54 protein-coding genes and 2 other annotated features are annotated in these 57,671 nt (G+C 37.2%); of the genes, 18 read left to right on the top strand and 36 right to left on the bottom strand.

The features are described 5' to 3' along the window. Positions 1-433: 433 nt before the first annotated feature. On the top strand, positions 434-1,093 hold the full coding sequence (locus WAZ07_RS08740; RefSeq protein ID WP_336472118.1) for a suppressor of fused domain protein: 660 nt from the start codon (positions 434-436) through the stop codon (positions 1,091-1,093). A gap of 34 nt (positions 1,094-1,127) precedes the next feature. Here WAZ07_RS08740 and WAZ07_RS08745 read toward each other — a convergent pair whose 3' ends face one another. From WAZ07_RS08745 to WAZ07_RS08755, 3 genes are all read right to left on the bottom strand, one after another. After that, positions 1,128-2,462, bottom strand: coding sequence for a CoA-disulfide reductase (locus WAZ07_RS08745; protein WP_336472119.1), 1,335 nt, complete (start codon positions 2,460-2,462; stop codon positions 1,128-1,130). Between the two features lie 64 nt (positions 2,463-2,526). After that, positions 2,527-2,997, bottom strand: coding sequence for a GNAT family N-acetyltransferase (locus tag WAZ07_RS08750; RefSeq protein ID WP_336472120.1), 471 nt, complete (start codon positions 2,995-2,997; stop codon positions 2,527-2,529). 79 nt (positions 2,998-3,076) lie between these two features. Then, positions 3,077-4,573, bottom strand: coding sequence for an L-lactate permease (locus WAZ07_RS08755; RefSeq protein WP_336472121.1), 1,497 nt, complete (start codon positions 4,571-4,573; stop codon positions 3,077-3,079). Between the two features lie 324 nt (positions 4,574-4,897). Here WAZ07_RS08755 and WAZ07_RS08760 point away from each other — a divergent pair, with 324 nt between their 5' ends. Beyond that, positions 4,898-5,455, top strand: coding sequence for a DUF4240 domain-containing protein (locus tag WAZ07_RS08760; protein ID WP_336472122.1), 558 nt, complete (start codon positions 4,898-4,900; stop codon positions 5,453-5,455). 159 nt (positions 5,456-5,614) lie between these two features. On the opposite strand, the gene trpA is transcribed toward WAZ07_RS08760, so the two are convergent. Genes trpA through trpE form a run of 7 tightly spaced genes read right to left on the bottom strand, consistent with a single transcriptional unit; the run spans position 5,615 to position 11,952 of the window. Continuing rightward, the gene (gene trpA / locus WAZ07_RS08765) at positions 5,615-6,367 is read right to left on the bottom strand and encodes a tryptophan synthase subunit alpha (protein ID WP_336472123.1); all 753 of its coding nucleotides are present in this window, start codon (positions 6,365-6,367) and stop codon (positions 5,615-5,617) included. Between the two features lie 3 nt (positions 6,368-6,370). After that, positions 6,371-7,564, bottom strand: a complete 1,194-nt coding sequence (gene trpB, locus WAZ07_RS08770; protein ID WP_336472124.1) for a tryptophan synthase subunit beta — start codon at positions 7,562-7,564, stop codon at positions 6,371-6,373. A 2-nt stretch (positions 7,565-7,566) separates the two neighbouring features. Continuing rightward, positions 7,567-8,169: a phosphoribosylanthranilate isomerase gene (locus tag WAZ07_RS08775; RefSeq protein WP_336472125.1), complete on the bottom strand. Its 603-nt coding sequence runs from the start codon at positions 8,167-8,169 to the stop codon at positions 7,567-7,569. Continuing rightward, positions 8,166-8,927, bottom strand: coding sequence for an indole-3-glycerol phosphate synthase TrpC (trpC, locus tag WAZ07_RS08780; protein WP_090915123.1), 762 nt, complete (start codon positions 8,925-8,927; stop codon positions 8,166-8,168). Before trpC ends, WAZ07_RS08775 begins: the two co-directional genes overlap by 4 nt. Further along, positions 8,928-9,953, bottom strand: a complete 1,026-nt coding sequence (trpD, locus tag WAZ07_RS08785; protein ID WP_336472126.1) for an anthranilate phosphoribosyltransferase — start codon at positions 9,951-9,953, stop codon at positions 8,928-8,930. Then, positions 9,950-10,537 carry an anthranilate synthase component II gene (locus WAZ07_RS08790; protein ID WP_336472127.1) on the bottom strand — a complete coding sequence of 196 codons (588 nt, stop codon included), beginning with the start codon at positions 10,535-10,537 and terminating at the stop codon, positions 9,950-9,952. The genes trpD and WAZ07_RS08790 overlap by 4 nt, the downstream gene beginning before the upstream one ends. After that, on the bottom strand, positions 10,534-11,952 hold the full coding sequence (gene trpE / locus WAZ07_RS08795; protein WP_336472128.1) for an anthranilate synthase component I: 1,419 nt from the start codon (positions 11,950-11,952) through the stop codon (positions 10,534-10,536). The genes WAZ07_RS08790 and trpE overlap by 4 nt, the downstream gene beginning before the upstream one ends. Before the next feature lie 51 nt (positions 11,953-12,003). Beyond that, positions 12,004-12,238, bottom strand: a binding site (T-box leader). A gap of 41 nt (positions 12,239-12,279) precedes the next feature. Then, positions 12,280-12,518 (bottom strand) — a binding site (T-box leader). Positions 12,519-12,823: 305 nt separating this feature from the next. Between trpE and putP the strand changes: the two genes are divergently transcribed. Then, positions 12,824-14,287, top strand: a complete 1,464-nt coding sequence (gene putP, locus WAZ07_RS08800) for a sodium/proline symporter PutP (protein ID WP_336472129.1) — start codon at positions 12,824-12,826, stop codon at positions 14,285-14,287. A 515-nt stretch (positions 14,288-14,802) separates the two neighbouring features. After that, positions 14,803-15,180 carry an Ig-like domain-containing protein gene (locus tag WAZ07_RS08805; protein ID WP_090915110.1) on the top strand — a complete coding sequence of 126 codons (378 nt, stop codon included), beginning with the start codon at positions 14,803-14,805 and terminating at the stop codon, positions 15,178-15,180. Between the two features lie 185 nt (positions 15,181-15,365). Here WAZ07_RS08805 and WAZ07_RS08810 read toward each other — a convergent pair whose 3' ends face one another. After that, positions 15,366-16,277, bottom strand: a complete 912-nt coding sequence (locus tag WAZ07_RS08810) for a DMT family transporter (protein WP_336472130.1) — start codon at positions 16,275-16,277, stop codon at positions 15,366-15,368. Positions 16,278-16,839: 562 nt separating this feature from the next. On the opposite strand from WAZ07_RS08810, the gene WAZ07_RS08815 reads away from it, so the two are divergent. From WAZ07_RS08815 to WAZ07_RS08830, 4 genes are all read left to right on the top strand, one after another. After that, positions 16,840-17,571: an alpha/beta hydrolase gene (locus tag WAZ07_RS08815; RefSeq protein WP_090915106.1), complete on the top strand. Its 732-nt coding sequence runs from the start codon at positions 16,840-16,842 to the stop codon at positions 17,569-17,571. A gap of 93 nt (positions 17,572-17,664) precedes the next feature. Next, positions 17,665-18,183 carry a YjcG family protein gene (locus WAZ07_RS08820; protein WP_336472131.1) on the top strand — a complete coding sequence of 173 codons (519 nt, stop codon included), beginning with the start codon at positions 17,665-17,667 and terminating at the stop codon, positions 18,181-18,183. A 1-nt stretch (position 18,184) separates the two neighbouring features. After that, entirely contained in the window at positions 18,185-18,607 is a 423-nt protein-coding gene (locus tag WAZ07_RS08825; RefSeq protein WP_336472132.1) for a GNAT family N-acetyltransferase, read from the top strand. A 615-nt stretch (positions 18,608-19,222) separates the two neighbouring features. Beyond that, positions 19,223-21,262, top strand: coding sequence for an ATP-dependent helicase (locus tag WAZ07_RS08830; protein ID WP_336472133.1), 2,040 nt, complete (start codon positions 19,223-19,225; stop codon positions 21,260-21,262). Positions 21,263-21,715: 453 nt separating this feature from the next. On the opposite strand, the gene WAZ07_RS08835 is transcribed toward WAZ07_RS08830, so the two are convergent. Both WAZ07_RS08835 and WAZ07_RS08840 read right to left on the bottom strand, forming a co-directional pair. Further along, the gene (locus WAZ07_RS08835) at positions 21,716-21,904 is read right to left on the bottom strand and encodes a cytochrome C oxidase subunit III (RefSeq protein ID WP_413788879.1); all 189 of its coding nucleotides are present in this window, start codon (positions 21,902-21,904) and stop codon (positions 21,716-21,718) included. A 64-nt stretch (positions 21,905-21,968) separates the two neighbouring features. Further along, positions 21,969-22,328 carry a DUF1360 domain-containing protein gene (locus WAZ07_RS08840; RefSeq protein WP_090915097.1) on the bottom strand — a complete coding sequence of 120 codons (360 nt, stop codon included), beginning with the start codon at positions 22,326-22,328 and terminating at the stop codon, positions 21,969-21,971. A 130-nt stretch (positions 22,329-22,458) separates the two neighbouring features. Between WAZ07_RS08840 and WAZ07_RS08845 the strand changes: the two genes are divergently transcribed. Further along, entirely contained in the window at positions 22,459-22,881 is a 423-nt protein-coding gene (locus WAZ07_RS08845; RefSeq protein WP_090915096.1) for a CotY/CotZ family spore coat protein, read from the top strand. A gap of 52 nt (positions 22,882-22,933) precedes the next feature. Here WAZ07_RS08845 and WAZ07_RS08850 read toward each other — a convergent pair whose 3' ends face one another. Next, positions 22,934-23,461 carry a CotO family spore coat protein gene (locus tag WAZ07_RS08850; RefSeq protein ID WP_336472134.1) on the bottom strand — a complete coding sequence of 176 codons (528 nt, stop codon included), beginning with the start codon at positions 23,459-23,461 and terminating at the stop codon, positions 22,934-22,936. 52 nt (positions 23,462-23,513) lie between these two features. Next, entirely contained in the window at positions 23,514-24,314 is an 801-nt protein-coding gene (locus WAZ07_RS08855; protein WP_336472135.1) for a glycosyltransferase, read from the bottom strand. Between the two features lie 303 nt (positions 24,315-24,617). Here WAZ07_RS08855 and WAZ07_RS08860 point away from each other — a divergent pair, with 303 nt between their 5' ends. After that, positions 24,618-25,580, top strand: a complete 963-nt coding sequence (locus tag WAZ07_RS08860) for a GDP-mannose 4,6-dehydratase (RefSeq protein ID WP_336472136.1) — start codon at positions 24,618-24,620, stop codon at positions 25,578-25,580. A gap of 95 nt (positions 25,581-25,675) precedes the next feature. On the opposite strand, the gene WAZ07_RS08865 is transcribed toward WAZ07_RS08860, so the two are convergent. From WAZ07_RS08865 to WAZ07_RS08895, 7 genes are all read right to left on the bottom strand, one after another. Further along, on the bottom strand, positions 25,676-26,413 hold the full coding sequence (locus tag WAZ07_RS08865) for a GT-D fold domain-containing protein (protein WP_336472137.1): 738 nt from the start codon (positions 26,411-26,413) through the stop codon (positions 25,676-25,678). A 26-nt stretch (positions 26,414-26,439) separates the two neighbouring features. Next, the gene (locus WAZ07_RS08870) at positions 26,440-27,438 is read right to left on the bottom strand and encodes a glycosyltransferase family 2 protein (RefSeq protein WP_336472138.1); all 999 of its coding nucleotides are present in this window, start codon (positions 27,436-27,438) and stop codon (positions 26,440-26,442) included. A gap of 204 nt (positions 27,439-27,642) precedes the next feature. Next, the gene (gene galE / locus WAZ07_RS08875; RefSeq protein WP_336472139.1) at positions 27,643-28,629 is read right to left on the bottom strand and encodes a UDP-glucose 4-epimerase GalE; all 987 of its coding nucleotides are present in this window, start codon (positions 28,627-28,629) and stop codon (positions 27,643-27,645) included. 30 nt (positions 28,630-28,659) lie between these two features. Then, positions 28,660-29,661, bottom strand: a complete 1,002-nt coding sequence (locus WAZ07_RS08880; RefSeq protein ID WP_336472140.1) for a glycosyltransferase family 2 protein — start codon at positions 29,659-29,661, stop codon at positions 28,660-28,662. A 704-nt stretch (positions 29,662-30,365) separates the two neighbouring features. After that, on the bottom strand, positions 30,366-31,646 hold the full coding sequence (locus WAZ07_RS08885; RefSeq protein WP_336472141.1) for a UDP-glucose dehydrogenase family protein: 1,281 nt from the start codon (positions 31,644-31,646) through the stop codon (positions 30,366-30,368). A gap of 33 nt (positions 31,647-31,679) precedes the next feature. After that, a complete protein-coding gene (locus WAZ07_RS08890) occupies positions 31,680-32,486 on the bottom strand; it encodes a UTP--glucose-1-phosphate uridylyltransferase (protein WP_336472142.1) in 807 nt (268 codons plus the stop codon). A gap of 405 nt (positions 32,487-32,891) precedes the next feature. Beyond that, the gene (locus tag WAZ07_RS08895; protein ID WP_090915076.1) at positions 32,892-33,119 is read right to left on the bottom strand and encodes a hypothetical protein; all 228 of its coding nucleotides are present in this window, start codon (positions 33,117-33,119) and stop codon (positions 32,892-32,894) included. A gap of 669 nt (positions 33,120-33,788) precedes the next feature. Between WAZ07_RS08895 and WAZ07_RS08900 the strand changes: the two genes are divergently transcribed. Continuing rightward, complete coding sequence (locus WAZ07_RS08900; protein WP_336472143.1) at positions 33,789-34,919, top strand: hypothetical protein; 1,131 nt, start codon at positions 33,789-33,791, stop codon at positions 34,917-34,919. A 314-nt stretch (positions 34,920-35,233) separates the two neighbouring features. Continuing rightward, complete coding sequence (locus tag WAZ07_RS08905; RefSeq protein WP_336472144.1) at positions 35,234-35,884, top strand: FkbM family methyltransferase; 651 nt, start codon at positions 35,234-35,236, stop codon at positions 35,882-35,884. A gap of 116 nt (positions 35,885-36,000) precedes the next feature. Here WAZ07_RS08905 and WAZ07_RS08910 read toward each other — a convergent pair whose 3' ends face one another. The 4 genes from WAZ07_RS08910 to WAZ07_RS08925 all read right to left on the bottom strand — a co-directional run bounded on the left by WAZ07_RS08910 (position 36,001) and on the right by WAZ07_RS08925 (position 40,295). Continuing rightward, a complete protein-coding gene (locus WAZ07_RS08910; protein ID WP_336472145.1) occupies positions 36,001-36,750 on the bottom strand; it encodes a methyltransferase, TIGR04325 family in 750 nt (249 codons plus the stop codon). A gap of 444 nt (positions 36,751-37,194) precedes the next feature. Beyond that, positions 37,195-38,100 carry a hypothetical protein gene (locus WAZ07_RS08915; protein ID WP_336472146.1) on the bottom strand — a complete coding sequence of 302 codons (906 nt, stop codon included), beginning with the start codon at positions 38,098-38,100 and terminating at the stop codon, positions 37,195-37,197. A gap of 16 nt (positions 38,101-38,116) precedes the next feature. Then, positions 38,117-39,250 (bottom strand): DegT/DnrJ/EryC1/StrS family aminotransferase, encoded by a 1,134-nt coding sequence (locus WAZ07_RS08920; protein WP_336472147.1) that lies wholly within the window; start codon positions 39,248-39,250, stop codon positions 38,117-38,119. Between the two features lie 64 nt (positions 39,251-39,314). After that, a complete protein-coding gene (locus WAZ07_RS08925; protein WP_336472148.1) occupies positions 39,315-40,295 on the bottom strand; it encodes an NAD-dependent epimerase/dehydratase family protein in 981 nt (326 codons plus the stop codon). A gap of 313 nt (positions 40,296-40,608) precedes the next feature. Between WAZ07_RS08925 and WAZ07_RS08930 the strand changes: the two genes are divergently transcribed. The 3 genes from WAZ07_RS08930 (at position 40,609) to rfbB (ending at position 43,405) form a co-directional block, all read left to right on the top strand. Continuing rightward, the gene (locus WAZ07_RS08930) at positions 40,609-41,358 is read left to right on the top strand and encodes a TIGR04325 family methyltransferase (RefSeq protein WP_336472149.1); all 750 of its coding nucleotides are present in this window, start codon (positions 40,609-40,611) and stop codon (positions 41,356-41,358) included. 321 nt (positions 41,359-41,679) lie between these two features. Then, complete coding sequence (locus tag WAZ07_RS08935; RefSeq protein WP_336472150.1) at positions 41,680-42,429, top strand: sugar phosphate nucleotidyltransferase; 750 nt, start codon at positions 41,680-41,682, stop codon at positions 42,427-42,429. Further along, the gene (gene rfbB / locus WAZ07_RS08940) at positions 42,422-43,405 is read left to right on the top strand and encodes a dTDP-glucose 4,6-dehydratase (protein WP_336472151.1); all 984 of its coding nucleotides are present in this window, start codon (positions 42,422-42,424) and stop codon (positions 43,403-43,405) included. Before WAZ07_RS08935 ends, rfbB begins: the two co-directional genes overlap by 8 nt. Positions 43,406-43,900: 495 nt before the next feature. On the opposite strand, the gene WAZ07_RS08945 is transcribed toward rfbB, so the two are convergent. The 7 genes from WAZ07_RS08945 to WAZ07_RS08975 form a co-directional block, all read right to left on the bottom strand. Further along, on the bottom strand, positions 43,901-44,698 hold the full coding sequence (locus WAZ07_RS08945) for a glycosyltransferase family 2 protein (protein WP_336472152.1): 798 nt from the start codon (positions 44,696-44,698) through the stop codon (positions 43,901-43,903). 42 nt (positions 44,699-44,740) lie between these two features. Further along, on the bottom strand, positions 44,741-45,679 hold the full coding sequence (locus WAZ07_RS08950; protein WP_336472153.1) for an O-fucosyltransferase family protein: 939 nt from the start codon (positions 45,677-45,679) through the stop codon (positions 44,741-44,743). 104 nt (positions 45,680-45,783) lie between these two features. Next, positions 45,784-46,710, bottom strand: coding sequence for an O-fucosyltransferase family protein (locus WAZ07_RS08955; protein ID WP_336472154.1), 927 nt, complete (start codon positions 46,708-46,710; stop codon positions 45,784-45,786). A gap of 85 nt (positions 46,711-46,795) precedes the next feature. After that, positions 46,796-47,728, bottom strand: coding sequence for an O-fucosyltransferase family protein (locus WAZ07_RS08960; protein WP_336472155.1), 933 nt, complete (start codon positions 47,726-47,728; stop codon positions 46,796-46,798). A 105-nt stretch (positions 47,729-47,833) separates the two neighbouring features. After that, complete coding sequence (locus tag WAZ07_RS08965) at positions 47,834-48,478, bottom strand: FkbM family methyltransferase (RefSeq protein ID WP_336472156.1); 645 nt, start codon at positions 48,476-48,478, stop codon at positions 47,834-47,836. A 283-nt stretch (positions 48,479-48,761) separates the two neighbouring features. After that, entirely contained in the window at positions 48,762-49,724 is a 963-nt protein-coding gene (gene gmd / locus WAZ07_RS08970) for a GDP-mannose 4,6-dehydratase (RefSeq protein WP_336472157.1), read from the bottom strand. 86 nt (positions 49,725-49,810) lie between these two features. Then, positions 49,811-51,220 (bottom strand): glycosyltransferase, encoded by a 1,410-nt coding sequence (locus WAZ07_RS08975; protein ID WP_336472158.1) that lies wholly within the window; start codon positions 51,218-51,220, stop codon positions 49,811-49,813. A gap of 158 nt (positions 51,221-51,378) precedes the next feature. Between WAZ07_RS08975 and WAZ07_RS08980 the strand changes: the two genes are divergently transcribed. Together WAZ07_RS08980 and WAZ07_RS08985 are read left to right on the top strand one after the other, a co-directional pair. Continuing rightward, a complete protein-coding gene (locus WAZ07_RS08980) occupies positions 51,379-52,533 on the top strand; it encodes a glycosyltransferase (protein ID WP_336472159.1) in 1,155 nt (384 codons plus the stop codon). A gap of 138 nt (positions 52,534-52,671) precedes the next feature. Next, positions 52,672-53,313, top strand: a complete 642-nt coding sequence (locus WAZ07_RS08985; protein ID WP_336472160.1) for a carboxypeptidase-like regulatory domain-containing protein — start codon at positions 52,672-52,674, stop codon at positions 53,311-53,313. A 550-nt stretch (positions 53,314-53,863) separates the two neighbouring features. On the opposite strand, the gene WAZ07_RS08990 is transcribed toward WAZ07_RS08985, so the two are convergent. From WAZ07_RS08990 to WAZ07_RS09000, 3 genes are all read right to left on the bottom strand, one after another. After that, complete coding sequence (locus tag WAZ07_RS08990) at positions 53,864-54,016, bottom strand: DDE-type integrase/transposase/recombinase (RefSeq protein WP_396547185.1); 153 nt, start codon at positions 54,014-54,016, stop codon at positions 53,864-53,866. A 407-nt stretch (positions 54,017-54,423) separates the two neighbouring features. Continuing rightward, positions 54,424-55,365: a GDP-L-fucose synthase family protein gene (locus WAZ07_RS08995; protein WP_336472161.1), complete on the bottom strand. Its 942-nt coding sequence runs from the start codon at positions 55,363-55,365 to the stop codon at positions 54,424-54,426. Positions 55,366-55,454: 89 nt separating this feature from the next. Beyond that, entirely contained in the window at positions 55,455-56,837 is a 1,383-nt protein-coding gene (locus WAZ07_RS09000) for a sugar phosphate nucleotidyltransferase (protein ID WP_336472162.1), read from the bottom strand. A 344-nt stretch (positions 56,838-57,181) separates the two neighbouring features. On the opposite strand from WAZ07_RS09000, the gene WAZ07_RS09005 reads away from it, so the two are divergent. Continuing rightward, positions 57,182-57,505 (top strand): hypothetical protein, encoded by a 324-nt coding sequence (locus WAZ07_RS09005; protein ID WP_090915043.1) that lies wholly within the window; start codon positions 57,182-57,184, stop codon positions 57,503-57,505. Positions 57,506-57,671 lie beyond the last annotated feature (166 nt).

Genomic DNA, 57,671 nt, shown 5'->3' on the forward strand with positions numbered 1-57,671 from the left:
ATTCGTATTCTGCACGAACAAAGTATAATTGCGTAGTTTGTATCGATTTTATTAGCGGTAGGGACGCCGCGAATTCAAGGCTTTGGACATGAGCCGCTAGGCTTGTGGATGAATTAGCAATAAAAGAGAAAGTCTTTTGACTTTTGAAGCCCCCACTTCAAACAGACAGTAAGGTCGTTAAGTGGTGGGTAGTTCACGTGGACAGCCAAGTTTTATGGAAACATATGTTATAATCCACATATGATAGTTCTTTAACTAACAATGCAGTTTAGTTAAATAATACATATTTCATAAAATGGTTATTTGAATAGTTTTTCCTATAAGGTAAGAAGGAAATATAACCTAAGGCGAAAGAAGAGTAGTAGAAGTTAGCATTCTATTATTTTATCATTGTAATAACACGCACTTACCAAGATTAAGGAGGTAATCCGAATTGATTTTAGAAGAATATAAAAAACGTGCATCAGAGCAGGAAGATTGGGCACCAGGATGGGAAGCAATTGATGAGATCTTTGATAAACTTTATCCGAATCAGAAACCTCTACATTATGGGACAACATTTCATGAACGTTCCATTTTTGGGGGAGACCAATATTTAGACGGCTATAGTATTTATCAATCTCCAAATGGTTACAAGCATTTACTGACTTATGGAATGACGGAGCTTTACACAGATGAAGAAGCATTTGGTGGTAAATGGAGCCGTTGGGGTTATGAAATGACTATAAAACTGAAAGAGGATTCAAATGAGGATTGTATGTGGGCAATAGATATGCTATCTAATCTTGCTCGCTATACCTGCACACAGAAAAGGTTTTTTGAGCCAATGCAATTTGTGGCAGGGAATGGAACGTCTCTTCATATTGGCGTAGAATCTGCTATTACTGCTTTACTAGTTGTAAGTGATACTGAGGCAGAAGGAATTGACACTGTTCATGGTAGAGTGAATTTTATACAATTGGTCGGAATTACACAACAAGAATTAGAAGTGCTGAAAGAGGACTACACAAAAGCAGAGGTTCTTGTTAAAAATATGAAGAAAGATAATCCGTATTTAATTACAGATATGAAACGGATAAAATCTTATTTATAGTCAGAAATAAAGCATCTCTTGAAAAAAGAGATGCTTATTCCCCCCTTCTCGCTGCTTGCTGCAACGGATCCCATACGCTGTTGTATGGCGGAGAGTAACTTAAGTCCACGTCTTCTAAATCATGAATCGTCATTTTATGAAACAATGCCATCGCAAGTACATCTATTCGTTTATCTACGCCCTGCTCGCCAATTACTTGTCCGCCTAATAACTGTTTTGTGTCCGTACGATACAATAATTTTACGTGCAGTGGTTTCTTACTTGGATAATATCCTGCTATGTTTGTTGAATCTATTTTTACAACTTCATATGGTACTTGTAATTGCTCTGCTTCTTTTTCATTCAAACCTGTTCGGCCTAGTGTTATGTCCATGAATTTCATAATTGCTGTTCCGACAATCCCTTTAAACGCTCTGCGTTTATTCACCATGTTTAGTCCGGCAATTCTTCCTTGTTTGTTTGCCGTTGTTCCAAGCGGAATATGATCATGTTTTTCTTTTATAATATGGTACTGCGTAGCGCAGTCTCCTGCCGCATAAATGTCCTCTATATTCGTTTGCATATACGCGTTAACTTGGATAGCACCTTTTTGATTTTTAATGATCTTTGTTTCTTCTAGAAAATCAGTGTTCGGTTTAACTCCAACGGATACTAAAACAAGATCTGTTTCATACATTCCTTTCTCTGTCTCCACAAACTCAACTTGCTCTTTTCCTTGAAATGATTTCACATTTTCATTTGTAAGAATTTCAATGTTATGTTTTGTTGCTTCCTCATGAATGTATGCTGCCATATCCGCATCAAATACGGTACCTACATATTGATTCCGCTCAATCATACGAACCTTTTTCCCAAGCTCGACAAATGTTTCTGCCATTTCTATCCCGATTGCCCCGCCGCCTATAATAGTAACATGTTCAACCTTCTTATTCTGAAGCGTCTCCATAATTCGCTCTGCATCCGGAATCGTTTTTAATAGATGAACGCCCTGCAAATTACTGCCTTTCCAGTTCGGCATAACTGGACGCACTCCCGTTGCAATTAATAAACGATCATATTCATATTCGAATGGTTCTGATGTTTGCGTATGTATGCCATATACTTTTTTGCTCGCTGGATCTACACGTGTCACTTCATGATTCACTTTCGCATCAATATGATATTTATTCCGAAACGTATCAACGCTTCTAGCAATTAACTTTTCAGTAGAAGCAATGACCCCGCTAATCGCATAAGGAAGACCGCACTGCGCATATGAATAGATTTCGCCTTTTTCTAAAGTGATTACATTTGCTTCTTGATCATTACGGACAATTTGCATAGCAGCACTCATTCCAGCTGCATCTCCGCCTATAATAATGTATTTCATCGTATCACTCCTTCTATCGTTTACAATTCCCATCTTGTGCAGTTATCAATCATTATGGAGTTTTTTATCTCACTTCATCCTCCTTAAATGGTAACTTATATAAACATTCCCCCTCAACTGTTCTGCCTGTATCTTCAAAACCAATGCTTTCATACATCTGTTTTGCAACGATATTATTCGGTTCAAAAGATAGAAAAATTTCATGACAATTCGCATCTTTTGTCATCTCATCTATTACGTATAAAAGTGCCGTTTTCCCATACCCTTTTCCTTGGTATTTATGATCGATCATGAGCCTACATATTTCAAAAAAATGATGTTGTTCACAGTAGCCATACATCGTAAAACCAACCATCGTTTCATCATTGTATATTGCCTTTGTAATCCAACCTTTTTGAATTTTTGACTGGGCTAATGATAATGCATTTGAGGCTACAAACTCTTCGCAAACAAAGTGCTTATCTTCTTTATTTGTAGTTAAGAATATACACTCTATCCAATTCTCATTTGTAATATCTCTTAAATTTATAGTCATTCTACGCTCACTCTTTCTCTTTTTATGAAATTACTTATTTCTACAAACAAAAACACTCTCCGATAAGAGAAATGTTTCTTTACACAATAAAGTGCCACACGAAAACTTCTCCCACCACAATTAATACAGCCCCGAAAATCATAAGTGTCGTCTTCTTCAATAACTCATTTTCTCGAAATGGAATGTTACATAAATAAGCACCAAGCGTAATTCGCGATGGACAAGCAATGGTTGCAACAGACGAACTTGTATTTTGCACCGTTGTTACAAACTGCCACGGAAGCCCCACGTTCTGTGCTGTTTGCATTTGTAATTTCATAAACATCGCATTTGATCCTGCGTTACTTCCCGTTAAAAAACCACCCATACCACCGATAAATGGAGCAACGAAAACAAACATCATTCCAAAAATATGACCAGCAGCTTCCGCTAATAAGGCATGCATCCCTGCTGCACCCATTAGTTCTGAAATCGCAATAAACATGGTCGTTGTAATCGCAAAAGGAATCCATTGTTTCACCGTTTGCAATAATGACTGCTTTATTATAATAGAAGGAATCCGGAAGGAAATAATGGTAAATACACATGTAACCCCAAGCCAAAATCCTGGTGAATATAATAACTCAAGTTTGTAAGAATAAGATGGCAAGTTAATAACTGCATATGATTGTAGTGCACTATGAAACGACGGAATCAGACGAGAAAGCAAAATACAGACTGTTAAAAATAAATACGGGCTAATTATTTTTACAATAGAAACTTCTTGCTGCTTGGCAGCTGCATGTTCCGAATACACTTCTTTCTGCTGTTTTGCTGTCATTTTAATGATAATAAATCCAAATGTTATCGTTACAATCGCACTTAAAATCCCTGCTAATTCAACACTTACATATGTACTAGACAAATAGATGGAGAGCGAAAATAATAGAAAAAAACCAGTTGCTTCTTTCCATTTTTGCATTGCTGCAGCCCAGCCACCGACTATATATAATGAAAGAATGATAAAATACGCAAAAATTGGCACACTTAATAGCGCTGTACCAGAGCCAAGTTGTACTAAAGGCATATCAATAAGTCCTGAGCCAATAATCGTTCCTGTTGCCATTGCTCCCCATGAGCTTGCTAACAAACCAATAAACGAAAGTAAAACAGCTTGAAACGGCTTGTAACCGAGCGAAAGAAAAATAGGAGCAGCCACCATAAATCCAATTCCAAATCCACTTACTGATTCAATAAGAGGACAAATCCCAAAACACATGAGAAGCATTTGCAGTAAACGGTCATGTGTAACATGTTCCATAAAACGAGCAACTTGATCGATATACCCCATTTTATTCATAAGGTGAAATAAAAAAATACCAAAAAACAATACGTATCCAACGATAAAACAAATTAAAGCGCCTTTTATTGTTGCATGGGTAATCTCCCCTATTCGCAAGCGAAACACCGGTGATAGCAAGACAATTCCGCTGCACACAACATAAGAAATTATCGATGCTTTCAGCGATGTTTGCTTGAAGACAAATAAACAAATAAAAATCATCATGATTGGAATAAGAGCTAATAATACTGTCATACCATCATCTCATTTCTTGTAAGGTACAAATTGAAAAAACGTTATAAAACCTCTTTTCTTTTTAAAGGGGCGATAGCATCTGGCCATGCATAGCAGCGGTCAGAGCCTTTTTTTGCCACGGGCAAGGGTTAAAACAAAAAGAGAAAGCAAGTGCAGGGCATGGTTTTTCTTCATAGCAGCAACTTATATGTTAAAAAATATTATATAACATAAGACAGAATATTCAATTCATTTCATGTCAGTTTTTTATCCTATTCTTTATCTGATGAACTATTAAAAACATGCTACACTACAAACAACACCTTTTTTAGAGGAGCGATGGCAATGAACCAAGAACAATTTTGGCAACTGATTTCAGAAATGAATACAAAAGACGAAACAAGTGAATGGTTAGTTGAGCAATTAGCTGCAAAATCCGCAAATGAAATTGCAGATTATGAAATCCATCTTCAAACTGCTTTACAGCAATCTTACACATCCTCTTTATGGGCAGCTGCTTATATTATTTTAGGTGGATGCTCCGATGATTCATTTGATTACTTTAGAGGTTGGCTCATCGCATGTGGACAAGAAACATTTGAATCCGCTGTGCAAAACCCTGAAAATCTAGCAAACTTAATTCCTGCTTACTATGAAGAGGACGAACTCATTCCAGAATTTGAGGAAATGTTAAGTACTGGATTTGAAGCTTTCAGCCTAAAAGAAACAGGAGATACAGAGTGGGATAATGAAATATGGGAGAAATTCTCATCGTTACTTGATGAAAAAGGTTATGAGTCATTTGAACAAGGAATAAAATTTGACTGGGAAGAAGATGAGGACGAATTAGCTGAGCGCTTCCCAAAACTGTGGGAACGTTTTGGTGAAAATCCATTAGGTTAATATATGGAGCTGACTCAAAAGAGATGTAAATGTCTTTTGAATCAGCTCCTTGTTTATATGTCTCTAATATATCGATTGCTTTTTAGAATATATCGACCGTTTTTTAATATATGTCGGCGATTCGACATTATGTGCACTTGAGTTTTGCCGTTAACTCTTTTATTTCACCGCAGCAATCAGCTCACGAATCTCATCTCGCTTTTCGCTCTCTAACAGCTCAATGACTTTACTTCCGACAACTACTCCGTCGCATACTCGAGTCATTTCCTCTATTTGCTCCGCCTTCGATATACCAAATCCCGCAACAACCGGAAGCTGAACATGTGCTTTCACCTTTTCTAAGTAGGTGTGTAATTCTTGTGTGAAATCGCGGCGTACTCCCGTTACGCCCGCTACTGTGACAGCATAGACAAACCCTTGCGATTCACTTGTAATCTTTTTAATTCGTTCTATGGGGCTCGTTACTGTTACGAGTGGAATAAGCGCAATGTTTGCATCGTATAGCAGCGGTGTAATGATATCTTGTTCTTCATATGGGAGGTCTGGCACGATAATCCCATCAACGCCTGCTTCAATACAGCGCCCGGTAAAACGTTCTTTCCCAAATGCTAAAATAGGATTTAAATAGGTCATGAGTACAAATGGAACTTGTACTTCTCTTCTCACTTCCGCAAGCGCTTGAAAAATGTCTTCTAACGTTGTTCCATTTTCTAATGCTCGTTTTCCTGCCCTTTGAATCGTTGGTCCGTCTGCAACTGGATCGGAAAACGGGATTCCAATTTCAATAATGCTTGCCCCGGCTTCGTCTAAAAAGCGAATTTGTTCTTGTAAATCGCCATCTCCACCCATTACGTACGGGATGAATGCTTTTTTCCCATTTTGAAATGCTTTATTAATTCTTTCTACTCCCATCACTTACACCTCTTCCATATAACGTTTTATGCTTTCAACATCTTTATCGCCGCGTCCTGATAAACAAATAACAAGTCCCTCGTCTTTTTTCATAATTGGAGCTAGTTTAAGTGCATATGCCACAGCATGCGAGCTTTCTAGTGCCGGTATAATCCCTTCTTGTTTCGTTAATAGCTGAAAAGCATGAAGCGCTTCTTCATCTGTTATGGAGTGATACGATACACGACCAATGTCTTTTAATAAACTATGTTCCGGACCAACTCCCGGGTAATCAAGCCCTGCTGAAATGGAGTGCGCTTCTTGAATTTGCCCTTCTTCATTTTGCAAAATATACATCATCGATCCATGCAAAACGCCAACGCTTCCTTTCGTTAATGTTGCGGCATGCTTTTCTGTATGAATTCCCTTACCTGCTGCTTCTACGCCGTAAAGCGCAACTTCTTCATCTTGTACAAATGGATAAAACATCCCCATCGCATTACTGCCGCCGCCAATGCAAGCGACAACTGCTTCCGGTAATTTCCCCTCTAGCACTGCATATTGTTTCTTCGTTTCCGTTCCGATTACACTTTGGAAATCACGAACCATTTGCGGAAACGGATGCGGTCCAAGAACAGATCCCATAACATAGTGCGTATCATGTACATGTGAAACCCAGTAGCGAAGCGCCTCATTTACTGCATCTTTTAACGTCCCGCTTCCTGCTGCAACACTTTCTACTTTTGCTCCGAGCAGTTCCATTCGGAAAACATTTAGTTTTTGTCGGCGCACATCTTCTTCTCCCATAAAGATGACACATTCTAAACCAAGCAGTGCGCATACTGTTGCTGTTGCGACTCCATGCTGTCCAGCACCTGTTTCAGCGACAACTTTCTTCTTGCCCATTCGCACCGCAAGAAGCGCCTGCCCAATTGTGTTGTTAATTTTGTGAGCACCCGTATGATTTAAATCTTCACGCTTTAAATAAATTTTTGCACCGCCGCAATACTTCGTTAGATTTTCTGCAAAATAAAGCGGTGTTTCTCTGCCGACATACGTTTGTAAATAATGCTGTAATTGCTTTTGAAATGATTCATCTTGCATTGCCTCTTTATATGCTTCTTCTAATTCTAAAACAGACTGCATTAACGTTTCTGGAACATAACGCCCTCCGTATATGCCGTAATGACCTTTTTCATCTGGATATACATATTGCATAGTTAACACTCCTTCGCTTTTGTTATAAATTGTTTTATTTTCTCGATATCCTTTTTACCATTTGTCTCTACACCGCTGCTCACGTCAACCATATACGGCCGAACCATTGCAATTGCTTCTGCAATATTTTCAAGTTGTAATCCGCCAGCTAATATGCATTTTTTTTCAATCGGATTTGACCGCAATAACTCCCATGAAAATGTTTTTCCATTTCCGCCATGAAACTGCTCTTTCGGACTATCAAATAATATAAAATCAGTTTCATATTCCTCTGCTCGTTCTATATCTTCGCGCGAACTTACACCGATCGCCTTTATACACGGAATATTCAATCTTTTAATATGGTAATTTTGTTCATCCCCATGCAGTTGTACATGCGTTAAACCGCAATATGTTACAATATTCTGAATCACTTCAATTGATTCATTTACGAAAACGCCAACTTTCATTACATTCTCCGGGAGTTCTTCAATCATTTGTTTTGCCTGATCTGGCGTAATTTTCCGCTTACTTTTCGCAAATACAAACCCAATGGCATCTGCTCCGTATTCACAAACGATTTTTGCTGTTCTTATATCAGTAATCCCGCAAATCTTTACTTTCATATCGTCACCTGCAGTGATTGAAAAAAGTCTCCGACAGACGGTGCTGTCATGAACGCTTCTCCGACAAGAATTCCTTTTGCACCAGCTTTTTTGACACGTATAATATCCTCTTTCGTATGAATACCGCTTTCACTAATCCAAAGTACATTTTGTTCATTTAGCCGTTTCCCAAGCTGTTCTGTTATTCTTAAATCCACTTCAAATGTTTTCAAATTTCGATTATTTACCCCAATGACATCAGGATTGAGCTCTAATGCTGTTTCTAATTCCTCTTCATTATGAATCTCTACAATCGCTTCTAAGCCGAGCTCTTTTACGTACGTATATAGCGCAAATAATTTTTCTTTTGTTAATGCAGCAACAATAAGTAAAATGAGATTTGCTCCCGCATCATATGCCTGGTCAATTTGAATTCTATCAATAATAAAATCTTTACATAAAAGTGGTACATTCACATGGGCTCTTGCTGTTTCTAAATCGTGAAAAGAGCCCTTAAAAAATTGACTATCTGTTAAAACAGAGATTGCCCCTGCACCATTTGTTTCATAGAGCTCTGCTTGTTTAGCGACATCAACATGTAAGTTCATATCCCCTTTAGACGGTGAAGCACGTTTTATTTCTGCAATTACAGTAAACTTTTGCAGCGCTTCTACGAGAGAATATGATGTACGTTTTTTCTTTGCTGGGATATACGTTTCATATAACACCGCTACTTCTTTCTTTTTTTGCTCAATAATTTTCGTTAAAATCGTTTCCATTTAGTTCACCCTCTCTAGCTTTTGATGACTCTCAGCAATTAATAGATTTAGTTTCTCCAGCGCCCTTCCCGAATCAATACTATAAGCCGCTAAGCGAATGCCCTCTTCAATTGTCACTGCTTTTCCGTTTGCAAAAAGAGCAAGCCCTGCATTGAATAACACTGTATCACGGTATACGCTCTCTTCTCCGCGCAGCACATTTAATGTAATATTGGCATTTTCCTTTGCATCTCCGCCTCTAATCGCTTCGTTTTTCACACGTGAAAATCCATACTCTTCTGGAGAAACACTTACTTCCATAATGTTGTTATCTTTTAAAATTGCTACGTGATTTTCTCCTTGTAAAGATGCCTCATCTAAAAATCCACTGCCATTTACAACAATTGCTCTTTTTCTGCCAAGCTTTTGCAAGACTTCCGCTACAGGAAATAACATCTCACGTTTGTAAATACCGACGAACTGTGTTTCTAAGTCAATTGGATTTGTAAGTGGTCCGATTACATTAAAGATTGTTGGAACATTTAATTCCTTTCTTACTTTCATAATGCGGCGCAGTGCTGGATGCATCGCCGGTGCAAATAGAAAGGCAATCCCAACGTTCTCTAACAAATAATCAATTTGCTTTGGCGAACACGCTATGTTCACCCCGAGTTCTTCTAATAAATCTGCACTTCCCGTTTTACTAGAAACAGCGCGGTTTCCATGTTTCGCAATCTTTACGCCTGCACCGGCAAGTACGAAAGCTGATGTTGTACTCACATTAAACGTTTGCGCCCCGTCTCCTCCTGTTCCGCAATTGTCCATCGCATTTGCAATATGATTAGAAAATGGCAATGCTTTTTCACGAAGGGCGCGAACAAGGCCGTATATTTCATCCGCTGTTTCCCCCTTTGCCTTTAACAACGCTAAAAAGGCTGCAATCTCACTTTCTAAAATATCTTCGTTTAATAAGCTAATACCCGCTTCATACATTTCATGTTCCGTTAAATCTTGCCCTTCTACTAATTTTCGAAGATAACTGTTCATACTCTCTCCCCCTCTTTCACATTAGATAAAAATGCCCGTATTAATTTATCACCTTCTTCAGTTGCAATGGATTCCGGGTGAAACTGTAATCCAAAAAGCGGATAGTAATGATGACGAACTGCCATGATTTCTCCATCATCCATCGCTGTCGCTAATACATCAAAACAACTAGGAAGATTGCGCTGCCTTGCTACGAGTGAATGATAGCGCATCGCTGTCAGCGGCTGTTTTACATATGAGAATATCGATGTGCCATTATGTTTTACAAGCGACGTTTTCCCATGTTTGATCTTTTCTGCCTGCACAACTTCTCCGCCAAAAGCAGTAACAATCGCTTGATGTCCTAGACAAATACCGAGAATCGGAACTGTTTTATAAAAATGCCCAATCACATTCATACAAACCCCTGCATCTTCCGGCCTTCCAGGTCCTGGTGAAAGAATAATTGCTTTTGGCTTCATGTCCACTAGTTCCTCAATTGTCACTTCATCGTTACGCACTACAACAATATGTTCTGTATGATGACCTAACAATTGATACAAGTTATATGTGAATGAATCATAGTTATCAATTAAGACAATCATTTCATTACCTCCAAGAGCGCTTTTGCTTTATTTAGCGTTTCTTCATATTCAGCCGCAGGGTTCGAATCATACACAACGCCAGCGCCCGCCTGTACATATGCTTTCTTATCTTTTATAACCATCGTTCGTATCGCAAGTGCCATATCCATATTGCCTGAAAATGAAATATACCCAACAGCTCCGGCATACACATTTCGCTTTTCTATTTCTAATTCGTTTATAATTTCCATTGCTCTAATTTTAGGAGCTCCCGATACAGTTCCTGCTGGTAAGCAATATGCTAATGCATCAAAACAATTCACCTTTTTTCGCAATGTTCCGTAAACTTCAGATACAATATGCATAACATGGGAATATTTCTCGATTTTCATATATTTATCTAAATGTACAGAACCGATCTCACTCACCCGGCCAATATCATTTCTTCCTAAATCAATAAGCATCATATGTTCTGCCCGTTCCTTCTCGTTTGCAAGCAGTTCCTTCGCTATCTTTTCATCCTCTTCTTTTGTTTTTCCGCGCGGCCTTGTTCCGGCAATTGGATTTGTCATCACCTTTTCATCTCGTACAGAAAGCAAACTTTCTGGTGAAGAGCCAAGTACGACGTAATCTTGAAAATCAATATAAAACATATAAGGAGATGGATTCGCGGTGCGAAGACGGCGATATAACGCAAATGGATCTCCTGTAAAATCACTTTGCAAACGCTGTGATAATACAACTTGAAAGATATCCCCTGCCCGAATATATTCCTTTGCCTGTTCAACCATTTTGTAAAACCTTTCTTCTGTTACAGAAGATGTAAATGATACAGAAGCACACAGCGCTTTCACCTGCTCCTCTGATTCATGCAGCAATTTTTGCTTATACGTTTGCAGTTGTTCATAAACCTCTTCATACGAGTCCGTATCGCCGCTGCGATATACATATACAAATGATAGCTTTTGCCTTACATGATCGTATACGACAAACATGCGGTAAAGCAGCACATGTACTTCTGGAATATTTAAAGGGTCAGAGAGCATCTCTCCAATATCTTCATATTGCCGAATAACATCATACCCAATATAGCCAACCGCTCCCCCGCAAAATGGGAATGGACTCTCAACCTTCTCTAATGCAAGAACACTTTCTAGCTCCTTTAATACGTTTCCGTTTACCTTTTTTAGCGCACCATTTATCATAATCTCTACTGTCTTACCAATACTTTTTATTTCGCCGTAAGGATTACATCCTAAATAGGAATAACGACCTTTATCTTGATGAAGCTGCGAACTTTCGAGTAGAAATTTTTTCTCACCTGTAGTGCGGCGATATAGCGCAATCGGTGTCACGCTATCCCCTTCTTCTTCTTGAATAATAAGAAAGGTTTTCCCTTGCTTTTTTTGTATTATAAATTGATCTTTCGTTATCATCACTGTCACCTCTTTTCCTAAAATAAAAAAGTCCCCTGCATATGGAAATATGCAGAGGACGATAAAATTACCGCGGTACCACCTCTTGTTGGATGCAAAGCATCCCGCTTTTTCAAGTACAATATTATACCCTATCCTTGTAACGGCGGAACCCGGGTTGCCTACTTACAGTTCAGCATACCTCTCGTAAGCCCATTCCGCATATGGCACCGCACCGGGCTCTCACCTATCCCCGGCTCTCTGGAACGTCTCCAATATACGTACTCTTCTTACTCATCGATTTATCATATTCATTTTTTCTATACAAAAAGGGAGTACTCATCCTATAAAAAGGACGGGTACTCCCGTGGTGCCACCTTAATTCGTTACAAAAGTAACGCACTTTTCCGTATCAAAATACAATACGTGTCTCTTGTAACGATGAGATCCTTTCGCCAAAGCCTACTTCTTTCGTTTCGGTTTGGAAGCTCCGAAGCCCATTCCATATTACTTTCATACTGATTCGCACCAACCATCAGCTCTCTGACATGTCCATAATACGTACTCTTCTTCATCAACGCTTGCATTTTTAAATTTGAAATCATTATATGCTTTTCTTTTTTTGGAAGTCAATACTTTTCAAAAAAATATTTTTATCTATATATTAAATATTATATTGACAAAATAACTCATTTTTATGTAAAAATAATAAATACTCTATAAAAATAGTTATACACTACCCAAAAATCTTTATATTAGTAAAATAATATATCTTCTAAATACACCCATATTTCTGAAAATTCATATTTAGAAGATAGATTTTTACACATAACCATGTTAGATTATAATTATGTAACGCATCAAAAGATACTACTTAGGAAAGGGGACTAACATGAACACACAGATTTTAATTTCTATTTCGATCTATATGATCGGGATGTTAGTAATTGGCTATATTGCCTACAAACGAACATCAAACTTAACAGATTATATGCTTGGCGGGCGTACATTAGGTCCCGCAGTAACAGCACTAAGTGCAGGCGCTGCTGATATGAGCGGATGGCTGTTAATGGGGTTACCCGGTGCGATGTTTGCAACAGGTCTAAGCAGCAGTTGGATTGCGATCGGCTTAACACTCGGCGCTTATGCAAACTGGCTATACATCGCTCCTCGCTTACGTACCTACTCTGAACTTGCAAACAATTCAATTACAATTCCAGAATTTTTAGAACATCGTTTCCATGATAAATCTCATATGCTACGCCTTGTTTCCGGACTTGTTATTATGATTTTCTTTACATTTTATGTAGCTTCGGGATTAGTTTCAGGTGCTGTTCTATTTCGTAATACATTTGGAATGGACTATCATATGGGACTTTTCATCGTTGCCGCTGTTGTTGTAGCTTATACGTTATTTGGCGGGTTCTTAGCTGTAAGTTGGACAGACTTCGTGCAAGGGATTATTATGGTCGTTGCACTCGTTTTAGTTCCAATTGTAACAATTATGAATGTAAATGGCCTTGGACCAGCATTTCATACAATTCAATCTATTGATCCAAACTTATTAAATATCTTTAAAGGTACTTCTGTACTCGGCATTATTTCCTTATTTGCTTGGGGTCTTGGTTATATTGGACAACCTCATATTATCGTTCGCTTTATGGCGATTTCATCTGTAAAAGAATTAAAAAGTGCTCGCCGCATCGGCATGAGCTGGATGATTTTCTCTATCGTCGGCGCTATGTTTACTGGACTAATCGGGATTGCATATTATGCTGACATGGGCAAAAAATTAGCAGATCCAGAAACGGTTTTCATTGAACTTGGAACAATTTTATTCCATCCACTTATTACTGGTTTCTTACTAGCTGCTATTTTAGCAGCAATTATGAGTACAATTTCTTCACAGCTTCTTGTTACATCAAGTGCGGTAACAGAAGATTTATACCGAACATTTTTCCGCCGCTCTGCAACGGACCGCGAACTTGTTTTTGTGGGACGTATGGCCGTTCTTATTATTGCTCTAGTAGCAAGCGGACTTGCCTTTAAACAAAATGACACAATCCTAGCACTTGTTGGTTACGCTTGGGCAGGTTTCGGTTCTTCATTTGGACCAGTTGTTTTATTAAGCTTGTACTGGAAGCGAATGACGAAATGGGGCGCTCTTGCTGGTATGATCGCTGGTGCAACAACCGTTATCGTGTGGACACAATTTAAGTTTTTAAAAGATATGCTATATGAAATGATTCCTGGTTTTGCTGCGAGCTTACTCGTTATTATTATTGTAAGCCTATTAACAAAGCCATCAGAAGATGTTCAAAAAGAATTTGAAGAGTTCGAAAAAATAGCTTCTTAATAAAAAACAATCCCTGCTTTTATACAATAGAAGCAGGGATTGTTTTTTATATTAATCCATTTTAATTTTTCAACATGCAAATCACTGCTATGCAGAACAAACAGTGACCGCTACTTGCTTTCTCCCTTTGTTTTACACTTTGCACGTGGTAGGAAAAGGCCCTGACCACTTCTATGCACGGCCAGATGCTCTCGCCCACCTGAAAAGAAAGGAGTTTTTTATGTCAGTTTTTCAATTTGTATTTACATATTATTGTACTGAATTTTCTGTAAATTAACAAATTCTTTATATTACCTTAAATTATTTCTAACATTCTTTGTATATAGTATAACTAAGAACATGATACAGAAGGACTAAATCAATGTTACAAATTAATATCCAAACAAAAGAGAAACACCTAAAAAGAGTAAATGCAAGAAAAAGTGGACTAAAGTGGAGATTTAGAGGGTTGTATTTCCTATGAATGACCACACATGAATACTTTTGTGCATATTTTTTGAAGGAGGACATTTTTTATGCAATCACCATTTCACTCACAAAAACACCTTACATCTTCTCCATGTGCTGCAATACAAACAGATCTGCCTCATATTACCATTATTCCTTCCATTGTGCCGGTCATTGGTATACAACTGCACAAAGCTAAGTTAAAATTAAAAGCTGGGCAACGTGCGGAACTTACAGCAACTGTCCTTCCTTCTCAGGCAAGTAACCAGGAGATCATTTGGACGTGCATGAACCCCCATATTGTAGAGATTCATACCGAAAAACAGAAAGCAACTGTAATAGGAAAACAAGCTGGCCGAGCTGTTATTATTGTCACAACCGCAGAAGGTAAATTTCGTGATCTATGTATTGTCCACGTTCAGCCGTATATGACAAAACCAAAATAAAGTGAAACTTCCGTCAGTAGGGGGTTCTTCTTTGCTTCTCTCTGAATCTTGAGGTGGGGGTCTTACTGCCCACAAATAGCGGGATAAAGCGCAACTTCCAATAATGGAAGTTGCGCTTATATTCAATTCTACTAATTGTATCTTTATAATTTTTTTCATCTATTCATGAGATAGAGCTCTTATGATTATGTCTCTTGTGTATATACCATGCCTTCTACCGGCTCTTTATATGTACGCTTTTGTTGTTGTAATAAAAAGATACATACGCCGCATAATACAAGAATGCTTCCTACCACTTGCGCAGAATTTAATTTTTCACCGAGTAAAAAGAAAGCGAGGATCATCGCACCAACAGGCTCACCTAAAATACTCATAGAGATTGTTGTTGCATTTACATAATTCAATAGCCAATTATTAATCATTTGAGATACAGTCGGTACAGTTGCAAGTAAGAAGAATACAGTCCAGTCCCATGATGAATACCCTGCAAATGGAATTTGTAGCATCATATTATATACACTTAAAAATAACGCCGCAAATGTAAAGACAGTAAAACTATAAATCCAATGCGATACTTTTTTCACTGTCGTTTGCCCAATAAATAAATATCCAACCACTGCAATTACACTCAAAAATGATAGTATATCCCCTAAGACTGCTTCTTTGCTTAGCCCTAAATCTCCCCATCCAATACACCCTACACCAATAATTGCAATTCCCATTGTTGCAAGTGAAATGAGTGTTGTTCTTTCTTTAAATAAGAAAAATCCTCCAATGAGGGATACGAGTGGTTGTAATGCTAAAATTATCGTAGAACTTGCAACTGTTGTAAATTTTAACGATGCAAACCATAGAAGAAAATGTAGTGCTAAAAAGAAACCGGATCCAATTAAAAATCCCCAGTCTTTCTTCTCAATTCTCGTAAATTCCTCTCTTTTCTTCCATACAATCGGAATCATAATAATTACAATAATCCATAAACGATACATACTTAAAATAGAAGATGGTGCTGTAGACATTTTTACAAAAATAGCCGCAAATGAAATCGTAATAATCGAAATCGCTAGCGGCAGTGCTATTGATTGTTGCTGCTTCATATGTTGTCTCCTTATCTATATAAAGTGAAACTTCCGTCAGTGGTTTTTTTCATCCCCCACCTATCTTCTTTAGAAAAGCGGAAGTGGCTCGTCCAAAATATGAGGGGGATGGAGCTTCTGACGTAGAGGTGTATTTTACCTCGTAGGAAGAAGCGAAGCCACCGAACATTCTAGCCACTGGAACTGGACAATACTCTCTCTGAACCTTGAGGTGGGGGTCTTACTGCCCACGAATAGCGGGATAAATCCATTGTGATTTTTCAACATATAAGTCGCGGCTATGTAGATCAAAACATGATCGCTACTTGCTTCCTCCCTTTGTTTTAAACATTGCACGTGGCAGGAAAAAGCCCTGACCGCTTCAATGCATAGCCAGGTGCTCTCGTCCACCTTAAAAGAAAAGGGGGGTTTTATGTCATTTTTTCACTTTGTATTTATATAAGCAAAATTCTCATTTCATTATAGCCCTTTCTTCCAATACTGAATACTAATTTTTTAGATTCTTCTCATTCTTATGCTAAAATAAAGTTGTAGTAACTTTTTACTTAGGGGAGATTACACGATGACACAAACAATAGGAAAAATTGAAGAACTGACATTTTACAGCAAATCATTGCAAGAAGAACTGACGCTTCTCGTTTATTTACCGGCAAATTTCACGCCGCTTCATAAGCACACCATTGTAATTGCACAAGATGGAAGAGATTATTTTCAACTTGGAAAAGCCCATCGCGTTATAGAGTCACTTCGCGAAACAGAGGAAATTGATCGAACGATTATTGTTGGTATTCCATATAAGGATGTACACAACCGAAAAGAAAAATATCATCCAAACGGATCGCAAAATGACATGTACATTCGCTTTTTAGCTCATGAACTCGTTCCATATTTAGATGAGCAATACCCAACGTATCAAATGGGGAAAGGCCGCGTTTTAATCGGGGATTCTTTAGGCGGTACAGTTTCATTTATGACAGCACTTATGTATCCGCATACATTTGGAAAAGTAATTATGCAGTCGCCGTTTGTAAATGAATCTGTACTAGAGCGTGCTCAAGCATTTACGCAACCACACATGTTAGATTTATATCACATCATCGGTACAGAAGAAACTGACGTAAAAACGACAGATGGTAATATTTCAGATTTTGTAGCGCCGAACCGCGAGCTACATTCTCTTCTTACTGAAAGAGGATTTACAACTTATTATGAAGAATTTGATGGCAATCACACATGGAAATATTGGCAAAAAAACTTACCGCATGCATTTTCTCATATGCTAGCGCTGAAATAATATACAGTATTATTCAGAATCATCTGATATAATAAAAAAGAGTTCTTTTTTCACACAGACATTTTACGTTCAGACAAGGGGAGGAATTTAGAGATGAAACTAGGTATTGTAATATTTCCATCAAAAATGATTCAAGATAAAGCAAACGGTCTGCGTAAGCGTTATGATCCACATTATGCATTAGTTCCACCACACATTACATTAAAAACACCTTTTGAAGTGGCTGATGAAAAATTAGAAACGATTGTGCAAGAGCTTCATACAATTGCAAATAAAACAAACCCTTTTACACTACATGTAGGAAAAGTGAGCTCTTTTGCACCTGTAAATAATGTTATTTATTTTAAAGTAGAAAAAACACCAGAATTAACGTTCCTAAACGAAGAAATGCATAACGGTATATTTACACAAAATCGCGAATATGCTTTTGTGCCGCACCTTACAATTGGACAACAATTATCCGATGCAGAACATGCGGATGTTTTAGGTCGCTTAAAGATGAAAGATTTCTATTATGAGCAGCCAATCGATCGGTTCCATTTACTATATCAACTAGAAAATGATACATGGACAGTATATGAAACATTCCATTTAGGAAAGGAGCAACAATAATTTGCAAATTCAAGTTGTACAAAACGAAAAGCAGCTAGAGGATGCCTTTTCCGTTCGTAAACAAGTATTTGTAGATGAGCAAAAGGTTGCAGCCAAAGAAGAATACGACGAATATGAACACACTGCAAAGCATGTTGTTTTATACGATCAAAATGTTCCAGTTGGCGCTGGGCGCTTTCGTATTGTCGATGGTATCGGGAAAATGGAACGCATTTGTGTCCTATCATCTTACCGCCAAAAAGGGGCTGGCAAGATGATCATGGACGCATTAGAAGTTCTTGCGAAAGAAGAATCTCTTCCGAAGCTGAAACTTCATGCGCAAACGCACGCTGAGTCGTTTTACCATAAGCTTGGATACGAAACAACTTCTGATGTATTTATGGAAGCTGATATCCCGCATGTTGTGATGATAAAAAATCTATAAAAGAAGCGCCTTATTTGGCGCTTCTTTTTATGATTTCTACAATCATCACATAATGATTTTTCAACATATAAATCACAGCTACGCCAAACAAAAAGTGACCTGCACTCGTTCCCTCTCTTTGTTTTAACACCACACAGGGCAGGAAAAGGCACTGACCGCTTCTACGTATCGCCAGCTCCTCTAACAAGAAAAGGGCTTTGGTTTCGTCTTTTCAACATATAAATCGCAGCTATGCCAAACAAAAAGTGACCTGCACCTATTTTCTCTCTTTGTTTTAACACCGCACGGGGCAGGAAAAGGCACTGACCACTTCTATGTATCGCCAGCTCCTCTAACAAGAAAAGAGCTTTGGTTTCGTCTTTTCAACATATAAATCGCAGCTATGCCAAACAAAAAGTGACCTGCACCTATTTTCTCTCTTTGTTTTAACACCGCACGGGGCAGGAAAAGGCACTGACCGCTTCTACGCACGGCCAGTTCCTCTCTCCCTCCCTAAAAAGAAAAGGTTTTTTTCAATATATATTCATCCAAATTACTATCTCACTTTTTTACATTGCCATTTCCCTTATCTTCCGATAAAGTTATAAGTTGATGCTACTTATTGAAGGTGAAATTATGAATAAGGAAAATTTTTCGCAAAAATCATTAACACATTCGAATATACCTCGCGCAATTTATCATATTCCGAAAACATCTACTGACTTAGTTCATCAAAACGATACGGATGTTACTTATTTTCGCGCTCTTGAAAAACAAGGAATATATTTAAATGAAAAGCAATTAGAAGCTGTTCGTCAGACTGAAGGGCCCGTTCTTACATTAGCTGGTGCTGGCAGCGGAAAAACGTCTGTCTTAACAACGCGCGTTGGCTATTTAGTCAATGTAAAAGGTGTTCATCCGCGCAATATATTACTGCTTACATTTACGCAAAAAGCAGCGGAAGAAATTCGAAGCCGCGTAGCAACATTACCTGGTATGACACCCGCAGCGAGCCAATATCTTGTTGCTGGAACATTCCACTCTGTTTTCTTAAAGTTACTTCGCAGCCAAGGATACAACCAACAAATTTTAGCAAATGAAAAGCATAAACAAATTATTATCAAGAAGATTTTAAAAGAACTTCGTTTAAAAGATGACTATGATGCGGAAAGTATGCTAGCAATGATTTCACTTGAAAAGAATAAATTAAATAGACCGAAAGATGTACAAGCTAAAACACCTGTGGAACGTGAATTTCAAGAAGTGTATCAGCGCTATGAAGACGTAAAGCAAAGTCACAGTTATTTAGATTTTGATGATATTTTACTTGAAACATTCTATTTACTAGAAAATAATGCAGCATTATTAACACAGCTGCAACGGCGCTTTCACTATATTGAAGTCGATGAATTTCAAGATACATCATACGCCCAGTATGAAATTGTAAAACTATTAGCAGCACCGCAAAACAACTTATTTATCGCAGGGGATGACGATCAAGCGATCTACGGCTGGCGCGGAGCTAGTCATCAAATTATCCTTTCTTTCCCAAAGGAATTTGATGATACAACCATTATTACTTTAAATACAAACTATCGCTCCAATCCATACATTGTCGGGCTTGGTAATGAAGTCATTAAGCTGAATCAAGAACGATTTAACAAAGAATTGTCCACCGTTCACGAAGAAGGAATACAGCCATATTATTCAAGGCCCGCAACAACATTAGATGAAGCAAATCAAGTGCTGCAACTCATTCAAGATAAAGTAGCAAGCGGCCAACGGCGCTATACAGATTTTTGTTTATTATACCGGACGCATTCCGTAAGCCGTTCCTTACTCGATCAGCTTACTATTCATAAGATTCCTTTCATCAAATACGGGGCAAGCCAATCGTTTTATGAACACTCGCTCATTAAACCTGTATTAGATCAATTACGGTTAGCCTTTGAACCATTTCGCATAGAATCACTCGCAAGCATTTTACCGACAATGTATATCGGGCGCGATGAATGTATATCATTTATTGAACGAGAACAATGGAAATACGGTGAAGGTCGCTTCCCTTCCCTCTTACATTTTCTTTTACTCAATCCAAATTTAAAATCCTTCCAAGTAAAGAAAATTAATGACCGTATTGATTTCATAAAGTTTATTAAAGAACTTGAGCCAAAAAATGCATTAAAAGAAATCATTAAAGGAAAAGGACAGTATTTAGAATATTTGCAGAGCAATGACCGCTCTTCTTTTACAATGCAAAAAGAAATACAAGAAGAAATGCTAGAAGAACTCATAGAATCTGCAAGTCGCTTTTCCGATATTCCATCCTATTTAGAATTTGTCAACACAGCGATACAAAGTCAAAAAGAAATGGAAGCATTAAAAACACGAACGCAGCAAGATGCTGTCTCGCTTATGTCTATTCATAACGCCAAAGGACTTGAGTTCCCATGTGTTTTCTTACTAGGTGCAAGCGACGGGATATTACCGCATTCCTCATCCTTAAAAGATGCAAAAGACCGCGTTACTGACACTTCGGAAGCATTAGAGGAAGAACGACGCTTAGCATATGTTGCTATTACTCGTGCAAAAGAAGAATTGTACATTTCTTCCCCGCAGTTTTTTAGAGGAAAGAAACTTGATGTTTCTAGGTTTTTATCCCGTATTAGTGGGTAGTAATACTCCCACCTCAAAATTAGACGAAAGCATTGTCCAGCTCCAGTGGCTAGAATGTTCGGTGGCTTCGCTTCTTCCTACGAGGTAAAAAATCCCTCTACGTCAGAAGCTCCATCCTCCTCACATTCTGAACGAGCCACTTCCGCTTTTCTTAAGAAGTTAGGTGGGAGATAAACGGCTGGCATGCGCCCGATTGGGAGGGCTAATAATCAGTGGGGATGAAGAACTCCCCCCACTGATTAAAGTTTCACTTTATTTTTGACAAGGAATGACTTACAAAAAACAAAATCACAAATGAAATGATATCTGCCTGAAACGCCACTACATGACACTTTCTGAAATGCAATCTTTCAAAACAAAAAATACCCTGTTTTTCCTTATTTAAAGGATAAAACAGGGTATTTTTTGTTCAACAGCGGACCCGTTATTTACATATTTTATTACTTTGGATATTTATTTTTTCTTCCCGCCGCAGTTACAACCTTTTTTCTTCACATATCCTTGCTGTTCCAGTTGCTGTTGTATTTGCTGTTGCTCTTGCTGCTGCTCTTGCTGTTTCTTTTGCATTTGTTGCTGCAGTTGATACCAATATTCAAGATTATTATACGGATCAGGTTGCTGATAATTGGCCATTGCAAGCATCTCCTCTATTTTTTAACACTCGCTTTATTATATGAACAACCATTCTGTTTCGTTCCTTCATTCCTCACTCTTCTATCAATCGACTAATAACTGTCTCAATAATTGCTGCAACTCCAGCAATTGCTAACAATACAATAATTGGCTCGATTACTTTTGGTATCATATAATAACATAACAATAAAAAAGCGCTAGCCCACACCCCCGTACACCAATAACAACTTAACAATTCACCAATCCATTTCCGTAAACCCGTTCCTTTTATTTTCGTATACGTTGAAACCGTACCATCTGGCTCCGCAATCTGCAATTCTTCAATGAAAGGCGCACGTATAAAAGACGTAATCTTATCATAGACAAACAGACGTGTTAACCGAAAGACTGCAAACGAGAAAATAAAAAACATAAGCCAGCTCTCAAAAATCAAGTTCCTCATCTCTCCTCAGAAGAAGTTATGCCTATTTCCAAAAAGACAAGCTTAGGATAGTAACCAATTCACACTCGTTTCAATATTCTATTAATGTAAAAGTAAAAATAAATGATAAGGAGTGGACTACATGGGTTGTAATGACAAACACAGCAACTCTAAAAATGTTGGCTGCGTATGTGATGTTGTAAAGTTTATTGATGAGTTACAGTCAGCATGCGATGATCTTACCTGCACTTCAAGTTGCTTAAACCCTATGCTAGGTATGCCATCTAGCGGCATGAGAGCTAATACAAGAGTGTTTTCTTTATACACCGAAGATGGTACCCTATTTGAAGCAGAATTCTTAACAACGAATTGTACTAGAGACTCTTCAGAATTTTTCCGCGTAGAAAGCGTAGATGACTGCTGCGCTGTATTACGAGTGTTAACATTACAAGATGGAAGCTTAGGCATGTGTAGGTTTGAAAAAACAGACCAATGTATTATTGTTGACCTAAATCGTTTCCTTGCAATTGCATGCATTGAAGATACTTTTATCCCAGGCGTTTAATAATGTAAACTTAAAAACTATAAGCGGTAGAATTTTTCTACCGCTTTTCTATTTACTCTAATCCTTTCAGTTGTATGGTCACAATATCCGCAAGTTCTATCATAATAGCACTAAAGTAAGTACTACTTCTCATTTTCAAAACATTTTTTTCAAATGATAGGATATATCCAATATATATATCCTTCTTTGTTCTAACTATACACTGGGCATTAGGAATATAATGTGGTCTATTTACTATATAATTAATTTTTTCTACGTTGGTCATTTGTGAAAAAAGTTTCTTTTTCACTCCCTCACTCTCTACTTCTACTTCACTATCAACTGAAATACTTTCTTTTTCATCCTGAAAAAGTATTTCTTCTACTTGTGCCTTTGTTTCTTCACTTTTCGCTTCTGAATTAGAGGTATTTACTAAACTTTCCTTTTTATTTTTAGTTTTCTTTTTCTTCGCTAAGTCTAATTGATGTTGTTTGATGACAAAAACCTTTTGCATCCCCCCCACTGGTTGTGAGGATTTTGGTTGGGTAGTATAAAGAAGTGGCGGTTGTTCTAAAGAAAAACTTTTCTCCTTCCTCATCATTTTCCCTCCTCTGCTCGACTTACTGTTCTTTTTTACAAGCACCTACATATAGTTACTTAAAGATATCCTTTGGACTGCACTCAACATATTCTTGAAAATTATTGATTCTTTTCAGCGCTATTGATTTCGGAAAAAGTTTATGTTCTTGAAATGTAGAAGTATGATGATGGATGTTAGGATAACGAATATACACATAGTTATATTTAGAAGTGCTAAATAATTTAAAACCTCTATTTAAACAAGCCTTCAAGAAAAGCGTATCCTCTCCATCATTTACTTTTTCAAACATTACATTTGGAAATATTTCCTTTTTAAATACAAAAGTAGCACCTACTAAATATTTTTCATATAATTCTTCTTCCCGGTATAACTCAATAAACTCTTTCTTTTCGTTAAAAAGAGTTAATACTTGATTACTAAGATAATAAATAAAGATCGTACTCTTTCCAATCATATCTGCACCACTTACTTGTAATCCCTTCATTGCTTCTTCTAAATAATACGGGGAGTAATAATCATCGTCATCAAATTTTGCAATATACTCGTATTTAGCCTTCGGAATAGCGAAGTTATAGCACTCTCCAAGAGTAATACTATTTTCCAGTTGAAAAACACGAACATTTTCACTCTCCTGCGCTTTTTTCCGCCAATTGTCTATATCCATAGCATCATCATTCAATATAATAATTAATTCTTTGTCCTTATACCGTTGCCGCTTATAATTATTAAAAACATTCTCACAAAAATGTTTACGCTTTGTAACCGTAATAATTGAGACGATAAATTCCCCCCCTTTATTATTTATCCCGCTATTCGTGGGCAGTAAGCCCCCCCCCTCGGATGGAATTTTCACTTTATTACCCTATAGGGCCATACATTCCTAAACAAACCGCGTTTATAATATCATACGAATCACATGCATCGTATATTCCAAAAACCTCCCAGAACGTTCCATTCCATCGTTCATATACTATATTGATGAATTGTTTTACAGCTAATAAAGTGAGACTTCCATTAGTGGAGATGAATGGAACCAATCGGGATTTACAGGCAGTTTATCTCCCCTTTAACTTCTTTACTTCCTGCACAGAACCTTACTGCCCGCAAGTAGTAAGATAAAACATACGTTTATACACAACGGCACGAGGTGAACAAATTGACAAAAACAGTTGTGATTACTGGAGTGGCTGGTTTTCTTGGCTCTTATTTAGCCAAGACACTTTTGAATACAAATGGAATTTTCATAATAGGATTAGATAATTTATCTACCGGAAATATGGAAAACTTGCAAGAAATCATTCATAATAGTAATTTCAAATTTCTAAAAGCTGACGTATCATCATCCGATATTTTACAGCTAGTATCACTATTATCAGCAGATGAAATCTATCACCTTGCTTCTCCTGCTTCTCCAAAATTTTATCAATCTACTCCATTAGATACGATAGATGTAAATATATCTGGTACAAAAAATATGCTAGAACTTGCAAAACGAACCAATGCAAAAATTGTATATACAAGTACAAGTGAAGCTTATGGAGACCCTGAAGTTCATCCTCAACATGAAACATATAGAGGAAATGTAAATACATGGGGACCAAGAGCTTGTTATGATGAATCGAAACGAATGGGAGAAGTTCTATGTTATTTATACCATTCTCTTTACAACGTTTCTGTTAAAGTAGCTAGAATCTTTAATACGTATTCAGCCGGATTACGAAATGATGATGGAAGAGTTATCTCCAACTTTGTAACACAGGCACTAAATGGAAAAGACATTACTGTATACGGAGACGGTTTACAAACACGCTCATTTTGTTATGTAACAGATACAATTGCAGGACTTATGTTAATGATGGAGAAGGATGCAGCAAACGGAGAAATAATTAATATTGGAAATCCTATAGAATATACAATTATAGATGTAGCATATTTAGCGAAGGACCTCACAAAATCATCGAGTTTAATTTCTTTTCATCCATTACCACAAGATGATCCAAAACAAAGAAGACCGAGTATTGAAAAAGCTAAGAAAATTTTAGGATGGGAACCTCGGATCAGTTTAGAAAAAGGGTTACAGCTTACAATTGATGCATATAAAAAGAAACTTAATTTATAGTAGAAAGCAGCTTATCTTTATAAGAAAAGCTGCTTTCTACTTATTGAGACCCATTTGACATTCCATATGTTGCAATAGAATGATTTGAAACATCCCTAATTCTGCTGATTCTTCCACTGTTTAAATATTTCATTAAAATCAAAGCTATCTCCATCAATGACCATATCAAGTGCGTGGCCGAAATCGATAACGATTCGCCCTGTTGAATTGGCTAGCATTGGTGTTAAGATAGTCGCTGGTATACCTGCAGATAGTAAAGCAATGTCCCAATCATTGCTCTTTGATAAATATTGATGCAATTCCCCTATATGATTTGTTCCTTCTAATGGTAAAGCAATAGTTACATTCACATGTTTTTCTTGAAAATACGGTATGGCTTCTTGTGCACGTCTACCAATAATAGCTATCTTTTTATTTTGAAGGAGTTCCCAAAACTTTTGTTCCTTTATCATTTCATGCGTTACCCAGACTGAGCATATTATTTTAGGAACAAAGCGTAGGTGATGGAGCAATTTTTTAGTATTCCCATACCAAAAATCCCCACTATCTTCACAGTCCTGCCTAATTAGCCCTGTCACATTTGTTGTTTGAAGAGATTTTAATACCTTTCTTGCTGTAGATTCAATAGTCCCATTAAAACCGTTATATAATCGAAGATCATTCATTAAATGAAATAATTCCCGATTACACTTCCGACTTAAACAAGAAATTTCTGCATGTGAAAATCGGGTCAATGAAAATGCCTCTTTCTTATTTATCGCTTCCTCTAAAATACCAAGTACTTCATAAGTACTCAAAAACTTATGTTGATAACTATGACAATTGCATGACACGGAATCACCTCAATAATCATTTTTTATTACAGATCACCACTATAAAATTCGAAAATGTTTCGATTATATTCCATTCCATACCTTTTTAACGACCTAATCAGTCCATGCTTATGAACGGTACTATCTAATAAAATCACTCCGTCTAATTCCCCTCTTTTGAACCACGACTTGAGCTGTGGGAGATAACTTCTTTCCTTCTTATAAATCATTAATGGAATTTCAAGTGATGATTTTGACTGCTCTACAAATAATTCACAGCCTATTTTACTTCCAACCACAACAAATTTTGGATAATCCTCCCTATAGTTATAAATTGTATTTCGAACATATTTTGAAAATGAGTAAAATAATTCTTTCACTGTTTCATGCATATTCTTATTAGATAGCGATTCATTATATCTTCGGTAGTAATAAAGTACTTCAGGAACATTTTCTATTCGGCCTAACGTAATGAGCCTAGTCCATAAATCATAATCATAAGCAATTTTTAAGTTAGCATCATATTTTCCAGCTGTCACATAAGCGTTTCTTGAAAACATTACACTTCCATGAGTTAATGGACAACCATGATATAAAATAGAAGCTATGTCAGAATCCACCGTAATGCAATTTCTTCCCATCTCAAAGTATTGAAGCTCATTCTCCAATACTTGATTATCACCTGAGATACACTTAATCCAAGAACCTATTGCAATTAGATCAGGACGTTTTGAAAGGTAAGCAACTTGTGTTTCTAGACGGTTAGAAACACTTATATCGTCCGCATCATGAATTGCAATCCATTCCCCGTTTGCATGCTCAATACCTATGTTAAGTGCCTGAGCTGCTCCATGATTACTCGAAAGATGTATTATTTTGACTCTAGGATCTGTAATTTCATCTAAAATCTTTGAAGTATCATCCGTTGAAGCATCATTAATTATAATCAATTCGTAATACTCATATGATTGTGAAAGGATGCTGTTAATTGCTTCTTGTATAAAATACTCACCATTATAAACAGCCATTACAACAGATACAAACATTAAGCAGCTCCCCTTACATTTAATAGACTAAAAGAATTTTCCCTAATCCTTATCAGACTATGTTTTAAACAAGATGAATGACAGGGCTTTTGTCCGTTAAAACCAGTTTTGTATCAACATCTGTCATTCACATAGGCTTATCTTAAATTCCAGTAAACAAAAAGGGGTGCCGAAGAGAGGTCATGATAAAATCATGTCTAAATCTCAGTTGTTATACCCATCCGGATTATTCCTATGCCATTGCCATGCAGAACGAAGCATGTCTTCTAAAGAATACTTAGGCACCCAGCCGAGTTCCTCACCAATCTTTTTTGCGGATGCAACTAAATAAGGAGGATCTCCTTCTCTTCTTTCCTCATATACAATGGTTGCTTTCTTATTTGTTAATCTCTCACACTCTTCAATAATCTGTTTAACCGAATACCCTTTATTATTACCTATGTTGTAAACTTTCCCTACAGATGAGGAATTTAGCAATGCTTGCAGCGATAATATATGTGCCTCTACCAAATCAAGTACATGGATATAATCACGTATACAAGTTCCATCCACAGTACGAAAGTCATTCCCAAATACAGCTATATGTTTTGATTTTCCCAACAGGTGCAAAAAAATATTCGGAATAAGATGTGTTTCAGGGTCATGATGTTCCCCGATTCGACCAGAAAAATCAGCGCCCGCAACGTTAAAGTAACGAAGAATTATATACTCTAATCCGCATACTTTAAAGCAATCATCTATCATTTGTTCAACAATTAATTTAGAACGTCCGTATGGATTAATCGGCGATGGAGGAGATTCTTCATTCAAGAATTCGGTTTCAGCCAATCCATATGTAGCACAAGTAGAGGAAAAAATTATCTTCTTAATGTTATTCTTTATCATTACCTTTAATAAGTGAAAGGTATTTATAACATTGTTCTCATAATATTCAAGCGGTTTGGATATGGATTCGCCAACTAGGCAGCTTGCGGCAAAATGCATAACAACTTCAATATTGTATTGAGTAAAAATTCGTTCCAAAAGCATACAGTCCCCTATATTACCTTCTACAAATACAGCTCTCATATCCACCGAGTGACGATGCCCTGTCGAAAGGTTGTCAATAACCAATACATGATATCCTCTATCTAATAATTCTTTTACTGCATGACTGCCTATATAGCCGGCTCCACCTAAAACTAGTATCATATGCTCACCTTCTTTTCTGAATACATATTGCTATTCAATCCTAAAAATATGCTTATTCATTTTTAATCCTTTATGAATAAGTTTTTTCATGAAACGATTCGATTGATAATCATTCATTACCAGTACACCATCGTTGATCCCTTCATTCAACAACCCCTTAAATCCCCATTCCTTCATTTTTCTGCTAGGATTAATATACCTTTGAACATTCATATCGACATGAGGAGCAATATTTTCCTTGAAAAATTCACATTTATTTCGAGATGCCACTACGATGACATTAGGACTCTCATTATGAAGATATCCTTTATTGCGATAGATGACATCTCGTATACCCGCTGTTGTAGCCAATAATAATTCTTTATTTACTTCATCAGGGTTACCATGACTAAGAGAATCAGGGAGAACACGATAGTAATACAACACCTTAGGTATCTTTTCAAATGGTGCAATTTCAAACATCCGGAACCATAGGTCGCGGTCGTACACTATTTTAAAGAGGGGATTATACCCACCCAAGCGGCAGAACACTTCTTTTGAAAACATGACTGAACCATGGCATACATAACATGTCAAAAATCTTGACGTATAAACTTCTTCTTTAGATAATACCTTGTTGAAATGGAACTCATGGGCATACAAAAGTTTTTCTGACACAGGTTTCTTTCCTGCTATTCCTTTAACAAAAGAACTTACTCCAATAGCTTGGGGATGACTTGTTAAATAATCGATCTGTTCCTCCAGTCTCGTTGGAGCACTCATATCATCGGCGTCTTGGACAGCAATCCATTTCCCCTCTGCTTGATTGATTCCTTGATTGAGGCAGAACGCAGCCCCATAATTTCTTTCTAAATGCATCACTCTGACTCTTGTATCTTGTACAGCATCTAACATTTCCTTTGTCCTGTCTGTCGATCCATCATTCACAATGATGTATTCAAATTCTGTATATGTTTGATTCAAAATGCTCTCAATGCATTCCTGAAGGTACTCTTCTCCGTTGTAAACAGCTGTTACTACGGAAACTAGCATGACATTCTCCCCCTTCTTTAAAATATATAAATACAAATTAAAAATCGATATAAAAACCCTCTTTCTTTTTAGGCGGGCAAGAGCATCTGGCCATGCATAGAAGCGGTCAGGGTCTTTTTCTTTCACATGCAAGGTTTAAAACAAAAGGAGAAAGCAAGTAATGGTCATGTTGTATTCTGCGTAGCAACGACTTATAAAGAAAAGCGGAAGCAGCTCGCTCAGAACAAGAGGAGGATGGAGCTTCTGACATAGAGGCGCTTTTTGCCTCGGCGGAAGACGCGAAGCCACCGACTGTTCTAACCGCTGGAGCTGGATCATAAAGAAAAGCGGAGCCGACTGTTTAGGCCCGTTGGCTAAGGTTCTTTCACACAGAAGTTGTTTTTTACCTTCTCGTGTGGAAGGTTCTTAGACATGAAGGCTTAGGAGGCAAAACTAGACAAAGATGTTGAAAAATTAAAATGGATTTATATAGATTAACAATAAAGTGAAACTTCCATCAGTTTGGATTTTCTTCATCCCCCACTGATGAAAAGCCCGCCCAACCGAGCTTTTACGGGATAAACCCCAAATAAAAACGTTCATTTAATAGATAAATAGATTTTTATTTTTTTATAAGAATAACGGACTGTTTCCATTAAATTTGAAGTATACAACCTATACTGGTTTAACAATTCCTTATCCTTCCATAGCCACTCTTGTATACATTAAGGATACGCAACGCCTCTATAGATAAATCCTGAGTGCTTGATTTTTTCAGCGTTTAAACAATTCCTTCCGTCAAAAATAATCGGATTGGCAATCTTATCTTTTATTGTTTCCCAGGCAAAATCCTTATATTGGGACCAATCGGTACAAATTAAAACAGCATCCGCATTTGTGACTGTTTCTTCTACTGTCTCATATTGCTTGAAGCACGAAGAAGATAACGTAACCACAGGATCGTGAATTTTGATATTTACTCCTTCTTTTAATAAATAGTCAATAACAATCAAAGAAGAAGCTTCCCTTATATCATCTGTATTCGCTTTAAAAGACAGCCCTAGAATGGCAATTGTTTTCCCTTTCAAACTGCCAAGTACCTGTTTCATCTTCTCCAAAACATAAAAAGGCTGCGTTTTATTTACGTTTATAGCGCTTTTTAGAATAGATAGTGTGACTCCATATTGATTCGCTGCATCCAATAGAGCATTTACATCCTTCGGAAAACACGACCCTCCATACCCTATGCCGGCCTCTAAAAAACTTGTTCCAATCCTTTTGTCTAACCCCATTCCTTTTGCTACATCCCTAACATTTATATTCAGTCGGTCACACAATCTTGCCAGTTCATTAATATAGGAAATTTTTAATGCTAAAAACGAATTAGCTGCGTACTTAATTAACTCGGAAGCTCTTGGAGTTGTTTCTAAATAAGGAAATGACACCGCTCCGAATACTTCGCGCATTTTTTGAAAAGCTCTCTTTGTCAGAGCCCCCACAACAATACGATCAGGATGTAATGCATCATATAGCGCCGATCCTTCTCGTAAAAATTCAGGATTGGATACAACATCATATTCGTATGGGGTTATTTGGGATTCTTTAATCCATTCTGTTACCTTTTCAGCTGTCCCTACCGGAACTGTACTTTTTGTTACCACTGTTTTGTAGCCGTTCATCAGCTTTCCAATAGATTTTGCCACCTGTTCTACGTATATCAAATTGGCGCTCCCATCCTCCTTTTGCGGTGTCCCTACGCAAATATAAATAATTTCGTTATTTTGAATTCCTTTTTCTACATTTGTAGTAAATACAATATTTTTCTGTTGCAGATGCTTATTTAATAATTCTTCAAGACCTGTTTCATAAAAATGCAGTTTCCCGGCTTGTAAATTTTCAATTTTATTTGTATCCACATCCAGTCCTGTTACCCTATGACCTTGTTCAGCAAAAATCAAAGCTGTTGTAGTACCTACATAACCTGTACCAACTACTAAGATGTCCATATGTTCCTCCTTACGGCATTCATACAATCAGACTTATTTTTTCTTAAACATATAATTTAAAAGTGTCATGTACTCTTCGTTTTTCCCTAAGTCGAAACAGTCCATTTCCAGTACTTGTGCTTTAGCCTCATACTTTGTAAGCATCTTTTTTATTGCATCAGTAAGTTGAATTTCATTCCCGATTCCAGGGAGTGTCTCATTTAAAAAAGGGAAAATTTCAGGAGTAAAAACATAGCGCCCCATTACAGCTAAATTTGAAGGAGGAGAAGTTTGAGGTTTTTCAATAATATCAGTAATATCGTATAACCCTTCAGCAAGTTCAGTACCTTTTATAACGCCATAAAGCTTTAGATCCTCTTCTTTCACGGCCTTCACGCCGATTACACTCTCTTTGTATTCATTATAAACCGCTATCGTTTTTTGGAGTGCGTTAGCTGTCTCATTTATAAAAAGTAGATCTGGAAGCAAAACGGCGAATGGTTCATTCCCTGCAAACCGCTCTGCTAAACAAACAGCATCACCCAGCCCTTTTGCATAAGATTGCCGGATGAATTGAATATGGACTTTTGGTGTTTCCAACAACGGAATCAAGTGTGACTTTTCAGCCTGACTTAGGAACATTTCCAATTCCAATGAACGATCAAAGTAGTCCATAACCATATTTTTAGAACGTGAGATGATAATCAAAATTTCCTCAATTCCCGCTTCAACCGCTTCGCGTACGATATAGTCAATTGCTGGACGCCCTGCAACGGGAAACATTTCTTTAGGCAAAACTTTCGTGATGGGAAGATTTCTTGTTCCGTATCCTGCGGCCGGTATTACAGCCTTTTTCACCAATTTACATCACCCCGCTTCCGCACATAGTAACTATATAAGCTGAATGAAATGAAAATGTAATTGCCAATCGAGTTTACGCGTCTCAAACAGAAATCCGCGTGTACAGATGTTGAAGCATTCATTTAAACTTATATAGGATCTCTAATTCCTGAATGGAACTGTCCCGCTTCGCTCCATTGTATTAATATGAGTTCTAAGTATTAATCGTCACGACATTTGCCTAAATCGATTAAAATTTTTGGGTTTTCATGCAAGAAATCTAGCAAACCTAGACATACCGATACTATCAATCTATCGAAAAAGATGGTTATGGCACAAAAAATAGAAACGGTTAACCTAAGAAAAATAAAAAAAGAAGCTTCGGGTTAAAAGGTTTCCAAAGCTTCCCTAAAATTATAATTAAGGTTAGGACAATCCTACGAAAACAACAGCAGTTGAGAGGTCGTCGTTAACATCAATTGTAAAATGAGCAACTGCTGGTTGAGTGATAGTTAAATCACCAGTTGCAGGGTCAAAGATTGTACTAGCGGTACAACTATTGCAGGCAACAGTTGTACTACCTGAACCACTAAATACATTAAATTTAAGAGTAATACAAATAGGAATTGAAACTGGATTATTAAGACATGCCAAAAAAATCCCCCCTTTTCACTCTTTATTCTTGTATAGTATGCAGAATATAAATACTAGAAAACGGCAGAAACACTAGATACTATGAAAGTGTATACTTGTCCAATAGAAAATCAACAGTCACTCTCTTCTAAAATAAATGCATCTCATCTCTTCACACTCTTTCAGTTCTTCTTAGCAATAAACAAGTAGATAGTTGGGATTCAAAGCATACAAGTTACTTTTGTGACAATACTCCTTCCTGTTCACTTCAATCAATTTTGGTATAGAAACCTTAAACTAATGATAAGTAATCTATCAAATTTCAACATATTGATACTACTATTCTAAAAAGGCGCATAATCGATACGAAAAAACAAAACCTACTCAAATAAAAACATTACCAACCTGAAACTAGCCCTTTTTAGATTGCTAGCACCAGTATAGCCGAATTTCATAGATTTCTTATAACAGAACCAAAAAGGGCTCTTTTAACAAAAAAAATTTCCTTCTATCCATGGACAAATACTCATTCATTCAAACACTCATTGAATAAACTATAACTAAACAGACTTTTGTTATTTCGTTTCTTTTAACCTAGATTTATGTACATGCAACTGACAAAAGCAGAAAACCTAGGCATGCGCATAATCAATCCATTTGATAGTTTCCTACAAAAGAGGTGAACTTATATTGTCTTTTCCAATAATCCCAAATATCACACCAAATATCTCTATTAGTACTCCTCAAACAATACCATTGCTTTTGGCTTCCATTGCCTTTGAAGAATTAGCTCTAGCCCATGTTATCAATGCCCAGGCAGAGCAACTTCAATTTGTTTTAGGAACATTAGAAACCGGAATCGCACCTTCCCCTCCAGTGGTTACTTTATCCAATCTTCTTGCTATCGATTCGAGTGTTCAAAGAACCCTTCGTGACGTCATCAAGAAGGAAATGCTACTAGAGTTCAAATTTGAAAACATATTAGATCTGATTACAAACACTTCACCAGCACCAACACCAGTACTTTTAACGCAACAAATTTTTTCCTTTACAGGAGGACTTCAAACAACTACTGTCCCGCCAGGCGCAACTTCTGCAACAATCCAGGCAATAGGAGCGGCAGGTTCCCTTGGAGCTTTTTCTTCACCGTCAGGTAAAGGGGCTTTTATACAAGGTGACTTCACTGTCATATCTGGAGAACCACTAGCAATACTAGTTGGAGGTATGGACAGTAATCTAGGTGTATTGGCTGGCGGTGGTGGTGGCGGCTCCTTTATATGGAGAGGATCCGGATTTGGTGATCTTTCTCCATCAACCCTGCTGGTCGCAGCAGGCGGCGGCGGTGGTGCTGTCGATGTTGTCAACGTTGGCCAAGACGCTTCAACCTCACCAAACGGTACTACTGGTAATCCGCTTGGCGGAAATGGTGGTGCTAACGGTAACGGTGGTGCTGGTGGTACTGACACGACTTTCGGCGGCGGCGGCGGCGGTGCTGGCATCTTCTCAAATGGCGGAACTGGAAGTGCCGGTGCGGGAGGAACTGTCGGCGGTGGTGGCGGTATGAATATTATCGCTGGAGCTGATGGCGGAAGTCCCGGAACTTTCGGAGCTGATGGCGGTTTCGGCGGTGGTGGTGCTGGTGGTGCAAATGGCGGCGGTGGTGGTGGCTACAGCGGTGGTAGCGGTGGCAGCGCCCAAGCCATTGGAAGCTTCAGCGCCGGCGGTGGTGGCGGTTCATTAAATAACGGAACAAACCAAGTGAACACTGCCGGTGCCGGTACAGGAAATGGCGTAGTCGTCATTAAGTTTTTCGGGACTTAGAGTCCTCAACATGTTTATGGATATGGCTATTATCACTAATGAGGTCAGGGGAATCGGATTAAATAAGTTTTAAAAAAGTACAAAGAATCCGCTCCCCTAAAAATAATACAAATACGATTCGTGAGTTTCATTTTCAAAAGCTCGGCGGAAATATACTCTATAGCTGACCAGAAACCAACGTATCTCCAGACTTTGTGCTTAAGGCCGATGTAGAACAAATTAAAGAAAGAACACTGGAATAAAACAGAAGTTCCCTATACTAGGTTTCTAGAAAAGCAAAGATAGTGAAAATAAGGAAAGTAAAAGGTGATACTATGCAATATTATAGTCAAATTGGTCAGGATAAATATGTAAATGAAAGAATATTTCGTGGAATGGAAAATGGCTTTTTTGTTGATATTGGAGCACATGATGGGATAAGTTACAGTAATAGCTACTTTTTTGAAAAGCATAAAAACTGGAAAGGTATTTGTGTAGAGCCATTACCAGAAGTGTATCAATTATTGAGAAAAAATAGGGAGTGTATTTGTATAGAAGGAGCGATATTCTTTGAAGATGGATATCAGGACTTCTTACGAGTACAGGGGCCGACAAACACAGAAATGCTTAGTGGCCTAGTTAATGAATATGATTCCAGACATAAAAATAGAATAGACATAGAAATTCAAGGTTCTAATGGAAGTTCGGAAGTTATTAAAGTTAAAACATTTCCGTTGCAGTCGATTTTAGATACTCATAATGTTACCCATATTGATTTCTGCAGTATTGATACCGAAGGATCTGAATTGAGTGTTCTTCAATCAATCGATTTTAAAAAGGTAAAGATTGAATGTATCACAGTAGAAAATAATTACCAAACAAAAAATGTGGAAGAATATCTAACAATGCAAGGTTACAGATTAGTAGAAAAATTAGAATATGATGATATATTTCTTCATAGTCAGAGTAAGTTTTCAGTCTTGTAGTTAAGAGATTCATCTACCCCTGCCACTATACTGTTGCAGGGGTTATGATTCATGCATTTCAAACTATCACTTGCTGCTATAACGCACTGACTCTTCACATTATTCAAATCAAGCTGTTAAAGCCTTCGAAATAACATTACTTTGCTTTGAGAGTGTACACCATCCTCCAATTGATCCTTTTCGAATGAATCGGTTTCGTCTATCAGCTCGTATCGATCATTAAAAAAATTGTGAAATCGATCGTAATTAAAAAACCAGATAGGATAACTGGATTCATAGATTTCAGGTGGAACCCTCTGTACTGTAATCCGATCTGGCTGATTAATAAAAGGGGTACGGTCAAAAATAATATACTCAAACTCATAACCCATCACTTCAGACAAAACTTCATATGGATTTTCCAAACATTGAAAAACTCCAGACAATAGAATCACATCCGGACTTTCTGCGTTACAGCACTCCTCAATCCGATCATAAAATTTTAGAACATCATCTTGAAACCGTTCCCGGCCACATTCTACATAATGTTTTTGTTCGACGATGTTCCACTTTAATTTCCTTAAGTGCCTCATAAATTTTCGACATTGAAAATAAGAAGATCCCAATGACCCTCCGAAATCGAGAATACTTAGTCTTTGTCTATTTTCAGATGCAATAAAAAGCAAATACGTGAGCAAGGGATACGAGTATTGAACTTCATCAAAGAGAACAGAATCTCTCTCGTAGACGCTTTCCCCTGATTTTACTTTTAAGAGTGCATGTTTTACTTTTTCTAAAATAGCAGGATCGTCGTACCCTCTTGAATGCTGCAATGCTTCCTCCCACGATCCATAATTTCCGCAGAAACCATATTGAACTTCGGACATGTTCTTATCCCACCCTCTGTCTATGATTTTCTTTTGAGTAAAACAATTCTACTCTGGGCCCGGAACCCATCATGCAATTCACATTGTTCAAAAGAAAGACTCCGTACTGTCCACCTTATCATATTGATTCACAAAACGATTAAAATTAAAAAAACGTACAGGATAACTGATACTATATAAATCCATTTTATTTTTCCGACATATAAGTCGCTGCCGTGCAGAATACAACATGAATACTACTTGCTTTCTCCTTTTGTTTTAAGCCTTGCATGTGGTAGGAAAAGGCCCTGACCGTTTCTATGCATGGCCAGATGCTCTCGTTCCCCTCAAAAGAAAGAGGGTTTTATGTGTTTTTTAACTTGTATATAAATACTTGGGTAGATGCTCTGTTTCGCTGTAAATAAGAAAGAGAGACAAAACAAAAATCGATTTTTTCAGTGCTAACTACTTAAGAGCTCCGGTAATGTCATATTCCGAATTATCCTTAGTATAATTGTCTTTGAATTGATCGTATAACTGAACAATCATATCTATTTGCTCACGTAAAGCTTGTATATACGGGCCATAGATGAGCGATATAGCCTCTTGCGAAAGTTCATAGACTCCATAATCAAACTGATATGCGGTGTCCCATCTCAATTGATGAAAATGATAAAACACAATCGGCACTCCACAGACTTGAGGGCCATCCGTAACCTCGTACTGCTGTATGTTCCAACAAGCAACACCGCCGCCTAAGTGTTGTAAAACATGGACCCCTACAAATAAATCTGGCCATCGATCAAGATATTTTTGGTCGCCAAATTTTCCGTCTTCTACTCTGTTATAGCACCATTCCAGGCAACGATCCTCCCACCACTGCAGAACTTTAAGACCATGATTATCCGCTTTGAATGTTATAAATTGAACACAATATATACCGAATGTATCACTTTGATCATATTCTGGACTATATCTATGTTCAGTGATCATTACCGAACAATTGCTTTGGTGAAATTCGTCTAGCAGAATTGACGGCTTATTAAAAAAATACAAATCTGCATCAAGATAAGTAACCTCTTTCACGTCATAATTGTCCAGTACATGGCGGATTACATGAGGGGTACAAGTCCAACAATATTCTGCCTCCGATCGAAGTTTCTTCACCTCTTTCAATTCATCCGTTTCAAATTCATTTAGTGTAATTAACACTGCATTTTTAAGATTTAAACTTCTAAGCATCTCGTAAGCCAAATCATCAAAGCAAAATATAAAAAGCGTGAAACATTCTTCCGTCCGACATAACGAATCATACATGGTTAGGCCGCGAGTCAAATAATTCGAATTAAAGAGCGTACAGAAAGAATGCATCCATTTTTCTCTCCCTTCAAAGCTTTTTGGTGAAAAATGAGCGTACTGTTTTAATCACATGTTCTTGTTCTTCATAAAGCAATGCCGGATTCATTGGTAATGACAATATTCGATCAGCCAAATCCTCAGTTACAGATAATCGCTTGACTGGATTTGAAGAAAATGTTGTTTGTTTATGAACAGGTACCGGATAATGAATTATGGTGCCAATTCCATGTAAACGTAAGTATTCGACTAATCTATCGCGGGTCAGACGATCTTGAAGTGCTATTACACCTAAATGCCAGGCAGCCTTGCATCCTGCGCAACATTTTTGAAAAAATAGTGGTAAATCTGCAAACTCAGTACGATAAACATCCATGATTCTTGATTTCCTTTCATTCCATTTGTCTAAATAAGTTAATTTGATATTTAATATCTCAGCTTGGATTTCATCAAGACGACTATTAATGCCGTAATTTAATTGTAGATGATACCTGTCTTTCTGACCGTAATTTCGAAGTTTTTTTAAACGGCTGTCATTGTCCTTGCTTCTGCAAAAGACAGCGCCTGAATCACCTAAAGCCCCGATGTTTTTCGTCGGATAAAAACTAAATGCACCGTAATCGCCAATTGTTCCCGCATGTGCCCCATTTAACCTTGATCCATGAGCTTGCGCAGCATCTTCAACGATTATAATGTCTTCTCTTTTCATATCCCGTAACAAATTCTTTAGTTCGAATATATTTGCCATATTTCCATAGAGATGAACAGGAACGATTGCCTTCGTTTGAGTCGTAATTGAGTATGCTACTTTAGACATATCCATTACCCAAGTTTCAGGATCAATATCGACAAAAACAGGTTTTGCTCTTATCGCACAAATTGCGGCAACAGTTGGGATTGCAGTATGAGAAACGGTTATTACCTCATCACCCGCACTAATCCCTTCCGCAAGCAGAGATAATATCAATGCATCTGTGCCTGAATTACACCCTGTAACATACCCTTGATCATGACCAAGCAGATAGTATGCTAGTTCTTCTTCGAATTTTTTTACTGCCTGACCTAAAATAAATTCTCCACGATGAATAACGGTTTGCACAGCCTGGTTAATCTCATCTTCAATTTCTAAATTTATTTTCTGTAAATTAAAAAATTGGATTTTCATGATTTCCCCTCGCTTGCAAAATGTAAGGACATCATCTGTGATTTCTCTTACGTATTGATTCCATCTACAAATAATAATCTTTATATTTTCTAAAATACTCTATAGTCCTGACTAACCCATCATACAAATTCACTTGAGGAACCCATCCGCTCTCCTGATGAAATCGGGTGGATTCAGCGTAAAAATCGCCAATATCAATTTCCTTGTACTCTTTAGGAAAAGGTACAGTCTCAATTTTCAAATCGCCGCAAATTTCAGCTAAAATCTGCGCTACCTCTTTTAAACTAGCCTTTTCACCGCTAAGATTATAAACATTTCCATAACAAGTTTTCGTTTGTGACGCTAACATTAACGCTTCAACAACATCATCTACGTAGTTAAAATCGCGAAGTTGTCTGCCGCTGCCGAATAATTGAATGCTCTCACGGTTTATTGCACGATTGATAAACCACCCCATAAAGCCTTGCTGCGCATTTTTTACAAACTGCCGCGGACCAAAGGTATTTGTTAATCGAAGAGAAACTGTTTTTAAACCATATATCTTTGCATACAGAGAATAATATTGTTCTGCTGCCAATTTATTGATTCCATTAATATCCGTAGGATTAAGAGGATGACTTTCATCTACGGGAAGATATTGTGGCGGCCCATAAAATTGACGTGTGCTGGTATATAAAACGACTGCATCCGGATTATATTGCCTGCATGCTTCCAGGAGCATCAGGTGTCCCATCACGTTAATTTCCATATCCAGCAGTGGATTGGTCATACTGTATCTATGGCCCACTTGCCCGGCAAGATTAAAAATATAATCCTTATTACGTACTATATCGGATAAACTAGACCAGTCACGTATGTCAGAAATCTCAATATTTACTTGATTGCGTACAGATTCAATATTAAATAAATTCCCACCCAATTCCGGTATTAGAGAATCCATTAAAGTAACTCGTGAACCATCATCAATCATTCTTATCGCCAGATTACTGCCAATAAAACCAGCTCCACCTGTGATTAGAACACTTTTACCGGAAAACGCCGCCATATTATCACCTCACACTATTTATATACACACATAGCATGTAAGTAGAATGATTTTTTACCGTGCTTCTAAAATATACAACCTAATCATACTAGACCGAGGCGATATCCCATTTTTCAGTAGGCTCAAGAGTATTTGAACAACAGAACATTTTCAACATAAAATATCTAAAGAATGATAGGCCCGCAAAGACTACGGAAAATCAGGAAATTTGATATATTAGATAATCTGAAAGAAGTTATTATTAAAGGTTAAGTTAGGAGAAGCGGTATATGAGAGGGGTTCTGGATTAAAAAATTCAATGGAGGTTAACGGTATGACAGGTAAAATATACGGTTTTTCAGGAAATTACAGTTCATGGCAGGAAATACAGGAAATATCAACCGGTTATGATACATCGAGAATTTTAGATAAAGTAAAAGAAGCAGCATTAAAAGTGAAATCGGGAGAAGCACTATGCGAGAGAGACTCCATACTGTTTAATGAGTGCGAATATGTGCAGCCCTTAATTCGCTGTTTATTGCATATCGCTTCTTGTAACAAGAATAAACTTCGTATCCTTGATTTCGGTGGTTCTTTAGGTTCCTCATATTACGCGTGCCGAAATTCTCTTAAGCATTTAGATGAGCTAAGCTGGAATATCGTTGAGCAAAAACATTTTGTAGACTGTGGGAAACAGTTGTTCGAAGAAGGTCCCTTGAAATTTTACTATAGTATAGACGAATGCGTGCAAATGGAAAATCCCCATCTGATCTTATTTTCAGGTGTGATTCAATATCTTGAGAAGCCATACGAATTTTTAGAACAAGTGATGAAATATAATTTTAAATTCATTCTATTTGACAGAACTCCATTTTTTGATGTTGAAGACCGTATGACCCTTCAGATTGTCCCCCCTGAAATATATGAAGCCAGCTACCCGGCATGGTTTTTTAATTTAGATAAATTTCTTTATTTTTTTAGGACCAAATACGATATCATAGATGCATTTGATTCATTTGAATCATGGAAGCTAGAGGATGCCCAATCACAGAATAAAGGTTTTCTTTTCAAAAAAAGTATTTAAATGATGCAATTGTTCAAGGATTTAGCTGTATCAATAATATTCGGTCAGCGAGTTCAAACTCGTTGACTATTTTATTAAGCCCTAAACGATCCGTGATTCCAATCAATCTTTTTAAACATAGAAGCCCTCTTCGTACACAGAATTTACGTAATAAGAAATGCTTACTGAACTTTTATGACAGCAGGGTTATTCTACTCTAAAATATTCAAAGACTTTCAATGTAACGAAATAGGCTGTATATACATAGTGTAATAAGAAAAAACCATAGGATGCTACTGCTGTTATTCTTTGCATTCGTACAGCATTAAAGAGGTGAAAGTTTTGAAAGGAATAATTTTAGCAGGTGGACACGGTACAAGGCTTGCACCACTTACAAAAATCATTAATAAACATTTACTTCCAGTCGGTCCGTATCCGATGATATATTGGTCTATTCAAAAGTTAAAAGAAGCTGGAATTATTGATATTTTGATTGTTACAAATCCAAAAGAACTAGACAACTTTATCATTCTTTTAGGTTCTGGTGAAGAATACGGAGTTAAACTCACGTATAAAGTTCAAAAGGAGGCTAATGGCATTGCGGATGGAGTATATTTGGCAAAAGATTTTGTTAAAAAAGAAAAGTTTATTGTATTACTAGGTGACAACATTTATAAAGATTCATTAAAACCTTACATCCAATCGTTTAAATATCAAAAAGATGGAGCAAAAGTATTGCTTAAGGAAGTTCCGGATCCACATCGATACGGAATAGCAACCTTAAATAAGTTGACGAAAATTATCACTTCAATTGACGAAAAACCATTATCACCAGTAACCAATTATTGTGTAATTGGTGTGTATATGTATGATAAAAAAGTATTTGACTATATTGAGAAAATTGTTCCATCCAAACGGGGTGAATTAGAAATCACGGATGTTAATAACATGTATATAGAGAAAAATAAATTAACCTATGATTTTCTTCGACATTGGTGGATTGATGCTGGAACATATGAAGCTTTATTCAAAGCCAATTCTCTCGTTTATCAGGATATAAAGAAAGAGAGAGCGAGGATAACTAATGACTGAAAACCTATTAATTACTGGAGGATGCGGGTTTATCGGCTCACATTTTATTCGGTTATTGCTGAAAAACACGAATGTCAGTATTACGAATATCGATGCATTAACGTACGCATCAAACAAAGAAAATACTGAGGACTTTGAAAACAATCCAAATTACCGTTTTATCAAAGTTGACATTACGAAAAAAGACGAATTAGATAAAGTATTTGATCAAACATACGACATGATTATCAATTTTGCAGCAGAAACACACGTTGATCGTAGTATCGAAAATTCACACTCGTTTGTTCATACGAATGTATTAGGCACCTATTACTTGCTTCAAAAAGTTCTTGATGGTAAAGCAAAAAAAATGCTGCAAATTTCAACAGATGAAGTATATGGATCATTAAAAGTAAATGAGCATCCATTTAAAGAAACCCATCCTCTTTCTCCAAATAATCCTTACTCAGCAAGTAAAGCAAGCGCTGATTTACTTATCCATTCTTTTTATCGAACGTATAAAATTCCGGTAATGATTACACGATGTTCCAACAACTATGGTCCAAACCAAAATTCCGAAAAACTCATCCCGAAAGTAATTTTTCATGCCCTTCATGATAAGAAAATACCTATCTATGGTGATGGACAGAACGTAAGAGATTGGTTGTTTGTCGAAGATCACTGCAAGGCAATCTATACTATTATGGTGAACGGAAAGCCAGGAGAAATCTATAATATTGGTGGAAGTAATGAGAAATCAAATATTGAAATTGTGAAAATCATATTGAATTATATAGGAAAAAGCCATGATTTAATTGCATTCGTAACCGATCGAAAGGGTCATGACAGAAGGTATGGAATTGATTGGTCAAAAATGAAAAACGGGTTCAACTGGCAGCCAAATACTCCTTTTAACAGGGGAATTAAAATGACGATTGACTGGTATATGAATCATCAAGATTGGTTTCATACCTCTTCTAACGTTGAGCAAGTATGAAGAGGTTAATTCTGGTTAGGATGGTCAGCTCAGCAGAACACCTTAACTTTATGGCAACGGTGGAAAAAAACATGAATACTAGGGTTTATTTCACCCAATCCAAAAGGCAGTACAAATGGTAGAAAATCAAATTGGATCCCCTACGTATACAAATAACCTCGTTACTACAGTTCTATCATTATGAGGCAAGTCATATTGAACTCCCTTTCGTTAAAATTATTGTGTTGATTACCACTTCAAGCAAGTGCCTGCCACTCTATATCAGCCTTACGATAACAATTTCTTGGCACGTTCAAAAAGAAGGAACAGTGTATACCCTCACACTTTCCCTTCTTTTTGAAAGACTAAACTATGTATTTTTTAGTACGCACTACTCCTTAGAACACCTATTTTATTTTTCGTTCGAGCCATCTATACAGTGTGCTGTGGATTCCAATAATAACTAAAAAAGCGAAGTCATCTTCTTCAGAAACTCCGCTTCAAATCCTTTCTTAACTACAATATGTTCTTATCCTCTTCTGAACGCGTCAGCTGTTTCCACAACTTCTCGGGATTCTGTGATACTATATAATAAAAATATTGATTCAGCCATTGATCCGAAGTAGATCCATAATTTTTAGTACTTGCTCTAATGATTTCCGGGAGTCCGACATCAAAATATTTTGTCATGGTCTTGCTATCCTTGTGCATTCTGGAAGTTGCCAGAACATTTTTAATAAAACCGATCGGATAATGTTTGGAAATTCTCATCCATAATTCGTAATCCATGCAAAAATGAAATTGCTCATCTATTTCGCCTACCGTATCAAATACTTCTTTACGTATAAATGCCGCAGGCTGACAAATAATACATCCTTCGTATAGCCGCTTTCGATTAAAAGGCTCAACAGGATAGGGACCAAGCACCTCACTCTGCTCATCCGTATAGTTTGCTCGTCCATATACCATTCCCCATTTCGGATTTTGCTGCAGAGCAGACACCGCTCTTTTTACAGCATGAGGCATATAAGTATCATCCGAATTCAGCCAACCTATAATTTCTCCTTTGGCCATATCAAGTCCCTTATTAATGGCATGAGATTGCCCCCGATCTTTTTCTGATACCCAGCGAAAACGTTCTCCGAGGTAATTGTATGACTGTAAAATTTCTACTGTGCTGTCTGTTGACCCTCCGTCAATGACGATATGCTCTAAATTAGGATAATCTTGAGAAAGCACACTTTCAATCGTTTCTTGAATAAACTTATCCTGTTGATAAGAGGGAGTAATAATACTGACAAGCGGTTGATTCATGCATATACCTCCTTGTTTTCATTTCATTCTTAATAGGCTTATTTATAGAAGCTTAATTGTTCCTTCCGGCCAATCTTTTAGACGACTGACTGCTACTGAAACATTAGAAGTATGATTACCGATAAAATAATCGCATTTCATGGCTAGATACGTATCTCTAATAATATCTAGACCTTTCTGTATTGTACTATAATAAGGTACACCACCATTATGCACAGAAACATGATCATAAGGTGTTCGCTGGCAGTTAGTATAAATTAATTTATTACCATACAATCCTTTATATCTTGTCAAAATACTCTCAGAATCTGTTAGCAAAAAAATAGATGCTGTCGGATTATTTATTAGATAATGATCAATTTCTTGCGGATATAAGTCATTAACCTGATATAAATCCGGACGCTCATTAATTTTGTCGCTACCACGAATATGCACTCCTAAAATAGGATATTTATTTTCCGTATTTTTAAGATAAAAGTCTTCGATTTCAGCAGATAGATAAGGTTGCAATTTAAAGTATTTTCGATAAAGATAGTCATATACATCTTTAACCCCCAAACCATATGCCGGGTGACCTTCTTTAATCCATTGTGTAAGATAGTCTACATAAATGTGCACATTACTTACCAACACATTTTCAGGTCTACCAAAAACACTAGCTATAGCTACATACTCCAAATCTGTTAAATCTTTTGTACCTGGAAAACGTAAATTACTATAATTCCATTTTGATGGATAGCAGGTATAATTTTCTTTTTCAAGATCATAAACGGAATAATTTGATACAGGCAAAAAATACATTGTAAATGCATCTTTAACTAATGGAGCCTCAGAAGCATACAAAGAATCGGCTCCCCAAAAAATGATGGGAATGCGGTCGGTGAGTTCAGCGATTAAAAGTTGACCGGCAACATGTGATATATCTGACCAGAAACCGTTTTCCCAAGCTTTGATTAACAAAAAGCGATTACTTTCGTTCACAAATATTCCTTCCCTTTATATTATATTGTATTGTATTACTAAGTTTTCTCGTCTTAAAGTTCTTTAGTGATTTCATTCGATACTGATTATATGCTGTCAATTTTTCAATACTGAATAAGCTTAATTGTCCCTTCCGGCCAATCTTTTAGACAACTAACCGCTACAGAAACATTAGAATAATTGGCACCAATAAAATGATCGCATTTCGTGGCAAGGTACGTGTCTTTAATAATATCTATCCCCTTCTGTTGTTTGTTACAAAAAGGTAATCCTGCATGCACTGAAAAATTTTCATCAGATGTTCGTATGGAGTCGGTATAAATTAATTTATTACCATATAACTCTCGATATCTTGCCAAAATATTTTCACTATCTGTAAGCAAAAATATAGCAGCCGTCGGATTATTTTGTAGATAATTATCAATTTCAAGAGGATATAAGTTATTAAGCTGATATAAATGGGGAAACTCGTTAATTTTGTCACTGCCACGAATATGCAGCCCTAACAAAGGATGTTTATGCTTCATATTCTTAAAGTAAAAATCTTCGATTTCAGCAGATAAATAAGGTTGTAATTTCAAATATTTTTGATACAGATAGCTGTATGCATCTGGATACCCCATACGACATGCTGGGTGACTTTTGTTAATCCATTGTGTAAAATCGTGTACATAAATGTGACGGGTACTTACCAATACATTTTCTAATTTAGTAAAATAATCAGCTACATCGACTACATCATGAATATCCCTCAATCGTAAATTATCACGATTCCATCTGGGTGGATAATATGTGTAATACTCATGTGCAAGATCATCAACGGAGTAATTTGATACAGGCAAAAAATACATCGTAAATGCGTCTTCAAACAGCGAATGTTCAGAAGCATACAAAGAACCTTCTCCCCAAAAAGTTACAGGAATACGACCGGTAAGTTCTGCAATCAAAAGCTGTCCGACAACATGCTCTACATCTGACCAGAAACCGCATCCCCACTCTTTGATTAGTAAAAAACGATTATTTTCGTTCACAAACATTCCTTCCCTTTATATATCTATGTCTTAACTTTCTTACTTAAAGCGAATTCAGTGACTTATTGAATATGCTGAACTTATTCTAGTGCTGAATAAGCTTAATTGTTCCTTCCGGCCAAACTTTAAGGCGAAAGACTGCTAAGGAAACATTAGAATAACTGGCGCCAATAAAATGATCGCATTTCGTAGCGAGATAAGTATCTGTAATAATATCAATACCCTTCAGCCTTGTGGGATAATAAGGTAACTGGTGCAGAGGAATAGTATCATAAGGTGTTCGCATACTGTCAGTACAGATTATTTTATCGCCATATAACTCTTTATATTTTTCTAAAATACTCTCGGAATCTGTTAACAAAAGAATGGATGCTGTTGGGTTATTTTTTAGATAGTTATCAATTTCTTGCGGATATAAGTCATTAAGTTGAGATAAATTCGGAATTTCATCAATTTTGTCACTGCCACGAATATGCACTCCTAAAATAGGGTGCTTATTTTTCATATTCTTAAGATAAAAATCTTCGATTTCACCGGACAGATACGGTTGCAGTTTAAAATATTTATTATAAAGATAGCGGTGTATATCATGAAACTCTAAACCATATACTGGATGATTTTCTTTAATCCATTGTGTAAAGTACAGTATAGACATGTGAACATTACTTACTATTACATTTTCTGACCTATTAAAAAGACCAGGTATATCTTGTGCACCTGAAAAGTCTAATTCACCTGGCAAGCGTAAATTATTTCGATTCCATCTTGATGAATAGTAGGTGTAGTTTCCTTTTTCAAGATCATAAACGGAATAATTTGATACAGGCAAAAAGTACATTGTAAATGCATCTTTAACTAATGGAGCCTCAGAAGCATACAAAGAATCGGCTCCCCAAAAAATAATAGGAATGCGGTCGGTGAGTTCAGCAATTAAAAGTTGACCAGCAACATGCTCCATAGCTGACCAGAAACCGCATTTCCAAGATTTGATTAGTAAAAAACGATTACTTTCAGTCACAAAGCTACCTCCCCATTCGTAGATATTTGAATATTTTTATCCGGTTTACTTAAATTTCTAGAATTTTATCAAGCTGTACTATCAATAAAAGTTAAGCTTCTTGGACTATATGACTGAAAACTTACTCTTGTTATACAGAAATATATCATCAAATGGTAATTTTTCTACTAACCTGTAACCCTGCATTGCTAGAAATTCTTGCACACTTTTCTCTTGATAATTATTTTCCGCTACAATACATTCAATCTTCACCTTTTTAAAATCAATTGACTGAAGAATTGCTAATTCCGCTCCTTCGCTGTCAACACTTAATAGATCAATATGAGTAACATTGTGATCATCCAAAATAGATTGCAGGGTATATGTTTTAACTTTGATAACCTTACAACTTCCACCACGCTCTTGTAAGTCCATGTCTATTCTTTTTTTATCTCTGAAATCAAATTTATCAACCAGGCCACTAAGCATTTCTACTGGCCCTTGTATCTGTAAAAAGTCTTGATATCCATTTTCATTGGATATCGCTCCTTCTATACAAATGCACTTCCTATTTTTACTCAATAATTCAAATACCTCTGGTATTGGCTCAACACAAATACCATTCCAATTTTTGTGCTGTTCAAAGAAATAGCTGTTACTGAGATGTATTCCATTATGAGCCCCAATGTCGACAAAAAAACCATTTTCCATTTCCCGGAATATTTTTTCGTTCACAAATTTATCCTGGCCAATCTGGCTATAATATTGCAATCGTAAGCCCCCCGCTTCAATATGCTTTCGTTACCTCTAAATCCTACTTCTATTCTTGTAACCTAATATAAGGTGCTTCTGTTTCACCCTATATATATCCATTTTAATTTTTCGACATATAAGTCGCTGCTATGCAAAATACGGCATGACCAGCTACTTGCTTTCTCCTTTTGTTTTAAAACATTGCATGTGGTAGGAAAAGGCCCTGACCGTTTCTATACGCAGCCAGATGCTCTCGTTCTCCCTAAAAAGAAAGAAGTTTTTAACTTATATATAGTGTCCTTTACTTAACCCGTTCCAAGTCAGCGTCAACCATCATTTGGATCAATTGTTCTAAGCTGGTCTTAGCTGTCCAGCCTAATTCGCTCTTGGCCTTAGTCGGATCCCCAAGAAGTAAATCCACTTCTGCCGGACGGTAAAGTTGTGGATCGATAACAACGTAATCTTGATAATTTAATCCCACATAATTGAAGGCGATTTTACACATTTCTTCAACTGTTGTAGTTCTTCCAGTTGCAATTACATAATCATCCGGTGAGTCATGTTGGAGCATTAACCACATCGCTTCCACATAATCCCCAGCAAAGCCCCAATCTCGTTTTGCATGAATATTTCCTAAACGAAGTTCTTTTTGCTGCCTAGCAACAATCCGAGCTACAGCGTCGGTGACTTTTCGCGTGACAAACTCAATTCCTCTAAGCGGTGATTCATGATTGAACAGAATTCCATTGCAGGTAAACATATCGAAACTTTCTCTGTAATTTTTCGTCATCCAGTAACCAAAAACCTTAGATACGCCATAAGGACTTCTTGGATAAAAACGAGTTTCTTCTGTCTGTTCAGGCTGCTGGATCATTCCGTACATTTCACTGGAAGAAGCTTGGTACATTTTAATTCCAGGATCGATTTCTCGAATAGCTTCCAATATGTTCAGGGCACCAATACCTGTGACTTGTGCCGTCAAAATCGGTTGCTTCCAGGATGAAGCGACAAAACTTTGTGCTGCTAAGTGATACACTTCGTCAGGTTTTGTCAGCTTTAAAGCTCTTAAGAGCGATGGGAGATCAGTCACATCCCCTTCCACGTATTCCACCTCATCGGTTATGTTCAAGAAATCTAATCTCCAAGATGTGTTGGAACTGCGCCGCGGAAACAAACCGGCCACTCGATATCCTTTATCCAAAAGGAATTTTGCTAAATAAGCACCATCCTGCCCTGTAATACCAGTAATAAGAGCTGTTTTCATACGAATGAACCTCCTCCTATTAAATTCCTGAGTAATACTGCCTTGCTTTGCTTCGTTATAAAAATTTTAATCCCCTATTAAAAGAACTATATTTCCAAATAACAAGTTCTCATCATGAGCCAGATCTTCTCCTGAAAATCCTTATTTTCTCGCTCCATGTTATTGGCAATATAAACGAGATGCTCAATTGCAGATTTATAGTTTTTTTGTCTAATATAAATGACTGCTACATTGTACCTTGTCATAAGTAATGAGGGATATACAGATAAAATATTCAGATATATCTCTAATGCATCATCGATAAGGTTTTCTGCATACAGTTCATTTCCATGTTCCAGCTCCATTTTAATGATATCTTCCGCGGTTGGTTTCGGATTCAATTCCTTCTGAGCTAGCTGTTTTATTCTATCGGAAACGGCCTGTGCACTCTTTTTCCAGGTAAATGAGGATAAGATCTGCTTACTAGCTTTCTGTCCTTTCTCCTTAACCAATGTACGATTCTCGTAGGCAAATCGCATTACCTTCTGCAAATCATTCCTGTCAATTGATAACCACCATGGATAATCTACCGTATCGAGATTACTTACTTTTTTCTCTGGTAAAGCAACTTCCTTTGAGGAAACGAAGAATGCTGTTTCTTCGTTACAAAAATCCCGGCACGATCCTTTATCCGGTACAATTACCGGGATGCCACAAGCCATTGCTTCCGTAATCGGCAACCCAAATCCTTCTCCTCTGTATGGATGAACTAAGCAATCACACGCTTTATACAATCCCGCCAGCTCCGCTTCCGAAAATTCCTTATCCATGTATATAATACTTGGATTACTTGGATTAGCCATTGCTTCAAGAATCATTTTCTCGAGCGTTATTCCTTTGTAAAAAGATTGAGTCCCGGTATCTTTGATGAACAAACAAACATCATCTTCTGCAGTAAATTCATTAAGATAGGCCTGAAGCAGAATATCGATTCCCTTACGGCCAATTGTTCCCCCGACGAATAGGAAGCGAAAAGAGGAGGGTTCTAAAGCTAGAGCTTCAACACCGTTGTGAAATATTTTTTCATCTACACCAAGGGGAATCACATGAACTTTGTTTTCAGGAATACCGCAACGTGTGTAGCTTTCCTTGTTGTATGCACTGTAAACCCAGATTTCATCTGCCCAATACTTCATAGGGATATACCATTCTCTGGGGATTGCACCATATTCCCATGGCTGCATACAAATCCAATGCCTGCTTTTTGGCATCGTCCACTCGGGCGGCCACTGGTGAACAATTGTAAAATCTGCTTCAGGAAAAGGCAAAAATCTCTCCTTTTCTTCTACTGCTGTAAGAGATTGGGAATTCAACTTCTCTGACTCAGGCACCTTTATTCTAAGGTCAATTTGATGATCTTGCTGAAGATATTTACAAATACTTCGGTTTACGATCGCAAGACTATAATCGGCAAATTGAGGACCAGCCCAGTTTATTTTGAATGTTCCTATTTTCAATGCTATCCTCCTCGATTTTGATTCTGTCATTTCTTCATCACCTTTTTTATTATATTAAGCACGGTCAAATAAGTTTCCAAAAAAGCACTTTTACCCAGTTGAAATCATATGATGGAAATTGATTACTTAATTTCATGTTATAAGGGAGGAAAGGAATAATGAATTTGCGCCGACTGTCATTGTGTATGATTGTAAAAGATGAAGAGGATTGTATTGGTAAGTGCTTAAACAGTATAAAGGATGTTGTAGACGAGATGATTATTGTAGATACAGGGTCTTCGGACCGAACCGTTGAAATCTGTAAATCATTCGGGGCTCAAGTTTTCGACTTCCCCTGGAACGGGAGCTTTTCAGCGGCCCGCAACTATGGTTTGGATCGTGCAACGGGGGATTGGATTTTATGGTTGGATGCAGACGAAGAGGTAGACTCTTCTGATGCATATAAATTTCGCAATGTCCTCTACTACGATGACTATCTCCTGTCTATTCATTTAATTAATTATTATGGTGATCTTCCAGATCCAAATAAAACATTCGATATTGCTCATACTCGTCTTTTCCGGAATTATAAAGGGTTTAAATTTAGAAATAATATCCATGAAATGCTTAACGCAGATGAAGTTCTGACGGAAACGGACAATAATCAGGCCATCAAAACCGTTCCAATTAAGGTATATCATTACGGATACTTGGATTATGTGAATAAAAATAAAAAGAAATTTGAACGTAATCTTGAAATGTTAAAAAATGAACTCACCCAAAAAGATCACAGCCCTTGGATCGATTATCATATTGCAAGTGAATATTACCGTGTAGAGCAATATGACAAGGCATTCGATCATGTCAATCGTTCCATTAGAGGTTTCCTGCAGGAGCTAAAAACACCACCTTCCTTGCTGTACAGACTAAAGTATTCGATATTGATCGCCTCAGGGAGCATTGACGGAGCATGGCCCGGCATCGACAGAGCAGTTTCTCTCTATCCGGATTATGTGGATTTACACTTTTATAAAGGTTTGATCTTATACATCAGAGAATCTTATGAAGAAGCATTGGAGACATTTGAACACTGCCTTAAATTGGGCGAAGAAAATTTACATCATCTTACCTTAAAGGGACTAGGTAGCTTTCAAGCTTTATATTATATAGGCTGCTGCCTTGAAAAGCTCGGACAAATCGAGGCAGCTGCGAAGTCTTACGCACTGGCTGCAAATCTGTCACAAACATTCGATTCTCCTGTAGAGGCTCTACGTAAACTGAAGATAAAACACCAAGATATTTTCAAGGAGTTACCAGCAGATTCAGATGTTTAAACTCTAATCACTACAGGGCTGTCTATCGAGATTCTATAATAAAATTAACAATTTTAGAAAAAATAGTGTACTAGCCGTGTCTTTCAAAGGTACTAAATAATAATATGTTATTAGTACTGAAGAAAGAGAGGTGATACAATGTCTTTTCCAATTATTCCTAATATTACACCTACCATTTCAATTACTACTCCACAAACTATACCATTGCTTTTCGCTTCCATCGCCCTTGAGGAACTAGCTCTAGCTCACATCATCAATGCCGAGGCAGAGAAACTTCAATTTGTTCTCGGAACATTACCGCCAGGAAGAACTACACTTTCTCCTCCGGTAGTTACGATTTCCAATCTTCTTGCTGTCGACTCGAGTGTTCAAAGAACTCTTCGTGATGTCATCAAGAAGGAAATGCTATTAGAGTTCAAGTTTGAAAATATACTAGATTTACTAGCGAGCAGTGCTTCATCTACACCAGGAAGCATATCAATTGCTCCTGTTACTGGTGCAACGTGTGGTGCAGTTCTTCCTATTTCAGGTACGTTACTCACTGCACTTGGCCTTCCATTAGTAGGTGCACAAGTAACTCTTGCAGTAACTGGTGCTACAGCGGGTGCTAATGTAACTTTCTCGACTACAACACCTATTACAGATTTGGCTGGTAACTTTAGCGTTTTAGGAACATTTACTGGTGTATCAGGTCCAAACTCTGTAACAATAACAGCTACTGCTACTTCATTAGGAGTTACAGTTACTACCTCTCAGACTATTACTTTCGTTTGCCCGTAATTCTAGAATATATTTCAATAAATTGAGAGAGGATATCCGTTCTTTTCCTCCTTCAGGGGGCAAAACTGTTTTAGGCTGCAAGCTGACGCCTGTATTCACAGGCGTCAGCTTATTATAGGTAAAATCTATTTCATGATGCACCAAGAAATTAACGTAGTTTCCAGGCAGAATATCTCCCTCATAATACCTTCTCTTTCGTAATTTGAATCCATGTTTTTAAAATGGATTTTTCATCTCTAACTTTTCGATATATAATTCTTAATCCATGCCTCGTTTATCAATCAAGATAGATTCACCGCGTTCCCCTTTATTCGCATCGGAACGGCTTGTAACTTTATTTCAAATGAATAAGTTTTTTATTGCTATATAAAAATAACCATACAAGATACATACATAGATTCCCGAGGGTATCTTTCTCTTAAGGAATGTATACCGTGAATTAAATAATCTAGTAAATCCGTATAAAAAATATATTTTAAAATCTTGCTCCTTTTTCCGAATTCATATCATATCTCCCTTTAGAAACGAGAAATGATTGTGAAAAAAGCTTTTATAATAGACAAGAAACAGCCAAGGCTTTTTTCAAGAAGCGCTTGGCTGTTTTTGTATATCTTATTTTACTGGAGGACAGGTCAACCGTATTGTTTGTCGAATTAGTCGCACAATACAAGTACATCCGTTGATCTTTAACTTTATAATATATATTTCATCCGTCCTCCTTAATAATCCCAGAAATTTGGATGAATATATGAATTCATTTTTATCCCGCTATTCGCGGGCAATAAGACCCCCACCTCAAGATTCAGAGAGAAGCAAAGAAGATAGGTGGGGGATAACTGCCCGTAAAAGCCCGATTGGGCGGGCTTTCCGTCAGTGGGGGATGAAGAAAACCCTCACTGACGGAAGTTTCACTTTATTTTTCGACATCTAGCTCCCTGCTAGGCTGAATAAAAAGTAACCTGTTCTCGTTTTCTCTTTTGGTTTTTACTTCGCATGTGGCAGAGAAAAGCCCTGACCGCTTCTATGCACGGCCAGATGCTTTCGCCCGCTTAAAAAGGGGGGCTTTATGTCGAATTTTTAATTAGCATATATATAGGCACCATTCTGCTATTATCTTATATCTTGATTCACATACCAATCTATGGTTTTTTTCAATCCTTCTTCTAGACTAACCTTTGCTTCAAATCCAAAACATTCCTTCGCTCTCTGTATATCGAGACATCTTCGAGGTTGACCATCAGGCTTCTGGGAATCCCAGCGAATTTGACCTTCAAAACCTGTTTGAGCTGCAATTAACTCTACTAAGTCTTTAATTGAAATTTCTGTTCCTGTACCGATGTTCACGGGTTCCGCCCCATTATAACTTGCTGCTGCCAGCAGAATTGCTTCTGCTGCATCTTCAACAAATATAAACTCTCTCGTTGCCTTCCCGCTGCCCCATACCGTAATATGATCCTTTCCCTGTTCTTTCGCCTCTAAACATTTCCGTATGAGAGCTGGAATTACATGGGAAGTCTCTAAGTCAAAGTTATCCCGGGGTCCATACAAATTGACAGGAAGAAGAAAGATAGAGTTAAAACCATACTGTTGCCTGTATGCCTGACTCTGTACAAGCAGCATTTTCTTAGCTAAACCATAAGGGGCATTCGTTTCTTCAGGATATCCATCCCATAATTCGTCTTCCTTAAACGGAACAGAAGCAAATTTAGGATAGGAGCAGATTGTTCCGCAAGCTACGAATTTTTCTGTGTTGGCTACTCTTGCTGCTTCCATCAAATGAATCCCCATAGATAAATTATCATAGAAAAATGAACCCGGATTTTTTCTGTTAGCTTCAATCCCACCGACTGAAGCTGCTAAATGAATGATTACATCGGGTCTTGTTTCCTGTATCAGTTCCATAGCTGTTTGTAGATTACGTAAATCATATTGTTTGCTGCGCGGTACAATAATTTGTTTACAACCCCATTCTTCTAATCGTTCCACTACATGAGAACCAAGAAATCCTGCTCCTCCAGTTACCATTACTTTCTTATCTTTCCACTGTTCCATAATATCCCTCCATATACATAGTTGCTTAATTGTATGGGAGCAAAAAGAATTTTGACAGTAGTTACCCTCTAATTTAAATTCAAAGGAATTCATTCGTTTTCAATAGATTTCTTCATTTCTTCCCATGACATATATAAACGAACAATATCTTGTTCTTCAAGTTTACTACCCATCTGAACCTCGACAATTTCAAGATCTTTGATTGCCTTAATCCCGTGTTTTGCACCAACTGGGATGTTTAGCACATCACCCTTTTTTACATAAGACAATGTATCATCTAGAACAAATTCACCTTCACCTGCAACAACCACCCACACTTCACTTCGCTCATGATGATATTGATAGCTAAGATTTTTTCCTGCAAATACACATAATCGTTTTGTCAGTACTTCCATTCCTTCAGCTAATTTCTTATAGTCCAAGACGCGATACCATCCCCAACGGCGTTCCTCGAACATAGGGCGTTGTTCTAAATCTTTTACCACCTCTTTAACATGGTGGCTAGTGGATTTATCTGAAACTAAAATACCGTCGGGACTTGCTGCCACCACCATATTCGAAGTACCTAATACAACTATGGGAATATCTAACTCATTGATTAAATGCGTATTGATACAATTATCACTGATTGAACCTCTGCCAACGATATTTGTTTGCATATCCTCAGTTAATGTATTCCAAGTCCCTAAATCCTTCCAATAACCATTATACGGAATAACCGCAATCCGCTCTGCCTTTTCCACAATTTCATAATCAAAGCTTATTTTAGGCAGCTGTTCGTAGTGCTGAATGATCTCATCATACTGAGTAGGCAAGCCTCTTTTTTCTAGCTGGTTAATGATATACCCTAGTTTGAATGCAAAAACGCCGCAATTCCATAATGCACTTTGCTGAATTAGCTGCTCTGCATGCTCTTCCATCGGTTTTTCCTTAAAACCTTTTACCTTCATATACGTTTGTGATTGCCGTTGGTTCACTTCATCTTTGTCAGGAATGATATAACCATATTTTGTTGAAGGATAGGTAGGACTTACACCAATTAAAGCAACATCCATGCCCGATTGCTGAATGACATTCTCTAAATCTTTAACTTTATCAAAGAAATGATTTTCCACAAAGGGATCAACAGGCATTACAGTAATTACCTCTTCTAGATTAACACCAATGATTGAATACAAATATGTCGCTGCTAATATGATTGCCGGAAAGGTATCTCTTCGCTCTGGTTCAATGATTAATGGTACTTGAGTCCCTAATTGATTTTGAATGATATCCACTTGTGTTGCACTTGTTGAAACGTAAGCAATATTCAATAATTGATTCAAATCTAATTGTCGCCACAATCGCTGAACCATAGATTCCAACCCATTCTCTGGACATGTTAACATCTTTAAAAACTGTTTTGATCTAGAATCGTTGGAAAGCGGCCATAATCGTTTCCCTGAACCTCCTGACAGTAATATAAGTTTCATATTATACACCCCGATGTCATACATTAGTTGAAATTCTTTTCTTACCTTCAGTTAACATATGAGCATAGGCCATATTGTGCAACGGATAAAAACACATTAAATATCGCATGGTTGATTCTGAAAGGAATACCATCGACTTTTATTAAAGTGAACCAACAGGTGTACAAGCAGCCAAGCGCTTTTGACGGAAATCCTTGGCTGCTTACCATTTTTTCTCCTTCCTCTCCAATTCCCCAAGGGATTTTATGAATTGGACGATATAAAATTCCGCACGAAAAAGCTGTATCATGTACAAGCCCAAGGCAATAAAATACAACTGACACTAAAGAAAGAGGTGAATCACATTGTCTTTCCCGAACATTCCAAATATTACACCGACTATTTCGGTTACTACTGCACAGACTGTACCGTTACTTTTGTCTTCTATTGCCCTTGAGGAATTAGCCCTGGCTCACATCATCAATGCTGAGGCAGAAAAGCTTCAATTTGTTCTCGGAACATTACCGACAACAACTGCACTTTCTCCTCCGGTCGTTTCTTTATCTAACCTTCTTGCTATTGACTCAAGTGTTCAAAGAACACTTCGTGACGTTATCAAGAAAGAAATGCTACTGCAGTTCAAATTTGAAAATGTCCTTGATTTAATAGCAATCACTCCGCTTCCTTAAGAAACTTTTAATCACTTCTGTTTCTAGAGTTATGGTCACTAAAAAGACAAAAAACAACTACATTTATAACCTTGCACCAAAGCCTTCTAGTCTATGAATATCATCCGTTTGACTAACCTTAGTGGGTGCGTAAACCGAAGAAGGATTTCATCAGAGGCCTCCTGCT

Source organism: Bacillus bruguierae (assembly GCF_037104725.1).
Lineage (GTDB): Bacteria > Bacillota > Bacilli > Bacillales > Bacillaceae_G > Bacillus_A > Bacillus_A bruguierae.

Coding starts and splice junctions, on each gene's coding strand:
- WAZ07_RS08745 (WP_336472119.1), bottom strand. CDS start 2,462: ATGAAATACATTATTATAGGCGGAGATGCAGCTGGAATGAGTGCTGCT.
- WAZ07_RS08750 (WP_336472120.1), bottom strand. CDS start 2,997: ATGACTATAAATTTAAGAGATATTACAAATGAGAATTGGATAGAGTGT.
- WAZ07_RS08755 (WP_336472121.1), bottom strand. CDS start 4,573: ATGACAGTATTATTAGCTCTTATTCCAATCATGATGATTTTTATTTGT.
- WAZ07_RS08760 (WP_336472122.1), top strand. CDS start 4,898: ATGAACCAAGAACAATTTTGGCAACTGATTTCAGAAATGAATACAAAA.
- trpA (WP_336472123.1), bottom strand. CDS start 6,367: ATGGGAGTAGAAAGAATTAATAAAGCATTTCAAAATGGGAAAAAAGCA.
- trpB (WP_336472124.1), bottom strand. CDS start 7,564: ATGCAATATGTATATCCAGATGAAAAAGGTCATTACGGCATATACGGA.
- WAZ07_RS08775 (WP_336472125.1), bottom strand. CDS start 8,169: ATGAAAGTAAAGATTTGCGGGATTACTGATATAAGAACAGCAAAAATC.
- trpC (WP_090915123.1), bottom strand. CDS start 8,927: ATGGAAACGATTTTAACGAAAATTATTGAGCAAAAAAAGAAAGAAGTA.
- trpD (WP_336472126.1), bottom strand. CDS start 9,953: ATGAACAGTTATCTTCGAAAATTAGTAGAAGGGCAAGATTTAACGGAA.
- WAZ07_RS08790 (WP_336472127.1), bottom strand. CDS start 10,537: ATGATTGTCTTAATTGATAACTATGATTCATTCACATATAACTTGTAT.
- trpE (WP_336472128.1), bottom strand. CDS start 11,952: ATGATAACGAAAGATCAATTTATAATACAAAAAAAGCAAGGGAAAACC.
- putP (WP_336472129.1), top strand. CDS start 12,824: ATGAACACACAGATTTTAATTTCTATTTCGATCTATATGATCGGGATG.
- WAZ07_RS08805 (WP_090915110.1), top strand. CDS start 14,803: ATGCAATCACCATTTCACTCACAAAAACACCTTACATCTTCTCCATGT.
- WAZ07_RS08810 (WP_336472130.1), bottom strand. CDS start 16,277: ATGAAGCAGCAACAATCAATAGCACTGCCGCTAGCGATTTCGATTATT.
- WAZ07_RS08815 (WP_090915106.1), top strand. CDS start 16,840: ATGACACAAACAATAGGAAAAATTGAAGAACTGACATTTTACAGCAAA.
- WAZ07_RS08820 (WP_336472131.1), top strand. CDS start 17,665: ATGAAACTAGGTATTGTAATATTTCCATCAAAAATGATTCAAGATAAA.
- WAZ07_RS08830 (WP_336472133.1), top strand. CDS start 19,223: ATGAATAAGGAAAATTTTTCGCAAAAATCATTAACACATTCGAATATA.
- WAZ07_RS08835 (WP_413788879.1), bottom strand. CDS start 21,904: ATGCTTGCAATGGCCAATTATCAGCAACCTGATCCGTATAATAATCTT.
- WAZ07_RS08845 (WP_090915096.1), top strand. CDS start 22,459: ATGGGTTGTAATGACAAACACAGCAACTCTAAAAATGTTGGCTGCGTA.
- WAZ07_RS08850 (WP_336472134.1), bottom strand. CDS start 23,461: ATGATGAGGAAGGAGAAAAGTTTTTCTTTAGAACAACCGCCACTTCTT.
- WAZ07_RS08870 (WP_336472138.1), bottom strand. CDS start 27,438: ATGTTTGTATCTGTTGTAATGGCTGTTTATAATGGTGAGTATTTTATA.
- galE (WP_336472139.1), bottom strand. CDS start 28,629: ATGATACTAGTTTTAGGTGGAGCCGGCTATATAGGCAGTCATGCAGTA.
- WAZ07_RS08880 (WP_336472140.1), bottom strand. CDS start 29,661: ATGCTAGTTTCCGTAGTAACAGCTGTTTACAACGGAGAAGAGTACCTT.
- WAZ07_RS08885 (WP_336472141.1), bottom strand. CDS start 31,646: ATGGACATCTTAGTAGTTGGTACAGGTTATGTAGGTACTACAACAGCT.
- WAZ07_RS08905 (WP_336472144.1), top strand. CDS start 35,234: ATGCAATATTATAGTCAAATTGGTCAGGATAAATATGTAAATGAAAGA.
- WAZ07_RS08910 (WP_336472145.1), bottom strand. CDS start 36,750: ATGTCCGAAGTTCAATATGGTTTCTGCGGAAATTATGGATCGTGGGAG.
- WAZ07_RS08915 (WP_336472146.1), bottom strand. CDS start 38,100: ATGCATTCTTTCTGTACGCTCTTTAATTCGAATTATTTGACTCGCGGC.
- WAZ07_RS08920 (WP_336472147.1), bottom strand. CDS start 39,250: ATGAAAATCCAATTTTTTAATTTACAGAAAATAAATTTAGAAATTGAA.
- WAZ07_RS08925 (WP_336472148.1), bottom strand. CDS start 40,295: ATGGCGGCGTTTTCCGGTAAAAGTGTTCTAATCACAGGTGGAGCTGGT.
- WAZ07_RS08930 (WP_336472149.1), top strand. CDS start 40,609: ATGACAGGTAAAATATACGGTTTTTCAGGAAATTACAGTTCATGGCAG.
- rfbB (WP_336472151.1), top strand. CDS start 42,422: ATGACTGAAAACCTATTAATTACTGGAGGATGCGGGTTTATCGGCTCA.
- WAZ07_RS08945 (WP_336472152.1), bottom strand. CDS start 44,698: ATGAATCAACCGCTTGTCAGTATTATTACTCCCTCTTATCAACAGGAT.
- gmd (WP_336472157.1), bottom strand. CDS start 49,724: ATGAAAACAGCTCTTATTACTGGTATTACAGGGCAGGATGGTGCTTAT.
- WAZ07_RS08980 (WP_336472159.1), top strand. CDS start 51,379: ATGAATTTGCGCCGACTGTCATTGTGTATGATTGTAAAAGATGAAGAG.
- WAZ07_RS08985 (WP_336472160.1), top strand. CDS start 52,672: ATGTCTTTTCCAATTATTCCTAATATTACACCTACCATTTCAATTACT.
- WAZ07_RS08995 (WP_336472161.1), bottom strand. CDS start 55,365: ATGGAACAGTGGAAAGATAAGAAAGTAATGGTAACTGGAGGAGCAGGA.
- WAZ07_RS09000 (WP_336472162.1), bottom strand. CDS start 56,837: ATGAAACTTATATTACTGTCAGGAGGTTCAGGGAAACGATTATGGCCG.